The 57,430-nt window shown below is 68.5% G+C and carries 51 protein-coding genes (1 of these 51 only partly in view); 17 read left to right on the forward strand and 34 right to left on the reverse strand.

Translation table 11 applies throughout. The features are described from left to right. Positions 1-271: 271 nt before the first annotated feature. Entirely contained in the window at positions 272-826 is a 555-nt protein-coding gene (cobU, locus tag ACIHA7_RS16695) for a bifunctional adenosylcobinamide kinase/adenosylcobinamide-phosphate guanylyltransferase (RefSeq protein ID WP_397290186.1), read from the reverse strand. A gap of 440 nt (positions 827-1,266) precedes the next feature. After that, positions 1,267-2,244: a helix-turn-helix domain-containing protein gene (locus ACIHA7_RS16700; RefSeq protein WP_397290188.1), complete on the reverse strand. Its 978-nt coding sequence runs from the start codon at positions 2,242-2,244 to the stop codon at positions 1,267-1,269. Positions 2,245-2,329: 85 nt separating this feature from the next. Between ACIHA7_RS16700 and ACIHA7_RS16705 the strand changes: the two genes are divergently transcribed. Continuing rightward, positions 2,330-2,488, forward strand: a complete 159-nt coding sequence (locus tag ACIHA7_RS16705) for a hypothetical protein (RefSeq protein WP_397290190.1) — start codon at positions 2,330-2,332, stop codon at positions 2,486-2,488. Between the two features lie 253 nt (positions 2,489-2,741). On the opposite strand, the gene ACIHA7_RS16710 is transcribed toward ACIHA7_RS16705, so the two are convergent. Beyond that, positions 2,742-3,350, reverse strand: coding sequence for a DUF3043 domain-containing protein (locus ACIHA7_RS16710; RefSeq protein WP_397290801.1), 609 nt, complete (start codon positions 3,348-3,350; stop codon positions 2,742-2,744). Between the two features lie 258 nt (positions 3,351-3,608). On the opposite strand from ACIHA7_RS16710, the gene ACIHA7_RS16715 reads away from it, so the two are divergent. Continuing rightward, the gene (locus ACIHA7_RS16715) at positions 3,609-3,965 is read left to right on the forward strand and encodes an iron-sulfur cluster assembly accessory protein (protein WP_069165132.1); all 357 of its coding nucleotides are present in this window, start codon (positions 3,609-3,611) and stop codon (positions 3,963-3,965) included. A gap of 429 nt (positions 3,966-4,394) precedes the next feature. Further along, positions 4,395-5,363, forward strand: a complete 969-nt coding sequence (locus tag ACIHA7_RS16720) for a carbohydrate kinase family protein (protein ID WP_397290192.1) — start codon at positions 4,395-4,397, stop codon at positions 5,361-5,363. Positions 5,364-5,442: 79 nt separating this feature from the next. Here the strand turns inward: ACIHA7_RS16720 and asnB are convergent, their stop codons facing one another. Beyond that, positions 5,443-7,386 carry an asparagine synthase (glutamine-hydrolyzing) gene (gene asnB, locus ACIHA7_RS16725; protein ID WP_397290194.1) on the reverse strand — a complete coding sequence of 648 codons (1,944 nt, stop codon included), beginning with the start codon at positions 7,384-7,386 and terminating at the stop codon, positions 5,443-5,445. 481 nt (positions 7,387-7,867) lie between these two features. On the opposite strand from asnB, the gene ACIHA7_RS16730 reads away from it, so the two are divergent. After that, positions 7,868-8,953: a cytochrome c oxidase subunit II gene (locus tag ACIHA7_RS16730; RefSeq protein ID WP_397290196.1), complete on the forward strand. Its 1,086-nt coding sequence runs from the start codon at positions 7,868-7,870 to the stop codon at positions 8,951-8,953. A gap of 14 nt (positions 8,954-8,967) precedes the next feature. Then, positions 8,968-9,384, forward strand: a complete 417-nt coding sequence (locus tag ACIHA7_RS16735; RefSeq protein ID WP_107655104.1) for a cytochrome c oxidase subunit 4 — start codon at positions 8,968-8,970, stop codon at positions 9,382-9,384. A 166-nt stretch (positions 9,385-9,550) separates the two neighbouring features. Here the strand turns inward: ACIHA7_RS16735 and ACIHA7_RS16740 are convergent, their stop codons facing one another. From ACIHA7_RS16740 to ACIHA7_RS16755, 4 genes are all read right to left on the reverse strand, one after another. Next, complete coding sequence (locus ACIHA7_RS16740; RefSeq protein WP_397290198.1) at positions 9,551-10,360, reverse strand: SDR family NAD(P)-dependent oxidoreductase; 810 nt, start codon at positions 10,358-10,360, stop codon at positions 9,551-9,553. An 836-nt stretch (positions 10,361-11,196) separates the two neighbouring features. Further along, complete coding sequence (locus ACIHA7_RS16745) at positions 11,197-12,474, reverse strand: FAD-binding oxidoreductase (RefSeq protein ID WP_147134234.1); 1,278 nt, start codon at positions 12,472-12,474, stop codon at positions 11,197-11,199. Positions 12,475-12,525: 51 nt separating this feature from the next. Beyond that, positions 12,526-14,091, reverse strand: a complete 1,566-nt coding sequence (locus tag ACIHA7_RS16750; protein WP_397290201.1) for an alkaline phosphatase D family protein — start codon at positions 14,089-14,091, stop codon at positions 12,526-12,528. A 155-nt stretch (positions 14,092-14,246) separates the two neighbouring features. Continuing rightward, the gene (locus tag ACIHA7_RS16755; RefSeq protein ID WP_397290202.1) at positions 14,247-14,624 is read right to left on the reverse strand and encodes a VOC family protein; all 378 of its coding nucleotides are present in this window, start codon (positions 14,622-14,624) and stop codon (positions 14,247-14,249) included. Positions 14,625-15,368: 744 nt separating this feature from the next. Between ACIHA7_RS16755 and ACIHA7_RS16760 the strand changes: the two genes are divergently transcribed. The 3 genes from ACIHA7_RS16760 (at position 15,369) to ACIHA7_RS16770 (ending at position 18,630) form a co-directional block, all read left to right on the forward strand. Next, on the forward strand, positions 15,369-16,841 hold the full coding sequence (locus tag ACIHA7_RS16760) for a flavin-containing monooxygenase (protein WP_397290204.1): 1,473 nt from the start codon (positions 15,369-15,371) through the stop codon (positions 16,839-16,841). A gap of 37 nt (positions 16,842-16,878) precedes the next feature. Then, positions 16,879-17,757, forward strand: coding sequence for a short-chain dehydrogenase/reductase (locus ACIHA7_RS16765; RefSeq protein WP_397290803.1), 879 nt, complete (start codon positions 16,879-16,881; stop codon positions 17,755-17,757). Positions 17,758-18,015: 258 nt separating this feature from the next. Beyond that, on the forward strand, positions 18,016-18,630 hold the full coding sequence (locus ACIHA7_RS16770; protein ID WP_397290206.1) for a TetR/AcrR family transcriptional regulator: 615 nt from the start codon (positions 18,016-18,018) through the stop codon (positions 18,628-18,630). A 78-nt stretch (positions 18,631-18,708) separates the two neighbouring features. Here ACIHA7_RS16770 and ACIHA7_RS16775 read toward each other — a convergent pair whose 3' ends face one another. The 10 genes from ACIHA7_RS16775 to ACIHA7_RS16820 form a co-directional block, all read right to left on the reverse strand. Then, positions 18,709-19,437 (reverse strand): lysophospholipid acyltransferase family protein, encoded by a 729-nt coding sequence (locus ACIHA7_RS16775; protein WP_397290208.1) that lies wholly within the window; start codon positions 19,435-19,437, stop codon positions 18,709-18,711. 249 nt (positions 19,438-19,686) lie between these two features. Further along, positions 19,687-20,694: an ROK family glucokinase gene (locus ACIHA7_RS16780; RefSeq protein WP_397290210.1), complete on the reverse strand. Its 1,008-nt coding sequence runs from the start codon at positions 20,692-20,694 to the stop codon at positions 19,687-19,689. Next, a complete protein-coding gene (locus ACIHA7_RS16785) occupies positions 20,691-21,398 on the reverse strand; it encodes a hypothetical protein (RefSeq protein ID WP_397290212.1) in 708 nt (235 codons plus the stop codon). Before ACIHA7_RS16785 ends, ACIHA7_RS16780 begins: the two co-directional genes overlap by 4 nt. Then, positions 21,391-22,695, reverse strand: coding sequence for an ArsA family ATPase (locus ACIHA7_RS16790; protein WP_397290805.1), 1,305 nt, complete (start codon positions 22,693-22,695; stop codon positions 21,391-21,393). Before ACIHA7_RS16790 ends, ACIHA7_RS16785 begins: the two co-directional genes overlap by 8 nt. Then, a complete protein-coding gene (locus ACIHA7_RS16795) occupies positions 22,692-23,129 on the reverse strand; it encodes an SRPBCC family protein (RefSeq protein ID WP_147134260.1) in 438 nt (145 codons plus the stop codon). Before ACIHA7_RS16795 ends, ACIHA7_RS16790 begins: the two co-directional genes overlap by 4 nt. Before the next feature lie 47 nt (positions 23,130-23,176). Further along, positions 23,177-23,560, reverse strand: a complete 384-nt coding sequence (locus tag ACIHA7_RS16800; protein ID WP_397290214.1) for a polyketide cyclase / dehydrase and lipid transport — start codon at positions 23,558-23,560, stop codon at positions 23,177-23,179. Between the two features lie 207 nt (positions 23,561-23,767). Continuing rightward, positions 23,768-24,895: a glycosyltransferase family 4 protein gene (locus tag ACIHA7_RS16805; protein WP_397290216.1), complete on the reverse strand. Its 1,128-nt coding sequence runs from the start codon at positions 24,893-24,895 to the stop codon at positions 23,768-23,770. 75 nt (positions 24,896-24,970) lie between these two features. Beyond that, positions 24,971-25,966 (reverse strand): hypothetical protein, encoded by a 996-nt coding sequence (locus tag ACIHA7_RS16810; RefSeq protein WP_397290218.1) that lies wholly within the window; start codon positions 25,964-25,966, stop codon positions 24,971-24,973. An 83-nt stretch (positions 25,967-26,049) separates the two neighbouring features. Continuing rightward, on the reverse strand, positions 26,050-27,078 hold the full coding sequence (locus tag ACIHA7_RS16815) for an NlpC/P60 family protein (protein WP_397290220.1): 1,029 nt from the start codon (positions 27,076-27,078) through the stop codon (positions 26,050-26,052). A gap of 263 nt (positions 27,079-27,341) precedes the next feature. Then, positions 27,342-27,914 carry a C40 family peptidase gene (locus ACIHA7_RS16820; protein WP_397290222.1) on the reverse strand — a complete coding sequence of 191 codons (573 nt, stop codon included), beginning with the start codon at positions 27,912-27,914 and terminating at the stop codon, positions 27,342-27,344. A 619-nt stretch (positions 27,915-28,533) separates the two neighbouring features. Between ACIHA7_RS16820 and ACIHA7_RS16825 the strand changes: the two genes are divergently transcribed. Both ACIHA7_RS16825 and ACIHA7_RS16830 read left to right on the forward strand, forming a co-directional pair. Beyond that, the gene (locus ACIHA7_RS16825; protein WP_397290224.1) at positions 28,534-30,741 is read left to right on the forward strand and encodes a DEDD exonuclease domain-containing protein; all 2,208 of its coding nucleotides are present in this window, start codon (positions 28,534-28,536) and stop codon (positions 30,739-30,741) included. A 4-nt stretch (positions 30,742-30,745) separates the two neighbouring features. Continuing rightward, a complete protein-coding gene (locus tag ACIHA7_RS16830; RefSeq protein ID WP_107655123.1) occupies positions 30,746-31,021 on the forward strand; it encodes an Lrp/AsnC family transcriptional regulator in 276 nt (91 codons plus the stop codon). A 19-nt stretch (positions 31,022-31,040) separates the two neighbouring features. On the opposite strand, the gene ACIHA7_RS16835 is transcribed toward ACIHA7_RS16830, so the two are convergent. From ACIHA7_RS16835 to ACIHA7_RS16845, 3 genes are all read right to left on the reverse strand, one after another. Then, positions 31,041-31,325 carry a hypothetical protein gene (locus tag ACIHA7_RS16835; protein WP_397290227.1) on the reverse strand — a complete coding sequence of 95 codons (285 nt, stop codon included), beginning with the start codon at positions 31,323-31,325 and terminating at the stop codon, positions 31,041-31,043. Between the two features lie 179 nt (positions 31,326-31,504). Beyond that, a complete protein-coding gene (gene trpD / locus ACIHA7_RS16840; protein WP_135235845.1) occupies positions 31,505-32,566 on the reverse strand; it encodes an anthranilate phosphoribosyltransferase in 1,062 nt (353 codons plus the stop codon). 82 nt (positions 32,567-32,648) lie between these two features. Further along, positions 32,649-33,077, reverse strand: coding sequence for a hypothetical protein (locus ACIHA7_RS16845; protein ID WP_397290229.1), 429 nt, complete (start codon positions 33,075-33,077; stop codon positions 32,649-32,651). 240 nt (positions 33,078-33,317) lie between these two features. Here ACIHA7_RS16845 and ACIHA7_RS16850 point away from each other — a divergent pair, with 240 nt between their 5' ends. Genes ACIHA7_RS16850 through ACIHA7_RS16865 form a run of 4 tightly spaced genes read left to right on the forward strand, consistent with a single transcriptional unit; the run spans position 33,318 to position 37,755 of the window. After that, a complete protein-coding gene (locus ACIHA7_RS16850) occupies positions 33,318-33,929 on the forward strand; it encodes a heme-copper oxidase subunit III (RefSeq protein ID WP_397290231.1) in 612 nt (203 codons plus the stop codon). Positions 33,930-33,987: 58 nt separating this feature from the next. After that, positions 33,988-34,851 (forward strand): c-type cytochrome, encoded by an 864-nt coding sequence (locus ACIHA7_RS16855; RefSeq protein ID WP_397290232.1) that lies wholly within the window; start codon positions 33,988-33,990, stop codon positions 34,849-34,851. Positions 34,852-34,906: 55 nt separating this feature from the next. Continuing rightward, positions 34,907-36,145, forward strand: coding sequence for a ubiquinol-cytochrome c reductase iron-sulfur subunit (locus ACIHA7_RS16860; protein ID WP_397290807.1), 1,239 nt, complete (start codon positions 34,907-34,909; stop codon positions 36,143-36,145). Next, the gene (locus tag ACIHA7_RS16865) at positions 36,142-37,755 is read left to right on the forward strand and encodes a cytochrome bc complex cytochrome b subunit (RefSeq protein ID WP_397290234.1); all 1,614 of its coding nucleotides are present in this window, start codon (positions 36,142-36,144) and stop codon (positions 37,753-37,755) included. Before ACIHA7_RS16860 ends, ACIHA7_RS16865 begins: the two co-directional genes overlap by 4 nt. Positions 37,756-37,810: 55 nt before the next feature. On the opposite strand, the gene ACIHA7_RS16870 is transcribed toward ACIHA7_RS16865, so the two are convergent. Next, a complete protein-coding gene (locus ACIHA7_RS16870; RefSeq protein WP_397290809.1) occupies positions 37,811-38,332 on the reverse strand; it encodes a polyadenylate-specific 3'-exoribonuclease AS in 522 nt (173 codons plus the stop codon). Between the two features lie 174 nt (positions 38,333-38,506). On the opposite strand from ACIHA7_RS16870, the gene ACIHA7_RS16875 reads away from it, so the two are divergent. Beyond that, on the forward strand, positions 38,507-39,892 hold the full coding sequence (locus tag ACIHA7_RS16875) for a class II 3-deoxy-7-phosphoheptulonate synthase (RefSeq protein WP_397290236.1): 1,386 nt from the start codon (positions 38,507-38,509) through the stop codon (positions 39,890-39,892). Between the two features lie 77 nt (positions 39,893-39,969). Here ACIHA7_RS16875 and pknB read toward each other — a convergent pair whose 3' ends face one another. Then, positions 39,970-41,946: a Stk1 family PASTA domain-containing Ser/Thr kinase gene (gene pknB / locus ACIHA7_RS16880; protein ID WP_397290238.1), complete on the reverse strand. Its 1,977-nt coding sequence runs from the start codon at positions 41,944-41,946 to the stop codon at positions 39,970-39,972. 128 nt (positions 41,947-42,074) lie between these two features. Between pknB and ACIHA7_RS16885 the strand changes: the two genes are divergently transcribed. Then, positions 42,075-42,440, forward strand: a complete 366-nt coding sequence (locus tag ACIHA7_RS16885) for an Rv2175c family DNA-binding protein (protein WP_397290240.1) — start codon at positions 42,075-42,077, stop codon at positions 42,438-42,440. A 150-nt stretch (positions 42,441-42,590) separates the two neighbouring features. On the opposite strand, the gene ACIHA7_RS16890 is transcribed toward ACIHA7_RS16885, so the two are convergent. The 4 genes from ACIHA7_RS16890 to ACIHA7_RS16905 form a co-directional block, all read right to left on the reverse strand. After that, positions 42,591-43,700 (reverse strand): phytoene/squalene synthase family protein, encoded by a 1,110-nt coding sequence (locus tag ACIHA7_RS16890; protein WP_397290242.1) that lies wholly within the window; start codon positions 43,698-43,700, stop codon positions 42,591-42,593. Further along, entirely contained in the window at positions 43,697-45,280 is a 1,584-nt protein-coding gene (locus tag ACIHA7_RS16895) for an alpha-(1->6)-mannopyranosyltransferase A (protein ID WP_397290244.1), read from the reverse strand. Before ACIHA7_RS16895 ends, ACIHA7_RS16890 begins: the two co-directional genes overlap by 4 nt. A 183-nt stretch (positions 45,281-45,463) precedes the next feature. Then, complete coding sequence (gene crtI / locus ACIHA7_RS16900) at positions 45,464-47,089, reverse strand: phytoene desaturase family protein (RefSeq protein ID WP_397290811.1); 1,626 nt, start codon at positions 47,087-47,089, stop codon at positions 45,464-45,466. A gap of 193 nt (positions 47,090-47,282) precedes the next feature. After that, positions 47,283-48,434, reverse strand: a complete 1,152-nt coding sequence (locus ACIHA7_RS16905) for a polyprenyl synthetase family protein (protein ID WP_397290246.1) — start codon at positions 48,432-48,434, stop codon at positions 47,283-47,285. A 131-nt stretch (positions 48,435-48,565) separates the two neighbouring features. Between ACIHA7_RS16905 and ACIHA7_RS16910 the strand changes: the two genes are divergently transcribed. Continuing rightward, entirely contained in the window at positions 48,566-49,567 is a 1,002-nt protein-coding gene (locus tag ACIHA7_RS16910; protein ID WP_147134303.1) for a methylenetetrahydrofolate reductase, read from the forward strand. A gap of 64 nt (positions 49,568-49,631) precedes the next feature. Here ACIHA7_RS16910 and ACIHA7_RS16915 read toward each other — a convergent pair whose 3' ends face one another. The 7 genes from ACIHA7_RS16915 to ACIHA7_RS16945 form a co-directional block, all read right to left on the reverse strand. Continuing rightward, complete coding sequence (locus tag ACIHA7_RS16915) at positions 49,632-51,659, reverse strand: CocE/NonD family hydrolase (RefSeq protein ID WP_397290248.1); 2,028 nt, start codon at positions 51,657-51,659, stop codon at positions 49,632-49,634. Positions 51,660-52,019: 360 nt separating this feature from the next. Further along, on the reverse strand, positions 52,020-53,171 hold the full coding sequence (locus ACIHA7_RS16920; RefSeq protein WP_397290250.1) for an LLM class flavin-dependent oxidoreductase: 1,152 nt from the start codon (positions 53,169-53,171) through the stop codon (positions 52,020-52,022). Then, on the reverse strand, positions 53,168-53,974 hold the full coding sequence (locus ACIHA7_RS16925; protein WP_397290252.1) for a DUF1684 domain-containing protein: 807 nt from the start codon (positions 53,972-53,974) through the stop codon (positions 53,168-53,170). The genes ACIHA7_RS16920 and ACIHA7_RS16925 overlap by 4 nt, the downstream gene beginning before the upstream one ends. After that, positions 53,971-55,341 (reverse strand): NtaA/DmoA family FMN-dependent monooxygenase, encoded by a 1,371-nt coding sequence (locus tag ACIHA7_RS16930; protein WP_397290254.1) that lies wholly within the window; start codon positions 55,339-55,341, stop codon positions 53,971-53,973. Before ACIHA7_RS16930 ends, ACIHA7_RS16925 begins: the two co-directional genes overlap by 4 nt. Further along, positions 55,338-56,474 (reverse strand): LLM class flavin-dependent oxidoreductase, encoded by a 1,137-nt coding sequence (locus tag ACIHA7_RS16935; protein ID WP_397290256.1) that lies wholly within the window; start codon positions 56,472-56,474, stop codon positions 55,338-55,340. The genes ACIHA7_RS16930 and ACIHA7_RS16935 overlap by 4 nt, the downstream gene beginning before the upstream one ends. Then, positions 56,474-56,716, reverse strand: a complete 243-nt coding sequence (locus ACIHA7_RS16940; RefSeq protein WP_397290258.1) for a hypothetical protein — start codon at positions 56,714-56,716, stop codon at positions 56,474-56,476. Before ACIHA7_RS16940 ends, ACIHA7_RS16935 begins: the two co-directional genes overlap by 1 nt. Continuing rightward, positions 56,716-57,430, reverse strand: the end of a protein-coding gene (locus ACIHA7_RS16945; protein WP_397290260.1) for a dipeptide ABC transporter ATP-binding protein. It continues 971 nt past the right edge of the window; only the last 715 of its 1,686 coding nucleotides appear in the window; its start codon lies off the right edge, out of view; the stop codon is at positions 56,716-56,718. The genes ACIHA7_RS16940 and ACIHA7_RS16945 overlap by 1 nt, the downstream gene beginning before the upstream one ends.

A 57,430-nucleotide genomic window follows, 5' to 3' on the forward strand; every position in this document is an offset into this window, starting at 1 on the left:
ACGAGGTCAGACAACCCGCCCCAACCCATCGGTGCCAGCGCTCGCGACCGCGGGCCGTGCACCGCATGGCAACCGAGGTCTGGCAAGCCGCCCCAACTCATCGGTGCCAGGGCACTAGACCGCGGTCCGTGCATCGCGTTGCCGCCGAGGTCCGACAACCGGAGTGTCTCAGGGACATCGGTTCCGCAGGCTCGTGTCCGCGGAGCCGGGCGCGTTTCGAGTGGGCGGGATCGTGCCGACGTTGTACAGGGGCGGTGCTCAGGGGTCCGATTCACTTGAGGCGCACGGGGAGTCCGGCTACGACGAGGTAGGCCTCGTCACAGGCTTGGGCGAGCCGCTGGTTCAGTGTGCCGATCTCGTCGCGGAACAGGCGGCCGGAGCGGGTGGCGGGGACGATGCCCATGCCGACCTCGGGGCTCACGATGACCAGGCGATTCGAGTAGGCGGCTACCGCGGCGACCAGGGCGTCGGCGTCGGGGGCGACGGTGCCGCGCGGGGATTCCCACGCGTCGCGGGCGTCGATGCGGGCGGTGAGCCAGGTGCCGATGTCGTCGATCAGCGTGGTGCCGTCGGTCGCCGATGTGCGGAGAACCGTTGCCGGGTCGGCGCTTTCGAGTACGGTCCAGTCGGCGGGCCTGCGATCGCGGTGGGTGGCGATGCGTGCGGCGAAGTCGAGGTCGGCGGGGTCGGGGATGGCAGTCGCGAGGTAGCGGACCGGACCGGCTGTGTTGGCGGCCAGCTCCTCGGCGAACGTGGACTTACCCGATCGCGCGCCGCCCAGGACGAGGGTCCGGCGCGGCTCGGCGGACGAGAGACTGTGCGACACGTCAGCACGGTATCAATGACCGGTGTCGTGCCCGCGTCGGTGCGGCCCGCTGCCGGCCTGCCGAGTCCCAGTGACCTGTTCCCGGGGCGAACAGCGCTGACGGAGTGTTGCGCGCCCCCTTCTTCGCGTTGCACCGGCTGCGGGTGTCGAGGACCGGTGCGGGTCCGGGCGAGGCGTGGTTGCCGGAGTGGCACACCTTGGAGCCGCGGTCGACAGGGAAGGGTCCGTCCGGCTGGCCGACACCGTCGAACCGGCAGGCATCCGGCATCGGCGGTCCGGGTGCTGGATGGTGAGGTGTTGCACTGTCGCACACCGCCGAACGGCAGGGATCGGCGCCGGCCGACGGCCGGTCCGCCAGAGTCCGGCCGCGTCGCCGAGCGGTTGCCCGGTTGTGGGGTCCAGGAGCGGTGCGGATCCGCAGAAAGGTTGCGGCTGCTGGGTCAGGCGGGCGTGTCGACGACCTCTGGCATGGCACCGAAGCGACGTCGGTATTCGGTGGGGGCAATGCCGACCAGGCGTTGGAAGTGGTGGCGCAGGAGGGCGCCGGAGCCGAAACCGGCTCGGGCGGCGATTTGTTCGAGGCCGAGGTCGGTCTCCTCGAGCAGGTGTTTGGTCAGCAGGACGCGCTGGTTGGTGAGCCACTTCACTGGAGTGGTGCCGGTTTCGGCGGCGAAGCGGCGGGCGAAGGTGCGGGTGGACATGGTCGAGCGGGCGGCCAGGTCTTCGATGGTGTGGGGGAGGTCTAGGTTCTCGTTCATCCACTCCAGGGTGGGGATGAGGCTGTCGGAGGTGCAGGTGGCGACGGGGCGTTCGATGAACTGGCGTTGGCCGCCGTCGCGCTGCGGCGGCACGACCATCCGGCGTGCGATCGCATTGGCCACCGAGCTGCCGAGTTCGCGGCGTACCAGGTGCAGGCAGGCGTCGATGCCCGCGGCGGTGCCCGCGCTGGTGATCAGGCTGCCCGCGTCGACGTAGAGCACGTCGGGGTCGACGGTCGCCTCTGGGTACTGCTCGGCGAGTAGGTCGACGTAGCTCCAGTGGGTGGTGCATCTGCGCCCATCGAGCAAGCCGGCCGCGCCGGCGAGGAAGGCGCCGGAGCACACCGTCAACACGGTCGCGCCTGCCGCCGCGGCGTCCCGGACGGCGGCGACGACGCGCGGATCGAACCCGTCCTTGGTGGACGCGGCCGGGATGGCGACGAGGTCCGCTTTCGCGAGCTCCGCGAGGCCGTATTCGGGGGTCAGTGTGATGCCCGGAGTGGTGGAGTGCAGCGGTTTCCCTGCTTCGGCGCCGCAGACCTTGAAGTCGAAGGAGGGAAGGCCGTGCGCACTGCGATCCATTCCGAAAACTTCGCAGAGGACCCCGAATTCGAACATCGCCATGCGCTCGGACAGGACGACGGCAACCTTCGACAGCATGCCGCTAGTGTAATGGCTGAATCTTTACGAAGTGTGTCAGTTCAGCCACTTTCGGCGGTAACTAATCGGGCGCAAAATTACTGCCATGGTTACCTTCCTGATCACCCTCGCAGTCATCGTCGCTCTCGCCACCCTGCTGAGCCACTACACCGCTCCCGCGGGCTCGACCAACGTCACAGATCGGGACCGGCAGCGGATGCAGGCCGAGCTGTCGGCGATGCACGGCCGAACCAGCAACATCTGAACGCATGCCCTCGCCATCGACCGCGGCCCGGCTCGTATCCACGAGCCGGGCCGCAATCATGTGTGTGGTCGACCGCCCCGGGTCGAATCGGCAATAAGGGGAGGCGCTGCCCGGAAGGTGGCGCGATTGAGTCAGACCGTTCAGGTGTCGATCGCAGCGTTCACCAAGCGGCTGTCAAGCACCCTGGGCAGCGCGCATCACGAACACGAGCGAGCGGGGGGCGGAACCGCGCCCCCACTCCGCCACCGACGAGCTAAATCGCGTCTCCGGGACTGACCCGCGGCTTCGGTGCCCGCATCTTGCGGATCTGCGAGGCGCGCACGAACGCGTACCAGCCGAGCTTGTACCCGGTGTCGTCGCTGTCCGGGAAACGCTCCCTGACCCGCCCGTTCACGATCCGACCGAGCAGGAACCCCTCGGCGATCATGAAGACCATCATCACCAGCATGGCCAGCGTGACGATCGTTTGCAGCGCGGGCGCGACGAACATCGACAGGATCAGCACGAGCGCCATCGGCATGAACAGGCCGACCAGGTTGCGCCGACCGTCGACGATGTCGCGCACGAACGCCCGGACCGGCCCCTGATCGCGCGGCAACAGGTACTTGTCCTCGCCGGCGAGCATGCGGCTGCGCCGATCCTGGACGGCCGCCTTGCGCTCGGCCGCCGCCTGTTTGCGCTCCTCTTTGCTGCCACGAGTGGCCTTGCGCCGGGCGCGGGCCTCCTTCGCGGTGAGCGGTGCTGGAGCGACCGGGCCACGGCGCTTGCCCTGGGCGTCACGGCGTTTCGGAGTGGGACGGCCCTTGCCCGCGGTGGCGGTGACCGCCGTGCGAGTGGAGCCCGCGGCCGAGCCGCCGTCCACGACCGCCGTCTGATCGGCGGTCGCGTCGGTGGTGCTGGACTCGCCGCGACGGAACAATTTCACATCGACCAGGCTATTCGATGGAATACCCGGCGGGAAATGCGGTCCGATTCGCGCAGGTGTCGCGGGTCACGGAGGTGACGTGTTCCTCGGAGCGCGGTGGTGGCAAGATGGGGAATAGCAGCCCGCCGAGTGGTGTTGACCGACACGACCCGTGCGCTGTTCACGGGTCGACGACAGGTTCCTCGAGGAGAGTTCATGACTGTGCAGAACGAGACCGCCACCGAAACCCACGGTGCTGTGCTGACCGACGCTGCCGCCAGCAAGGCGAAGGCACTGCTGGACCAGGAGGGTCGCGACGATCTGGCGCTGCGCATCGCAGTGCAGCCGGGTGGTTGTGCCGGCCTGCGTTACCAGCTCTTCTTCGACGATCGCTCGCTCGACGGCGACATCGTTGTCGAGTTCAGCGGCGTCAAGCTGGCTGTCGACCGCATGAGCGCCCCGTACATCCAGGGTGCCTCCATCGACTTCGTCGACACCATCGAGAAGCAGGGCTTCACGATCGACAACCCGAACGCCACCGGCTCCTGCGCCTGCGGCGATTCCTTCAACTGACCGAACCCGTCCGCCTCGTCGCAAGCGGGTTCACCGCGTAAACAGCCCACCCCACGTGAGGATTGCTCACGTGGGGTTGCGTGTTTTTCCACTGCGGCCATGTCTGCTGTAGTGCCGTGGCCGTAGGACGACAGCGGGCGCGATCGGAGTCGGCGGCGTCGCGTCCCACGGAGCACGCCGCCGTAGTCCACCCAATTCTGTTCCAACGGCTGTACCAGCACCCGCAGCGATGGAATCCGTAAGGATTCGCGCGACTCGCCGAGCCGACGAGAACGCCGCTGCGCGCCAACGAGCCGGTGCCGCCGCCATTCTCAGCGCGCCTACCACCCGATCGAGGGGTCGGAGCCGCCGACCAACATTGGTACGGTAATGCTGGGACTTCGTTCCCGGTCTGCACCGCCTGCCGCCTACCGTTGAAGGGCCAGCCTCGTGTCCATCGCCGTTTCCGCGTCCATTGCCACCGACCACCTCATGCGTTTTTCCGGACGGTTCCGCGACGCACTGCTGGCCGATCAGCTCGACCACGTCTCGCTCAGCTTCCTCGTCGACGACCTGCAGATCCGCCGTGGCGGCGTGGCAGGCAACATCGCCTACGCCATGGGTCTTTTGAACCGCACACCCCTGCTCGTCGGCGCGGTCGGCGCCGACTTCGCCGAGTACCGCCAGTGGCTGGAGAAGCACGGCGTCGACTGCTCCGGGGTGCTGATCTCCGAGAAGGCGCACACCGCCCGTTTCGTCTGCACCACCGACGACGACATGGCGCAGATCGCGTCGTTCTACCCGGGCGCGATGAGCGAGGCCCGCGACATCTCCATCGGTGAACTGGCCAAGGCGCACACGCTGGACCTGGTGCTCGTCGGCGCCAACGATCCCGAGGCGATGCTGCTGCACACCGCCCAGTGCCGCGAGCTGGGCATCCCGTTCGCCGCCGACCCGTCCCAGCAGTTGGCCCGCCTCGACGGCGAGCAGGCCGTGCAGCTGATCGACGGCGCCGCATACCTTTTCACGAACAAGTACGAGTGGGCGCTGCTGCTGCAGAAGACCGGTCTGAGCGAGGAGGAGGTTGCGCAGCGCGTCGGCATCCGGGTGACCACGCTCAGCGAGAACGGCGTGCACATCGTCGACCGCGACGGCACCGAGCTCACCGTCGGCGTCGTCCCGGAGACCACGAAGGTCGAGCCCACCGGCGTCGGCGACGCGTTCCGGGCGGGCTTCCTCACCGGCCACACCGCGGGCCTCAGCCTGGAGCGCTCCGCCCAGCTGGGTTCGCTCATCGCGGTCCTGGTCCTGGAGACCATGGGCACCCAGGAGTGGACCCTCAACAAGGAGACGGCCCTGGAGCGCCTGGCCGACGCCTACGGTGCCGAGGCGGCCGCGGACATCAAGCCGCTGCTCTGAGTTCTGCTCGCCGGGATCATCGAACAGCACTGTGCCCCTCGACCTTTCGATCGGGGGGCACAGTTGCGTTCCGCGCCGGTTACAGCGATACCGGGTAGACCGGCTCCTGGATCTCCGGCTTGATGCGGTCCTCGACGAAGATCCCGTGCCACACCATGAACATCAGCAGCGTCCACAGACGGCGGCTGTGGTCGACGCCGCCCGCCCGGTGCGCGACGAGCATGTCGCTGATCGCGGCTTTGTTCAGCAGGTGGTCGGTCTGCGACTCGAGAATCTGCTGCTGGGCCCAGTCGTAGAGTTCGGTGCCGCGCAGCCAGTGTCGCAGCGGGACCGGGAAGCCGAGCTTGGCGCGGTGCAGCACGTGCGGCGGCACGATGCCCTCGAGCGCCTGGCGCAGTGCGTATTTCGTAGTTTCCTTGGTGATCTTCTGCTCGAACGGCAGCCCCTCGGCGACCTTCAGCACCTCGGAGTCCAGGAACGGCACCCGCAATTCGAGCGAGTTGGCCATGGTCATCTTGTCGGCCTTGACCAGGATGTCACCGCGCAACCAGGTGAACAGGTCCAGGTGCTGCATGCGGGCCACCGGATCCCAGCCGCGTGACTGCGCGTAGATCGGCGCCGTCACGTCCTGATGGGTCCATTCGGGCCGGAATTCGCGCAGTACCGAACGCAATTGGGCGTCGCTGAAGCTGCGGGCGTTGCCGTAGTAGCGCTCCTCGAGGCTGAGTGAGCCGCGGTGCAGCAGGCTCTTGCCGCGGGTGCCGTCCGGAATGCGCTCGGAGAGCTTGCCCGCCAGCTTGCGCAGCCCGCCGGGCAGGTACTCGAAGGGCTTGAGCGACAACGGCTCCCGGTAGATGGTGTACCCACCGAACAGCTCGTCGGCGCCCTCGCCGGAGAGTACAACCTTGACGTGCTTGCGCGCTTCCTTCGCCACGAAGTACAGCGGCACCAGCGCCGGGTCGGCCACGGGATCGTCGAGGTACCAGACGATTTCGGGAATCGCGGCGGCGAACTCGGCGGGGGAGACGGTCTTGATCACATGCTTGGCGCCGATCGCGGCGGCGGTCTCGGCGGCGACGTCGGCCTCCGAATAGCCTTCGCGCTCGAAGCAACTGGTGAAGGTGATCAGCTTCGGGTTGTGCCGCATGGCCAGCGCGGCGACCGCGGTGGAGTCGATACCGCCGGACAGGAACGAGCCGACGGTGACGTCCGCGCGCATGTGCTTGGCGACCGAATCCTCCATGGCCTCGGCGATTTCGCGGTAGCGCGCGGCCGCCGAGCCCGGCGCGAACGGGCGCACCGTGAACTGGGGATGGAAGTACCGGGTCGCCTTCGGCGCCGCACCAGGCCGCACCGTCGCGTAGCTGCCGGACTCCAGCCGCCGGATGTCCTTGTGCAGCGTCTCCGCCTCCGGCACGTACTGGAGCACGGTGTAGTGCTCGAGCGCGCGCGGGTCCAGCGCGTCGGTCAGTTCGAGCGCGGGCAGCAGTTCCAGCAGGCTCTTCTTCTCGCTGCCGAACGCCGTCCCGCCGGGGCCGGTGGCCAGGAACAGCGGCTTGATGCCGAACGGGTCCCGCGCCAGGAACAGTTCCTGGGTCTCGGTGTCCCAGATCGCGAACGCGAACATGCCGCGCAGCTTGCGCACCGCCTCGGGACCCCAGTAGTGGAACGCCGCGACCACGGCCTCGCCGTCACCCTCGGTCCGGAAGATGGCGTCGTCGCCGAACTCCGCACCGTGCGCGTCGGCCAATTCCTTGCGCAGCTCGATGTAGTTGTAGATCTCGCCGTTGAAGGTCAGCGCGTAGCGTTCCCGGTTCTCCGGCGGGCCCCAGCGCAGCGGCTGGTGCGAGTGCTCGATGTCGATGATCGACAGCCGGTTGAAGCCGAAGATCATGTGATCGTCGTGCCAGGTGCCGCGCTCGTCGGGGCCGCGGTGTCGCACGCAGTGCAGCGCGTCGTACACCTGCTCCACCACGCCAGGTGCTGCCTCGTCAGATGTCAGAAACCCGAGCAGTCCACACACGGCGTCGGCAACCTCGTTTCTCCGGTCGGGACGCCGCCGAAAGTGCGGCGTCCGAGTGTCTTGCGGGGGCGGTGCGCAGCGTCTGCCGCGAGCGGTTGTTCCGGTACGGGCCGGGGCCTGCTCTCGCGGTGAGCACAGCGGCCGAAATGTTGTGTCCGAGTATGCCGCACACGCCCACTCCGCGCGCATCGCGCACCCTGTCCAGGGCTTTTGCGCACCGATCCCGGGGTGCGCGCGATCGGCTGGCAGGCCCGCCCGCCGTGGGCTCGCGCGCCCGCACGCCATTGGCGGAGTGTCGAATGCGACCCGACGACAAAGAGGGCGCCCGTTTGGTCTACGCTGCGTAGTACTCAGGCCATTCTCAGGCGGCGCACGCGCTCGACCGGGGACCGGCCTGACATGTGCTTAGAACGTATCGCCGGGCGGTCGCAGCCCAGGCGGTGCAAATGTCGGAATGTGTGGCGACCAGGAAGGCGTGAGCGTGGCGCACAAGGCGAGCGAAGAGATCGGGGCACGACCCGCCAAGGGTCTGCAGAGCCGCATCCTTCGGCGGGCCGGGCTGGCGGTGTCCCTCGGGATCACCGCGGTGCTCGTCTCGGGCTGCTCCATCGACAATGTTTGGCTGCGGTTCGGCTGGCCCTCGGGTGTCACGCCGCAGGCCACCCGGATGCGGGAGCTGTGGACCTGGTCGATCGTCGCCGCACTGGCGATGGGCGTGCTGGTGTGGGGTCTGACCTTCTGGACCGTCGCCTTCCACCGCAAGAAGCCCGACTCCCCGGAGTTCCCGCGGCAGACCGGGTACAACGTGCCGCTGGAGCTGACCTACACGGCGGTGCCGTTCGTCATCATCGCGGTGCTGTTCTACTTCACCGTCGTCGTGCAGAACTACGTGCACGAGAAGGTGGCCGACCCCGACGTCACCGTCGACGTGACCGCCTTCCAGTGGAACTGGAAGTTCGGCTACCGCGACGTGAACTTCAAGGACGGTTACCGCTTCGAGGGCATCGACACCACGCGTGAGTCGTCGAACCAGGAGCAGCTCGAGGAGTACAAGGAACGGACCAAGGACGGTCACCCGCAGCCGGGCCCGGTGCACGGCAAGCCGGAGAACGACATCCTGTCCTACCTGCACTACGACAAGGTCGAGACCTACGGTTCCAGCACCGAGGTGCCGGTCCTGGTGCTGCCGACCAACAAGGTCATCGAGTTCCAGCTCGCCGCCGCCGACGTGGTGCACGCCTTCTGGGTGCCCGAGTTCCTGTTCAAGCGCGACGTGATGCCGAACCCGAAGGAAAACCACTCGGACAACGTCTTCCAGATCACCAAGATCGAGAAGGAAGGCGCGTTCGTCGGCCGCTGCGCCGAGATGTGCGGCACCTTCCACTCGATGATGAACTTCGAGGTCCGGGCGGTGTCGCCGGAGAAGTTCACCAGGTACCTGGACGCGCGCCAGGCGGGCAAGACCAACGCCGAAGCGCTCGACTCCATCGGTGAATCGCCGGTCGCCACCTCGACCAGGCCGTTCAACACCGAGCGCACGACCAAGACCGCGGCCGAGGCAAAGTAAGGGACTGATCTGATATGAAGATCGAAGCGCGGATATTCGAACTGCTGACGGTGTTCTTCATCATCGTCGCGATTGTCTACGGCTACTTCACCGGCGTCTCCCGCACCGGCGTGGAGTGGGCAGGCACCACCGCGACCGTGCTCACCGCCGGCCTGTCGCTGATCATCGGCACCTACTTCCGCTTCGTCGCACGCCGCCTCGACCTGCGCCCCGAAGACTACGAAGACGCCGAGATCGTCGACGGCGCAGGCGACCTGGGCTTCTTCTCGCCCGGCAGCTTCTGGCCCATCACCCTGGCCGCCGCGGGCTCCATCACCGCCCTCGGCCTGGCCTTCTTCCAGTTCTGGCTGATCGGCCTCGGCGTCATCTGCGTCCTCATCGCCGCCGCGGGACTCGTCTTCGAGTACTACCTCGGCCCCGAAAAGCACTGACCCACTTGCCGAAAGCCCCTTCCGCAGCCGCGGAGGGGGCTTTCGTCGTTCCGCCGTCGACTCGACGCAGGTTGTGGGTTCTTGACGTGTGTTGCAGCAGACGTCAGGAGGGTGCAGCGTGCGTCGAGTGGAGCTGACGCGTAGAGGGTCTTGGCAGGTTTGCGGGTTAGATGCCGAAGGCGTGCATGAGGCGGGCGGTGGAGCGGGGGGCTACGCCGGCCAGGGCGTAGAGGGTGCGGGTGAAGCGGGGTTCGGGGCGAGGGGTTCTGGTGTGGATGGCGGATTCGATGCGGTGGGCTGTTCGGTCGGCATCGTCGCGGTATTCGATGGGATCGAGGTCTGCGCTGAAGGCGGGGTAGTGGACGGCGGTGACCTGGATGCCGTGCGGGGATAGTTCGGCGTCGGCGCATTGGCCGAAGGTGGTCCAGGCGGCTTGGGCGCTGGCGTAGGAGGCGAAGTTCGGTGCGGCGCCGGTGTGTGCGTTCCAGGGGCCGACGTTGATCACGTGGCCGGAGCCGGAGCGGAGCATGGCGGGTAGCAGGCCGAGGGTGAGACGTAGGGGGCCGAAGTAGTTGGCGGCCATCATGCGCTGGTAGTCGCGGAACTTGTGCAGCGACTGGGTGACCGGTCTGCGCACCGGACGCCCGGCGGTGTTGATCAGCACATCGACGGCGCCGAACTCGCTGAGCACCCAGGTGACCAGCTCATCGACATCGCCGAGAGCCGAAATATCACAGCGATACCAGTGCGCGTCACCATTGTTCGCGCGGATCTGGTCGCAGGCCGCGATGAGCTGATCGCTGCCACGCGCCACCAACAACAGTTGCGCACCTCGGGCGGCAAGCGTTCGAGCGGTGGCGAGGCCGACATCCGAACAGGCGTCGGTGATCAGGACACGTCGGCCGGCGAGCGAGCGCTCCGGCGGACGGCGTTGACGCTCGGTGAATCCCACCGGGGCAGCACGAAATTCGGGCATCGGCACAGCAACCTTCACACGCGATCGGGCTGAACACACGCACGGCACCCCGCCGACAGTGCCGAACCGCCTGCGCCGCAACCTTCTGGCGACCACAAGCGGCCGGTCACAGTATAGGGTTTGCCACCTGATTGATGGAGCCGTTCGCCAAATGGCTGACCACCAGTACCCGTTCGTCAACCACAGGCGAACACCCGCTGTGCCCCGCAGAATTCGTCGCAGCTACCACCAGCCGAGCTCCGTCGCCGAATGGGAGGTCGTCATATCCAGCGGATTGCCGCCGCTACCTGCCGCTGAGTGCGCGGTGGTGCGCCGAGCGGGGCATGAGGGGCGCGTCTGCGGAGCGCCGCTGCCACGTGCCGTTCGCTGGCCGACTGAATGAGGCGTGGCAATCTCCCCTTCGCCCGCTGGTTGAATGAGGCGGTCACCGTGACCCGTGCGCCGGCTGGCTGCACGAGGCGGGTCGCTGAGTGGGACGGGAGGGCGTTGCGTTCGGTGGCTGGCGGCCCGCTGAGGTGCGGATCAGACGCACCTCGCCAGTCGGCTACCGGCCGGAGTTCGAGTCCGGTCGCCGAGTGTGGCGGGTGCGTGCTCCGACATGCGACGGCGGGAATCGCAGCCGTCTCGTCGTCGATGACACCGCTGACGAAGGTGCCGACGGGCGACGGCTGGGCACCTGTTCGACTCATAGCCGACGCTATGTCCCGTCTGGTGATCGCCGGTATCAGGCAATCACCAGACGGGACACAAGGACGTCGCGTACTGGGCGCAGCCGTGCCCCGCGGCGTGAGCCGGGGACTCGCGCCGGTTGCGCATGCGTCCTACTGCGTTGACCTCTACTCCTCCGACTCGTACCGCAGCGCGTTCTCCGACCGGCAGATCTCATCGATCCCGGACACGATGTCGCGCAATAGTTCTGAGGGGAGGGCGGCGGGGCGGAGGCGGCTGGTGAAGGTGATGAGGCCGTGGTCTTCGGGAGAGAGGCCGCGGGCGGCGGATTCGGAGCGCAGGTAGCGGGAGCGGACGCCGTAGGTCATGGCGGAGATGACGGTGAAGCAGCCGGTGCGTTCGCGGTGGCCGGCGAACAGGTCGTGCAGGCGGTAGAAGACCGACGTGTAGCTCGACAGCGGCGCGAAAATGCCGACGCGGTAGGCGGGGCCGCGTTCGGAGGAGCTGAGGGCGGTGTCGGCGAGGTATTCGGCGTCGCGCAGGGTTTGCACCTTCGGCGCGAACAGCACCGCGCCCGCGGCGGCGTTGCGCAGCGGCATGCCTGCGGGTCCGCTGGCGGCGGAGGCGATGACGCCCAACGACTTTCTCGCACGCGAGCCGACCTCACGACGCGCCCGCACCGAACGGGTGGGTGCGGTGGGGTGCAGGGTCGACCACTGGCCGAACCGCACGGTGCCGAGCTGCACGTGCCCGACACCGCCGGGCCGCGCGACCTTCAACGGCGCGGTGTCGACCCACCGGCCTACTTGCAGCGCCGCATTGCCCGGCCGCATGATCTCGGCGTAGGCGTGTTCGACGAAGGAGTCGAAGTCGAGGAAGCGGTCCGCGTTGGTGGTGAGCCAGGTGCGGTCCTTGTCGATGTCGATGACGTCCAGGGTGAGCGCGGTGATGATGCCCGCGCGGCCGCCCGCGCCGAGAATGCGGTGGAAACGCTCGGCGTGGTGGGTACGCCCGCAGGTGCCGATGCGTCCGTCGTTGTCGACGTACTCCAGATCGACGACCTGATCGATGAACATGCCGTACTTGTGCGAGGCCGCGCTCACCCCGCCAACGGACGCGAATCCGCCCGCGGTGATGTCGCGATGGTCGCCGACGATCGGCAGGCCGAGGCCGTGCGCGCCGAGCCGCCGGTCGATGTCGGACAGCTTGGCGCCCGCCTGCACGCGCACCGTCCGCCGCCCCAGGTTGATGTCGAGCACCTGATTCATCCGGCGCAGCGACACCACGGTGGGCTGGGCGGGCAGCGTCAGGCCGTCGTCGAGCTGCTCGCCGCCGCGCACGGTCAGCCGTTGCGCGCGTCCGCGTGAATCCCGAACCGTGCGAACGACATCCGCCGTATCGCGGGGTAGGTATTCCTCGGCGGAGACAAACTGCGGCGTGCTCATGGCACGAAAGCTACTACAGCGCGGCCCGCGCCGCTCGCCCGATCTCCGGTGCTACCGGGCGGTCGGTTCCAGCCGCTGGCTGAACAGCACGGATCCGCTCGCGTCGCACAGATCGACCGTCAGTTCCCTTGACTTGCCGTCGATCCGCACCTCGCCGAAATGCTGGAAGGCGTCCAGCGGAGAACTGTTCTGTACGGGCGGGGCGTGCACGAACACCGCTTCCGGGCCGAAGGTCGCATCCAGCGGATTCGGGCCGAACGCGCCTGCGTTGAGCGGTCCGGAGACGAACTCCCAGAACTCGTCGAAGTCGGTGAACGCCGCCCGCTCGGGGGAGTAGTGGTGCGCCGCGGTGTAGTGCACGTCGGCGGTCAACCAGACCACGTCGGTCACCTTGTTCGCCTTGATCGCCGAGAGCACCTGGGCGATCTCGGTTTCCCGACCCGACGGCGCGCCGGGATCGCCGTTGGCCGGGCCCTCGAACGCCACCGTGTCCTTCTGTTCACCGTCCTTGACGACCACGCCGAGTGGTAGATCGTTGGCGACGATCTTCCAGGTCGCCTGCGAATCGCGCAGACCCTCGATCAGCCACTTCGTTTGCTCCGGACCGAAGATGCGGCCCTCGGCACCGTTGTTCGCGTCGTTGGTGTCCTTGTAGGTGCGCATGTCCAGCACGAAGACGTCCAACAGCGGGCCGTAGGAGATCTTGCGATAGAGGCGACCGTCCACGGCTTCCCTGGGCTCCACCGGCATCCACTCGTGGAACGCCTGCCAGGCGCGGGTGGCCAGGGTGTCCATGCTGCGCTCGGTGTAGTCCTTGGCGGCGGGGACGAGGCCGCCCGGGTACCAATTGTTGACCGTCTCGTGGTCGTCCCACTGCACCACCTGAGCGACCGCGGAATTGAAACGCAGGTAGTTCTGGTCGGTGAGGTTGTAGGCGTAGTTGCCGCGGAACTGCTGAAGGGTTTGCGCGGGAGCGCTTTTCGCCTCGGTGACGATGTTGCGCCAGATTCGCCCGTCGGGGAGCGTCACGGACTCCTTGATGGGATTGTCCGCGTAGATGCAATCGCCCGAATGGATGAACAAATGTGGGTCGCGGGCGGCCATGGTGGCGAAGATCTTCATGCCGCCGAGGTCGGGGTTGATACCGAAACCCTGGCCGACGACGTCGCCGGACCACTGCAGCTTGATGTCGGACGCGCCGGTGGGAACGGTGCGGAACACGCCGGTGATCGGTTCGGAGGTGCCGCCGTCGTCGCCTTCCAAGGTGACCCGGTAGTGCACCTGCTGGCCGGCGGGCAGGCCGTTGACGCGCACCCGGCCGGTGCCGTCGGAGTCCGGGGTGAGCAACGGTCCAGTGAATCGCTTGGCGTTGGTGAACGATTCGGACGAGGCGGTCTCCACGATCAGCGTCGCCGGACGGTCGGAGCGCGCCCAGATCAGCGCGCCGTCGCTGCGCGGATCACCCACCGCGACACCGTGGGTCAGCACCGGCCGATGCCGGACCAGGCCGGGTCCGTCGTTCGACGAGCACGCGGCCAGCGCGGGGGCGGCCACGAGGCCGAGCGCGGAGGTGCGCAGCAGGGTGCGGCGGGAGAAGCCGGGGGTCGAACCAGTCATGGGGATCACCCTGGACCAGCTACCCCAACGCAATGTGAACGGGTCCGGTCCGGTGGGGTAACTGGGCGGTCTGCGCGGACAGTTTCGGGCCGGTCAGCCGGAATTTCCGCAGTTGGGAGGGGAAAGTGTCCGGGCAGGCCGGGTGTCCCGCAGACCTAGCCGGTGGGTATGGCTGGGACGGTCAGACAGAACGGGTGGCCGGACGGGTCCAGCAGCACGCGCCAGCGATCGGGTTCGGGTTGCGGGACCGGTTTCGATGCGCCGAGGGCGATCGCGGCCTGCTCGGCGCTGTCGAGCGCGGTGACGAACAGGTCGAGGTGCATCTGTTTGGGTACTCGATTGCCGGGCCAGTCCGGCGGGATGTGGTCGTCTACCCGCTCGATTGTCAGGGTGACGCCATCGCCCTGGAGCACGACCAGTTCGTCGGATTCGTATTTGAGCTCGAGACCGAGCAGCTGCCGGTAGAACAGCCCCAGTCCGCGCGGATCCTTACTGTCGAGCGAGATGGCACCGAACTTGGCTGTCGCGGTCACAGCTTCCCCCTGAAAGTTCGTCGGCCTCGGTGCGTGGCGAGGTCGTTGATCGGTTGGCGGTTCCGATCGCGAGTTTAATGGGTTGGCCGGGTTGGTTTTAGTTGGCGCAGAAGACCATTCGTGTTTTCTTTGCGCTTACCCCTACTCGTGCGCCCGGATATGCCGAGTAGATGCGGTCGGGGAGCGGTGCGCCGGTGGCGGATCGGCAATGCTCCCCACATGATGGTCGGACCGTGCGGTGACTGCCGGGGAGCGTTGTCGTGCATGCGTATTGGCGAGGAAGTGGGTGTTGCGAACTGCGCGCCAGCCGCGCACATCTATTGCTGCACCCGAGAAAACCGCGCCGCCAAGAGGTCTGGGCCGCCGCGAGGCACGGTTGCTGTGCGTCCTCGTTGAATTCTGAACCAACGGGCCGAACGGCATTCTCGCAGCATTCATTGTCGTGACATCGCCAACTCGGGCTGGTTCCCGACCCCGAATGAATCGCCCGCTACGCATGCTCCGCTCGGCCGAACCCGCCCCCTATCGGGACTGTCAAGCGGGCCGGAGCGTTGCTGGTCCGGTCCGGTTCTTGACTTATCGAGCCTTGAAGGGAATCATCTGATTCTAATGGAATCAGGTGATTCCTGTGTGACGACCGTGCCTGTCCAGCTGCTGATGAAACAGCTCGATCGCCCCTGGTAGGAGGTGCAAGGCCGCCCTACGTCGTCGACACCTACCGCGTAGCGAAACAGGAAGTAGCCCATGCCCAACAGTGAAGAGCACGTGTCTGTCGCCGTCGTCGGTGCCGGATTCGCGGGGATCGGACTCGGCGTTCGATTGCGGGAGGCCGGATTCGAGGATTTCGTGATTCTCGAGCGGGCCGGCGAGCTCGGCGGCACGTGGCAAGCGAATACCTACCCCGGCTGTGCCTGTGACGTACCGTCGGCGTTGTATTCGTACTCGTTCGCGCCGAATCCGGAGTGGACGCGCCGGTACGGCACGCAACCGGAGATTCTCGACTATCTGCGCACGGTGGCGCTGAAATTCGGTGTGCTGCGCCATATTCGCTATGACACGGAGTTGCACGAGGCCGGGTGGGACGACGCTCGCGGGCATTGGCGGATCAACACATCGCGGGGGTCGATGACGGCGGATGTGCTCGTTTCGGCGATCGGCCCGTTCAGCGAGGCAAAGATTCCCGAACTGCCGGGAATCGAGAACTTCACCGGTACCCAATTCCATTCGCTGCATTGGGATCACGAACACGACCTGGCCGGGGAGCGGGTGGCCGTCATCGGCACCGGCGCGTCGGCGGTGCAGTTCATTCCCGAGATTCAGCCCGAGGTGGGGCAGCTGACGGTGTTCCAGCGTTCCGCGCCGTGGATCGTGCCGCGACTGGACTGGGCCACCTCCGCACTGGAACGATCCGTGCTGCGGCGGATGCCGTTGCTTGGCAAAGCGGTTCGCGGCGCCTACTTCGCCGGTATCGAGGGCTTCGGTTTGGTCGGCTTCGTGGACAAGCGATTCCGGCACCCGTACGAGGCGTTAGGTCGCCTCCAGTTGCGTCGGCAGGTGCCCGATCGGCGGCTGCGCGAGCGATTGACCCCCGACTACATGATCGGCTGCAAGCGGGCGATCTTCTCCGACGCCTACTACCCGGCGCTCACGCAGCCGAACGTCGAGGTGGTCATCGCACGCATCACCGCCGTGGGGCCGCGGTCCCTCCGCACCGACGACGGTGTTGAGCACGAGGTGGACACCATCATCTGGGGCACCGGCTTCGGTGTGCCGCCGCAGGTGTTCGACCGGGTCCGCGGCAGCGACGGCCGCAGCATGGGCGAGCTGTACCGCGACCGCCCGCAAAGTTACCTCGGCACCACGGTGACCGGGTTTCCGAACTTCTTCACCACCCTCGGCCCGTTCGGCGCGGCAGGCAACCAGTCCGCGATCTACATGATCGAAGCGCAGATCCGCTACATCGTCGACGCGCTGAGGACCATGCGCGACAAGGGACTCCAGCGGATCGAGGTCCGCCAGGAAGCGCAACAGGCGTTCCTGCGGGAGATGGATGACCGCAGCCGCGACACCGTCTGGGTGACCGGTAATTGCCGCAGTTACTACCAAACCGCCGACGGCAGCGCGAATGCCGGGCTGTACCCGAACTGGAGCTTCGAATACGCCCGCCGCACAAGCCGGTTCGATGCGGACGCCTATCTGACGAGTGGGGTGCGGTGATGATGTCGGATCTCGAGCGAACGGTGCGGATCGCATGATGCTGGGGTTGCGTTGGCCGACAGCCGGTTTCGAGGTGCGTGACCGGGTGGCGGTGATCACCGGCGCGGGACAGGGGATCGGGCTCGAATTGGCTCGGACGCTGCACCGGCGGGGTGCTTCGGTGGCGCTGATCGATCTCGACGAGGCGAGGACGCGCAGCGCCGCAGCCGAAATGGGAGAGCGTGCGCTGGCGGTTCGCGCCGACGTCGCCGACCGGGACGGGATGGTCGCGGCTTTGGCGACGGTCCGGCAGCGGTTCGGCCGGATCGACGTCGTGGTCGCGAATGCCGGGGTGACGCCGAGCCCGGCGACGATCCGCACCATGGACCCCACCGATTTCGACCGCGTCCTGGCGATCAATCTGACCGGGGTGTTCAATACCGTGCGCCCGGCCCTCGACGACATCGTCGCTGCCCGTGGGCATGTCGTGGTGGTGTCGTCCTGCGCCGCGTTCGCACCGGGCATGGGCGGGTCGCCCTACATGATCAGCAAGGCGGGCGTCGAGCAATTCGGACGCGCGCTGCGCGTCGAGCTCGCGGCGGCGGGGGCCAGCGCGGGCGTCGCCTACTTCGGCATCGTGGAGACCGCGATGACCAAGCACACCCTCGACGAGGACGAACTCGGCCGCGCCGTCGGGCAGTTGCTGCCCTGGCCGTTGAGCCGGCGCATCACCGCGGCCGAGGCCGCCGCGAGCATCGCCGACGGCATCACCCAGCGAGCGGCGCGCACGATCGCGCCGAGTGTCTGGGAGCCGTACGCCCTGCTGCGCGGTGCGGTCAACGTGGCGCTCGACCGATACCTCAGCCTGGACCCGCGCACGCGTGAGCTGATCCGCCGACTGGAACAACGCGTGTCGCGAGCACAGCCAAATCCCTGACTGCGCCATGACACCAGCATTCGCGACACCCGAACCGTGGTCAGCGCTGCGTCACCGGCATCGCCAGGCCCTTGGGCGGGGTCGTGTCGTTGGCGTGGCTGAGTCCTTGGGCGGGGTCGTGTCGCTGGCATGGCCGGACCTTGGGTCGGGGTCGTGTGTCAGCGGCAACGCCGAACCTGGGTCGGCGCGGTGGCATCGGCATCACCGAACCCACGACCACGCCCGTGAACTCAGCAGGGCCGTGACATCATCAGCACCGTGAGTTCGTCAGCCGACAACACCTGGCGCGGCAGCACGATGGCCGACCGTTCCGCCGAGCGGCGCGACCAATTGGCGCGCGCGGGGTTCGAATTGCTCGGCGCGGACGGTGCGGCGGCCACCACCATGCGGGCCGTCTGCCGCACGGCGGGGCTGAGTCTGCGCTACTTCTACGAGAGTTTCCCCGACCGTGAAGCGCTGCTCGTGGAGGTCTACGACCAGGTCGCGCACGGTCTGCTGGACGCGGTCACGACTCGGTTGGCTACCGCGCCCGGCGAGGAGACCGCCCGTCTCCGCGTGGCTTTCGACGCGGCCGCTCAGTACTTCGAGGAAGACCCGCGCCGCGGCCGAATCATGTTCCGCGAAACGCTCGCCGACGACACCCTGCGCACGCACGGTTCGGCCGTTCTTCCCAATTTCGTGCTCCTCGTCGCCGCCCAGTTCGCCCCCGGTCGGTCGCTGGACGCGGATCGTCTCACCATGCCGATCAGTGCGCTGTCCGGCGCCCTCGTCTCCCTTTTCCTCGACTGGCTCACCGGTCGAATCCCCGCCACTCGCGCCGAAATAGTCGACTACGCCACCCATCTCACGACAGCCATCCTCGCCGAGCCGTAGGTCCGGACGCGACTGTGCCCACACGCAGCTCCGCCGACCAGAGATTCTGGTCGGCGGGCTACGGCTGGGTGCGAAAGCTCAGCTGGCGGCGGTGTGCGGGATGCGCGTCGCTTCCTCGCGGGGCGGGCCGCTGGGCACGTTCTTCTTGAGGCTGGCGGCGTAGACGTCCACGTATTCCTGGCCGCCGAGTCGCATGAGCTCGTACATGACCTCGTCGGTGACGGCGCGCTCGACGAAGCGGTTGCCGCCCATCCCCTCGTACCGGGAGAAGTCGATGGGGGTGCCGAACTTGACGGTGACCTTGCGGCGACGCCAGCGGAAGGGTCCGGGCGGGCTCACCTGGTCGGTGCCGATGACGGCGACCGGGATGACCGGGACGCCGGTCTCCAGCGCGAGCCGGGCCAGGCCGGTCTTGCCCTTGTACAGGCGGCCGTCGGGGGAGCGGGTGCCCTCGGGGTACAGGCCGACGAGGCGGCCCTGATCGAGCAGCTTGCGCGCGGCGTTCAGCGCGTCCTCGGCCGCGTCGGCGCCGGTGCGGTCGATCGGGAACTGTCCGGTGGTGGTGAAGAACCACTTCTGGAAGGCGCCCTTGATGCCCGGGGTGTTGAAGTACTCGGCCTTGGCCAGATAGTTGATGCGGCGGGGGCTCATCAGCGGGGCGAACAGCCAGTCCGCGAAGGAGAGATGGTTACCCGCCATGATCGCCGGTCCGTCCGCCGGAATGTTCTCTACGCCCTCGACCGTCGGCCTGTTGTAGAGATGCATGAACGGCCCCAGCAGCGCGTACTTCAGCAGCCAGTAGAACATGACGTCCTTCCCCCGGACCGGGATAGAGGCGGGCACCTGCGTCGGTTGCCGACTTTACCGCTGGTGCCAGATCACATCCAACCGCAGCGGCGAATCTCACCACACTCTGCCATGAGCAAGCGGATGCGCCGTAATCGGTGACCGGCTGCTGATTCCTCGGCGGCCGGAACTGGAGGTCATCGGCGACCGAAGCAAAGTCTTCGACCACCGAATACCACTGTCGCGGGCGATGAAACGTCCGGGGACAGTTCAGTGGCTGCGGGCTACTCGGGAGGACTTGCGTTCGCTCTCGATGAGTGCGGCGCGGGCCAGGTCGGCGGCGCCGATCATGCCCGCGGCTTCGCCCAGCTGGGTGGTGCGGATGCGCGCGAGCGGGCGGTGACCCGCGCCGGTGACCGAGCGGGCGTACTCCTCGCGCGCTTCGTCCAGGAACAGCGGGGCAGAGCTGCTGACGCCGCCTGCGATGACGACCAGGTCGGGGTCGAAGATGTCGCTGACGAAGGCCAGGCCGAGCCCGAGCCAGCGGGCGAAATCCGCCATGACGCGGACGGCGAGCGGGTCGCCGTCCTGCGCGGCGTTGGCGACGCGACGGCCGGTGAGTGAACCGGGGTCGCGGAAGACGTCCCTGGCCAGGACCGAGCGGACCGGGTCGGTCGCCAGCATTTCGATCGCGGTGTCGGCGAGTGCTGTTCCGCTGCAATACCTTTCCCAGCAGCCGCGTTTGCCGCACGGGCAGGCGCGGCCCTGCGGCACGACTTGCAGGTGCCCGAGTTCCGGTGCGACGCCGTGGGTTCCGCGGTAGAGCTGGCCGTCGATGAGCAGCGCGGCGCCGATGCCGGTGCCGATCGCGACGAGCACCACGTTGTGACCGCCCGCCGCCGCGCCGAATCGATACTCGGCCCACATGGCGGCGTTGGCGTCGTGCTCGAGGATGACGGGAAGTTCGAGCCGCTCGGTGAGCCGCTGCGCGACGGGCGTGTCCTGCCAGGGCAGGTGCGGCGCGAAACGGACGGTGGAGCGGTCGCCGTTGATGAACCCGGCGACGGCGAGTCCCACCGCGCCGATCGGGTGCCGTTCGCACAGCTCGCGGACGGAGCGGGCGAGCGCGTCCTCGAGCGCCTTGGCGGAGTGCGGGGTCGGCGCTTGGACGGTGTCGAGTACCTCGCCGCTGGTGTCGATCACGGAGGCGCGAATGTTGGTGCCGCCGACGTCGATTCCGACGGTCAGCGGTCGCGCACCTGCTATGCGGTGCGTCATGCCTTGATCGTCACGGGAATGCTGACATAGCGGGAGCGGTTGCCCGCCCGCGATGTGTGGTGTCCGGCAGCGGGTTCCGTGTCGGTCGCATCCGCCGGCCCGCCATGGTTGTGCTGGTGGCGGGTGGGGTCGGACTCGGGCATGACCGGCTCGACCGGCACCCCGGCCAACGCCTCACGCAGCACCGTCACGATCGCGGTGCCGTGGTCGGCCACGGCCTGGAGCACCTCATGGTGTTGACCGCGCATCAACGCGGCCGCCGCGCAGACGGGACACCAGTTGCAGCTCGACCACTCGACCTGCCCGTCGGCCGCTTGGCGCAACACCGGTTCCACCCGCTCGAGCACGGATTCGGCGAGCAGCTTCAGCTCTGCGGCGAACTCGGCGAGGCCGTCTATCGGATCGTCTTCCGCGGCAGCGCCTTTCGACCGGCCACCGGACTTCGCCTCGGCATGGGCGGTGTCTTCGGCGGCCCGAGCGGAACCAGCGGCGGTCCGATCCTCGCGCGAATCGGAGGCTGTGCCCCGGCCCGCAGTCTGATCACCGGGCGCAGCAGCTTCTTCGGCGCTCCGGCCGGAACTGTCGGCAGCCCTATCGCCGCTGCCATCCCAGTCGGCGGCCTCGGCACCACGCCGCGTGCCCGCGCCCTCGCCACTCCCGCCCCGTCCACCACGCCGGAAGAACCCGCCGCTCCGGTCACTCATCGCCGCTACCTTCCGGCCATAAGTCCGGATCGGGCCGGAATCGGACCACGAGTTGACCACCGTCGAGTTCGGCGCCGTCGACCGTGCACCGCCGCAATACCGGCGCAAGACGAACTCGCCGCCGGACACCGTCCGCTCCCACGATCAAATCGTCCTCCACTCGGCCAAGTCGCAGTGTCGCCGCATCGACAACGGGCAGGGGCATCCGCAGTGTGTATATCGCGTGCAGACCGCTGCCTGATTCCCATCGAACCATCGGTTCGCCGGAACTCGCGTCAACCTCCGTCGGACTGTCGCTCAGCATAAAGGCTGGGTCGCCGGTGTTCGTGTCCGCGTCCACCGCGTACGACAGGGCCGCGAGCGAGGTCAGTCCGATCGGTTCCGGTCCGGTGTGCTGTGCGATCACAACGGGGATACCCGGCATCGCGCGTTCCAATTCGGCGATCGCGGCCAGCTGTTCGCCGCGCCGGTTCAGATACCAGTGCACCGCAGGGTGCGCGCTGTCGAGCGGGGCGGCGGGGTCCAGCGGTGTGGTCGGCGGCAGCACCTTGTTGACCACCACCGCGTCCAATCGCACTCCGAGCAGCGTCGCGGCGGAGCGGACCCGCTCGGATTCGGCGAGCGTCACCCGCTCGGCGACGGTGATCAGCCGTGCGCCGGTGCGCCGGTGGTCGGCGAGGAGATCGCGGACCTCGGTGACCGCCTCGACGATCCGTTCGACGGTCGCGGCGAGCACGGCGCGGCGCAGGTCGGTGCCGACCGTGCTCATCGCCCTTGCGTGTGGCGGCCAGATCCGTTCGAGATAGCCGAGCAGGGTGTCCGGTGCGGTGATGATGCGCAGCATGTCGGCCGAGGGCGGGCAATCGATGACGATCACGTCCCAGTCGTCCTCGTTCGCGAACTGGGTGATCTCGACGAGCATCAGCAGTTCCTGCACGCCGGGCAGGCCGGTCAGCTCGGCCGGGTCCAGCGCGGCGAGGTCGATGCCGTGGTCGTGACCGGTGCCCGGCGACAGCACGCGGACCACGTCGCGGAACCGATCCTCCAGCAGCGCAAGCGAATCCACCTCGATCACGTCGAGACCGGGCAGCACGGTGGCGATCCCGGTGACCGTGCCCGGATCGTGCGGGAAACGGAAGCCGAGCGCGTCGCCGAGCGAATGCGCCTGGTCCAGCGAGGCGACCAGCACGCGGCGGCCCGCTCTGGCATAGGACATGGCGGTGGCACACGCCAGCGTCGTCTTGCCTACCCCGCCTTTGCCGATGAACAGTTCGACACGGGTCGTGTGCGTCGTCAGCCTTCGACCCGTTTCTTCAGTTCTTTCAGCGCGGTATCGGTGATCACCTTCTCGGCTTTGCGTTTGAACATGCCGATCATCGGGATGTTCAAGTCGACGGTGAGCGTGTAGACGACCTCGGTGTGACCGTTGGGCTGGTCGATGAGTTCGTAGGTGCCGTTCTGCGCTTTCTGCAGCTCACCGCTGACCAGCGTCCAGCTGACCGCCTTGTTGTCCGGGCGCCAGGTATAGGAGAGGACGTAACTGTCCTTCACCACGCCCGCGTCCAGCACGAATCGCGCGGTGCGCGCCCGGCCGTCGGGGTCTTTTTCCTGTACTTCTACCGATTTCGCCGCCGCGACCCACTCCGGGTAGGACTCCAGGTCGGCGATGACGGACATCACCTGCTGCGACGGGGCCTCGATGATGATCGACCTCTGGGTCCTGTCGGCCATAGCGGACAGCTGTTCCTTTCAGCGTGGGGTGCTGTGCTGGGTGGGCGTCAGGAGGCGTGGGCCGGTGCGACACCGGCCGGGCGACCTGCCTCCAGCCGGGATTTCAACTCGAACGACATGTTGCGTCCTGCCACCCGCCGCGCGCGGTTGGCGGCGGCCGCGCGGCTCGCCGGTAAAGCGGACTGCGGCTCGGCGTGCAGGAAGTAGTGCACGATGACGCCGTCCAGCGCGGGCTGCAACCAGACCTCCATGGTTCCGTCCAGCGCGCCCGACACGGTCCAGCGGATTCCCTTGTCGCCACGGTCTTCCCGGACCACCAAGGTCAGATCCGGCCACCAGCGGCGCCAATTGTTCGGGGCCGCGAGAATATCGGCGACGGCTGTGCCCGGCGCGGCGACGAATGTCTGGTCGGCGACCTGAATAGTACTCACGACTGCACCTCATTAGCGCTCGACGCAACCACGTCCAACGGCGCTGCGTCCATGCTCGGCTGCCTCACAGCGGTGAGCCTAATGGATGACCTGTCCCGACGACGCCCGCGCTCCACCCGCCTTGCGGCGCGCGGCGTGATCCGCTCGCTTCGTTCGGCCTGTCGTGGTCCGTGCGTGCGGGCAGACACCGGTGGAGCGGGCGTCGGCTCACCGCAGCAGGTGGCGCAGCCGGGCACCGAGGGAATCCCAGCGCCACTGTTCCTCCACGAAGGCCCGCCCCGCGGCACCCATTCGGGCGGCCGCGTCGCGATCGGAGAGGATATCGACCAGCGCGTCGGTGATCTGCTGTGCGGAGCGCCCGTCGACGACGCGTCCGGTTTCGCCTTCGATGACGGTTTCCGGTGCGCCACCGGAACGACCCGCTACCACCGGCACGCCGGATGCGGACGCTTCGAGATAGACGATGCCGAGCCCTTCGACGTCCAGACCCGCGCCACGGGTGCGGCACGGCATGGCGAACACATCGGCCAGCGTGTGATGGGCGGCCAGCTCACCGGAGGGCACGCGCCCGGTGAAGATGACGTCGTCGTCGACGCCGAGCGCGACGGCGAGTTGGCGCAGCTTCTCCTCGTAGGGCCCGCCGCCCGCGATCACCAGTACGGCGCCGGGGATGCGCTTGCGGATCTCGAGCATGGCGACGATCAACGCGTCCTGGCCTTTGCGGGGGACCAGGCGGGACAGGCACAGGATGGTCGGCCGGTCGTCGAGTCCGTAGCGGTCGCGCAGTTCCGCGCGCGCGGCCGGGTCGGGCCGGAACTGGTCGGTGTCCACACCGGGCGGCAGATACTCCAGCGCGGCATTGCGCCCGAATGCCGACGCGAACCGGCCCCGGGTGTACTTGCTGACATAGGTGACCACGTCGGTGTGCTCACCGATCTGCCGCAGCGCCTGCCTGCCGCCGGGCAGCATGGACCAGCCGACCTCGTGCCCGTGCGTGCTGGCCAGGATGCGTTCGGCGCCCGCGCGCCGCAGGACCGGCGACATCAGGGCGAGCGGCGCGGCGGCGCCGAACCACGCCGTGTCGCAGTTCTCGCTGCGCAGCAATCGCGCGGCGCGGCGCATCACCAGCGGGGTCGGCAGCATCAGCGTGGTGGGGTGGCGGACCACCTGGAATTTCTGCTTGGCGTCGAACTTCAGATGGCTGTCGCCGCGCCAGCGGGGGGCGTAGACAACGAGATCATCCGGCGGCAGCTGCCCGGCCAAGGCCTGCAGATAGGACTGAATACCACCCGGCCGCGGCGGGAAATCGTTGGTCACCAGCAGAGTTCGGGCCATGGTGACAACCTACTGTGTGCGATTTGCCGCGCCGCCGCGGCGTGTTCGTCGGCCCCGGGCGGCGCGCGGTGCGGCTCAGATCGCTTGCGCGGACAGCCAATCACGCCAGTCGGCGACGAATTCGGTGCGGCTGCGGCCGAGCACGGACTGCAGGATCTGATCTTCGGTGGCCGGGGTCTGGCGGGCCGCGGCGATCCGTCGGTAGAGCTCGACCAAGCGAGGTTCGTCGTATTTGTCCGCGACGTAGGCGCAGACGGACCAGGCTTGCTCATAGGTGGCGGCGGCGTCGGCGCCGGTGAAGTCGGCGTCGGCGGGGAGGTCGCGGGGCATGGCGTGCAGCCGGGCCCGCGCGGTGAGGCTCGGGGCGATGTCGGCGAAGGAGCGGCCCTGGTCGCGGTGGGCGGTGTAGTCGGCGAAACCCTCGAGCATCCACAGGGGCGCACCGTCGCGGGTGTCGGCACGGGTGGCGATGTGGGTGAGTTCGTGGCGGAGCAGGGTGCGCAGACCGTCGGGGTCCAGGCGGCGGCCCGCGTCGGGGCTGAACACGATGCGCTGGCCGGTCGGGCGGGTGCCCGGCGCGAAGGGGTCGGCGACGGACGCGGCGGCGACCTCGGTGGACATGGTGGCACCCGCGTGCACCAGGCCGGCGAACTCCGACGGGGAGGAGGCGACGACGACCGTGCTGGCCTGCGCCCAGTCCGGGCCCCACACCTCGGTGACCGCGGCGGTGGCGGCCGCGAGTTCCCGCTCCAGCACGTCGATCTCGATGCGCTGTGCGGGGTGGCCGACGACCAGCGATTGTTGTCCGTCACCGGTGCTCACCTGGCGGGCGACGATCGGGCCGAACGGTTCGATGCTGCGACGCACCTCGGCCAGCCGCGGGTCGGTGGCCGGAGCTTGGCCGACCGCGTCGGTCGTCTCCGCCGCGTGCGGCTTCGGTAGTGCGGAGTTCGGCAGCATCACCAGGGCGCCACACAGACCGGTGAGCGTGACCACCATCGCGACGGTGAGGCAGAACTCGAATCGCCGCCGCGCCGACCACCACCCGCGTAGGCGCCGCACCCCACTCATGACTCCACCTCGTGACGTGAGCCCGCGGCCGAGATCACCCCGGCGGGGACAGGGTTGGACAGGTCATGTCCATGCATAGGTGTTCAGTATCGCCGAGCGGAGTTGTACGGCGTGGTGTTGATGGGCGCGACGGCGACCGGGACACCGAAGGTGGAGGCGTGCAACATGAGCCCGTTGCCCGCGTAGATACCGACGTGGGAGATGTCGGGGTAGAAGAACACGACATCGCCGGGCTGCAGATCGTCCTTGGCGACGGGCGTGCCGTAGGACGCCTGCGCCGAACTGGTCCGCGGCACGTTCTTGCCGACCTGCTTGAACGCCCACTGCACGAGCCCGGAGCAGTCGAACTGGTTCGGGCCGGTGGCGCCCCAGACGTACGGGTCGCCCACTCGGGTGAGGCCCGCGGCCAGGGCACTGGTGCCGCTGCCGGGGACCAGACCTTGCAGCAGGGTGTCGCGGTCGAAGCCGGGCGGGAAGGGCGAACCGGCCAGCGCGGACTTGTCCCTGGTGGACAGCGAGCCCCACGCCTGCACCACCTGCGCGATGGCACCGCCGAGGTCGCTGCGTTTGCGTTCCAGGTCGGCGCGCACCGAATCGGCCTTCTGGGCGGCCGCGTGGGCTTCGTCGGCGGCGCGGCGCGCGACGGTCTCGGCCGCGTCGGCGGCGTCGGTGGCGACCTTGTACTGGTCCAGCTGTGCGGAGGTCTGCGCGGCGAGCACGTCCAGGGTGGACATCTGGTCGAGCAGTTGCTGCGGGGAATCGCTGACCAGCACGGCGAACAGCCGGTTGGTGCGGGCGCCCTGGTAGGCGGCGATCGCGGTCCGGTCGATGATCGGCTGGTACTTGCGCACCTCGTCGCGGGCCCGGTTCACCAGCTCGGTGCTGGCGGCCAGCTTGGTGTCGGCGTCCTGCTGGATCGCGAGCTTGGCGTCGAGATCGGTCTGCGCGACGAGGGCCTGCTCGTTGAGCTGCTCGGACTGGCGCGAGAGGTCGATCATCCGCTGCACGGCCTCGCTGGCTGTGCTCGGCAGCGCGACCGGATCGGCGCCGGCCGGACCGCCACCGTAGAGGGCGGTGGTGGCCAACACTCCGGCCGCGAGGACGCCGCCCACCAGACGTCGTGTGCCATGTCTCCGGTGTGCTGCCACAGCCTGCCGTGCCCCGCTCTCTGGTGAAACGATCTCTCTGGAACCGACGATCCGACCGACGAGCGCATTCCTCGCGAAACGAGGTTTGCGAACTGCGTGCCTCGGGTAATTCGAGAAGGTCTCGATTAGGTTACGGAACGGCCTGCGTCTGTGTCCAGTAGAGAACGAAATGATCACAGCGGCCGTCCGGTGGTCGGGCCGCGACGTACGGCCCGACCAGCGGTTCGTCAGAAGCGACGGGCTCCGGTGACCGGCATCGAGGAGATGGGTGCCACCTGCACGGGCGTGCCGGAGGTGGCCGCGTGCACCACGTTGCCGTCGCCGGCGTACAGGCCGGAGTGGCCGCCGCCGTAGAACGACACCAGGTCGCCCGGCTGCAGGTCGTCGATCGACACGGGGCTACCGGCGGACAGCTGGGCGCCGCTGGTGCGCGGCAGCTCGACGCCTGCCTGCTCGTAGGACCACTTCACCAGGCCGGAGCAGTCGAAGGCGTTCGGGCCCGCGGCGCCGTACACGTACGGGGCGCCGAGCTTGCTCATGGCGGCGTCGAGGGCTTCCTCGCCGACCGTGCGCTTCGGGGCGACGAACGGCAGCGGCGCCTGGCCGGGCAGCTCGACGCCGGGGATGCCCTGCGGGATCTGGATCTCGTTCGGCACCTCGAAGGTGCCGATGCCGGGGATGGTCACCGGCTGCGCCGATGCGGGGGCGGCCGGAAGCAGGAACGCGCCGATGGTGGCAGCGCCGACGGCCCCGGCGGCGACGGCACGCTGCGCCGAACGCTTGACGGATTTGGTCGTCATGATGCGGTACTCCCAATCTGCCCCACGACGCCGCACCCTGACTGGTGCCGCGGACTTCGTGTCGTTCGCACCGTGTTGGTGCGTCGGACTCCGTGAGGTCTCGAAAAGGTTACGAACACATCACGGGGGTTTGTAAAGCCCGGCTCCGGCGAAATGCGTGGGCGCGTGTGAATTCACGCTTAATCGGTGTGAGATATGTCCCAGCAATCACGAAAAGATAACGAAGCGCTTTTATGGACGAGCGTCTCGGTCGCAATCTCGGTCAGCGATGCCATGGCCGATCGGTGGTCCGGCGGGAACCGATTGGACATTTTCCCAGGTCGCTCCGTTCATCTCGGCGACACGTGCGGGTCGAAGACTGTCCGGTCGGCCAACCCGCTGTGATCGGTCACAGCGAGCGGGAAGCGCCCCGCCCGAGGCGTCCGACACGCCGGAGCGATTGATACGATTTATACAACAATGTGAGCTGCGTCACTTTTCGGCGTTCTAGATCATTTCCTGGGTATCTCACCGTAAATACGCACGGTGTGATTCGGACATTTCCTGCGGTTTCCGGATGCGCCGGAGCTTCCCCGCGCGAGCCGCGTCCTTGTCGGACCCTCCGCCTACGCTCCAGCCCGTGTCCGACCCCGCGCCACGCAAAGCCGCCGCTCAGCAGTTGGTCTTCGACGACCTCGACACGCCACTGTTCGACACCACCTTCGTCGTCGTCGACCTGGAGACCACGGGGACCAGTCCTGGCGCCGACGCGATCACCGAGATCGGCGCGGTCAAGGTGCGCGGCGGCGAGGTGCTCGGCGAGTTCGCCACCCTGGTCAACCCGGGACGGGCGGTGCCGCCGGCGATCGTGCAGGTCACCGGGATCACCACCGCCATGGTGTACGCGGCGCCCACCATCGCATCGGTGCTGCCCGGCTTCCTCGAATTCGCCTCCGGCGCGGTGCTCGTCGCGCACAACGCGCGGTTCGACATGGCGTTCCTGCGCGCCGCCGCGGCCGCCTGCGACACCTCCTGGCCCACCGCGACGGTGTTGTGCACCGTGAAGCTGGCCCGGCGGGTGCTCGGCCGGGACGAGGCGCCGTCGGTCCGGTTGAGCGCGCTGGCACGGCTGCTCGGCGCGAGCACCCAGCCGACGCACCGGGCGCTGGACGACGCGCGAGCGACCGTCGACGTGCTGCACGCGCTGATCGCCCGGGTCGGCAACCAAGGCGTGCACAGTCTCACCGAGTTGGTCGACTACCTGCCCGACGTCACCCCGCGACAGCGCGCGAAACGCTTCCTCGCCGCCGACCTGCCCGCGAGTCCCGGCGTGTACCTGTTCCGCGGCCCGACCGACGAAGTCCTCTATATCGGTACCGCGGTGAATCTGCGCCGCCGCGTGCGCAACTACTTCACCGGTTCGGAGACGCGCGGCCGGATGAAAGAGATGGTCGCCCTGGCCACCAGGGTCGACCACGTGGTGTGCGCGCATGCGCTGGAAGCCGGTGTGCGCGAGCTGCGACTGCTCGTCGCGCACACGCCGCCCTACAACCGCCGCTCCAAGTTTCCCAAGCGAGCCTGGTGGATCACGCTCACCGACGAGCCGTTCCCGCGATTCTCGGTAGTGCGCACGCCGAACCGGGATGCGCTGGGGCCGTTCAACTCTCGTGCCGACGCGGCCGAACTGGCGCTGATCATCGCCGAGTACACCGGCCTGCGCACCTGCGCCACCCGCCTGCCCAGAAGTGGCGTGCACGCCTGCCCGCCCGCGGTCGTCGGCGGCTGTCCGGCGGCCGTCGCTGGGACTCCTATTAATACAGCGGAATACGCACCTACCCCCGCCCTCGTTCGCGCGCTGTTCGCGGGCTACTCCGACGCCCCGCTCCAATCGATGCTCGATCGCATCGAAACCTATTCCCGCGCCGAGCATTTCGAGGCCGCCGCTCGCCTGCGTGACCGCGTCGTCGCCGTTATCCGCGCCCTGCACCGCACCCAGCGCCTCGCCGCCGTCGCCCGCATCGCGGAACTGATCGCCGCCCACCCGGACGGCGCGGGCGGATGGGAGTTCGCGGTCATCCGCTACGGCCGTTTGGCGGGGGCGGGGACCGCGCCACGGGGCGTGCCGCCGATGGTCGTCGTGGAGCAGATCGTCGCCGCAGCCGAAACCGTGATCCCGGAAGGAGGGGTTCAGCAGCAGATCGCCGCCGACCTCCCGGCCGAGGTTGGTTCCTTGTCCAGCGATCGTGCGGTGGACGGGAAGGCGGTCGGCTCCGGAGGTGGCGGCGCGGTGGGCGGCACTGCCGCAGGCGCTGGACTGGGGGCGGTCGGTGTGGCGGACGGGAATGCGGCCGGCTGCGGAGGTGGCGGCGCGGTGGGCGGCACTGCCGCAGGTGCTGGACCGGGGGTCGTCGGTGCGGCGGACAAGGATGCGGCAGATTCCGATCCTGGCGGTGGCAGCGTAGTGGTCTGCGATTCTGCGGGCACCGGTTCGCGGGGGAGTCGGACGGCGGGCGTCGGCGCGGTGGATGGCGGCACCGCGGGTGCTGTTTCGCAGGGCGGTAGTGCGGCAGGCTCCGATCTCGGGGGCGATGGCGCGGCGGTGGGGGTCGAAGAGCCGGTAGGGGATTGGGTGCCGGTGAATGTGCCGCCGTTGCGGGGTGCCTCGCCGGAGGAGGCGGCGCTTGTTGCGCGGTGGCTGTCGCGGGCGGGGGTGCGGATCGTGCGCACGACTGAGGGCTATCGGGAGCCCAGGTTCGGCGCGGGACGGTGGCTGGGGTGGGCGGAGGTGGCGGATGCGGCGGCGCGGACCCAACCCGCTGAGCAGGAGTACGCGGACCGCTTAGGCTGAGCGCATGATTACCGCGATCGTGCTCATTGACGCCGACAACGGCCGCATTCCCGAGACCGCGCAGGCCGTGGCGGACACCGAAGGTGTCGCCGAGGTGTACTCCTGCGCAGGCGATGTGGATCTGATCGCGATCGTGCGGGTGCGCGACCACGAACAGATCGCCGACGTGGTGACGGGCCGGATCGACAAGGTCGACGGTGTCGCCAGGACCATCACTCACATCGCGTTCAAGTCCTACTCCAGCGCCGACGTGGAAGCCGGCTTCTCGCTGGGGGAGTGAACCGACGCCGCCGCCGGGATCAGCGGATCATCGACTTACCGGTGTAGGTGCCGCTTTGGCGGGCGCCGAGGATCCCGGAGGCGGCGCCCATGCATTGGGCGTTCATATATATGGTCACCACGCGGTCGCTGTTGTTGACGAATTTTCGTGACGCGTTGGGGCCGAGATCGATGCAGCCGGACTGCCCGCCGTAGTCGGTGCCGTCGACGAGCAACTCACCCTCCACCGCACCTGCGGTCGGTGCGGCGACACACACGGCCACCACCGAAAGCACCCCGAGTGCGACACGCACGCTGTGTTTCATGCTGCGCTCCTCGTCAGTCGAGGCCGGTCGGCGCGGGCTCGCGTCGAGTCGGCCTTGGGGCATGCTGCTCCAGCTAACGCCCCAACCAGATCTTATGCCTTGTGGCTATCAGTTGGTAGGCGTGCCGGCGACCGGTCCGAAAGGTGGTGGACCAGGAAGCGACCGCAGTCGACGCGCGGTCAGCGATTGCCGAGCGTGACGGTCAACTTCGCCCAATTGTCGAGCAGCGCAGCCGCCTTACCGGAGTCGATGGCCTCGGCCGCCCGCTCGATACCCCCCGCCAGTGCGTCGTGCACGTCGGCCGTGTAATCGACGGTCCCCTGGGACAGGTCGTAGGCCACGATGGCCGCCGCCGAGTTCACCAGCACCGCGTCCCGCACCGCACCGGCGGTTCCGGCGAACACACTGCGCGCAACACCGGCGTTGACCGCGGAGTCGCCGCCGCGCAACGCCTCGAGCCCGACGCGGGCGATGCCGAGGCGCGTCGGATCGATGGTGGCTTCCCGCATCTGCCCGCCGGACACCACCCACACCGCGGTGGTGTCGGAGGTGGTGATCTCGTCGAGCCCGTCGTTGCCCCGCACCACCAGCGCACTCGCGCCGCGTCCGGCGAAAACCCCCGCGATCACCGGAAGCAGATCGGCGAACGCGCACCCGACCAGCCCAGCCCGCGGCTGCGCCGGATTCGTCAGCGGCCCGAGCACATTGAAGACGGTGGGAATCCCGATCTCCTTGCGCGCCGCACCCGCGAAACGCAGCGCGGGATGGAACACCGGTGCGAAACAGAAGCCGATGCCGACCTCGCGCACACAGCGCGCCACCGCCTCCGGCCCCAGCGCCAGTCGCACGCCGAGCGCCTCCAGCACGTCGGCGCCGCCGCTCTTGGACGAGGCGGCCCGGTTGCCGTGCTTGACCACCGGCACCCCGGCCGCGGCCACCACGATCGAGGACATGGTGGAGATGTTCACCGAACCGGATCGGTCACCGCCGGTGCCGACGATGTCCACCGCGTCGCCGTCGATCCGCACCAGCCTGGCGTGGTCGAGCATGCCGGTGGCCAGGCCGGTCAGTTCGGCCGGTGTCGGGCCCTTGATCTTCATCGCGACCCCGAACGCCGCGATCTGGGCGGAGGTGGCGTTGTCCGACATGATCTCGTCCATCGCCCAAGCCGTGTCGTCCGCGGCCAGGTCGCCACCGTCGGCGAGGGTTCCGAGCACCTGGGCCCAGCTGCGCACGTTCATGTCTTGCTTCTCCCGTCACACTGGTTTCACACCAGTTTGTCGCGAAGCAGCTTACTGTGCGCTGTCGGGGCGAAGCCTGTCCTTAAAGTTGTTCGCTCGCAGCCCGCGGTTGCAGCGCGTCCCACCCGTCGGCGGTCCCGTCGTGCCGCTGCGCCAGCCCCGCCATCCGCGACCGCTCCTGCGAACAGTGCAACGCGTCGAGCACCTGCACCCGCTGCAGAATCACCGTCTCCAGCGCATCGGTCCCCGGCCCGCCGACCCGCGGCGCCGGTGCGTACCCGTCTTGCGCCGCGATCGCGCACACCGCGTCGACCTGCGCGGGCGGTATCCGCAGATGGTGGCGCAGCACCGCTTCCGCATCCGGTATCAGCGCACTCGCCCGCGCCAAGGCCGCCGAACAGGCCTCGGCGTCATCGAAACTCGCCGCGACCACCACCAGATCCGCCCGGCTCGGATCCAGCGGGGCCGGACCGCCGCGCCCGAACCATCGACGCCATCCACGCGCTGCCATACCGCCTCCATCTCAGCTTTTACTTACCCACACCTGTCATGCTGTGCTCCGGCTACCGGCCGGCACGCGGACCCCGACCGGTAAACGCGTCCCGACCGCCGCCGCCGCACCGCGAGCGGGCCTGCCTCAACACGCCGAGCCCTGGTCGAGAGGCTGTCTGTCCGTGGGTTTTCCGACACGGGGGCACAAGTTTCGCACCCGGGTACTTGTGTCGTACTACGACGAGTCATACTTACCCCCGTGACGACCGCAGTAGGGACCCCCGGATCGGCCATTACCCAGCGTGTGCACTCGCTGAATCGGCCCAACATGGTCAGCGTCGGTACCATCATCTGGCTGTCCAGCGAGTTGATGTTCTTCGCCGGCCTCTTCGCGATGTATTTCGTCGCGCGCGCCCAGGCGCATGGTGTCTGGCCGCCGGAACCGACCGAGTTGAATCTCAAGCTCGCCGTGCCGGTCACTACCGTGCTGGTCGCGTCGTCGTTCACCTGCCAGATGGGCGTGTTCGCCGCGGAGCGGGGTGACGTGTTCGGCCTGCGCCGCTGGTACGTGGTCACCCTGATCATGGGCACCTTCTTCGTCCTCGGTCAGGGCTACGAGTACATGAACCTGGTTCACGAGGGCACCTCGGTCTCGAGCAGCGCCTACGGCTCGGTGTTCTACATCACCACCGGTTTCCACGGTTTGCACGTCATCGGCGGTCTGATCGCGTTCGTGTTCCTGCTGATCCGCACCAAGGTCAGTAAGTTCACCCCCGCGCAGGCGACCGCCGCGATCGTCGTCTCGTACTACTGGCACTTCGTCGACATCGTCTGGATCGGGTTGTTCGCCACGATCTACTTCGTCCGCTGAGTCGGGCGTACCTCAGTCTTTTGCACACGTCGGTTCCGTCTACTCCAAAGGGACACAGATGAGTTCATCTCCCCCGTCAGCGCCAGAGCCCGCAAGCAACGGGAACGGCGAGGCCAGCAAGACACGCAGGCAGCGCCGCGTTCGCCGTCGCATCGCGGGCGGGCTCGCGCTGTTGGTGGGCCTCGTCGGAGCAGGCTTCCTGGCAGCGGCTCTGACGCCGGACCCGCAGCGCGCGACCGCGAACCAGGACTCCTCGGCGCTGATCCGCGAGGGCCAGCAGCTCTACGACACCTCCTGCATCACCTGCCACGGCGCGAACCTGCAGGGTGTTCAGGACCGCGGCCCCAGCCTCATCGGTGTCGGTGAGGCCGCCGTCTACTTCCAGGTGTCCTCCGGCCGCATGCCGATGGCCCGCAACGAGGCCCAGGCGATGCGCAAGCCGCCGAAGTTCGACGAGCACCAGACCGACGCGCTGATGGCGTACGTGGCGGCCAACGGTGGCGGCCCGAGCGTGGTGCGCGACGCGAACGGCGAGATCGCCCAGGAGTCGCTGCGCGGCCCCGACATCGCCCGCGGTTCGGAGCTGTTCCGGATGAACTGCGCCTCCTGCCACAACTTCACCGGTCGCGGCGGCGCGCTGTCCTCCGGTAAGTTCGCGCCTCCGCTGGAGCCCGCGAACGAGCAGCAGGTCTACGACGCCATGCTCACCGGCCCGCAGAACATGCCGAAGTTCTCCGACCGGCAGCTGTCGCCGGAGGAGAAGCGCGACATCATCGCCTACGTCATGAACGCCAAAGAGGAGAACGCCCCCGGCGGCTGGGACCTCGGCGGCTTCGGACCCGCGACCGAAGGTCTGGTCATGTGGGTGATCGGTATCACGACGGTCGTCGGTGCCGCGATTTGGATCGGTTCGCGGTCGTGAGCACGTCGAGCCCGCAAAGGACGCAGTCATGACGGATAAGAAGGAGCCAAACGACATGGGTCGGCCGGATGAGGGCCACGACGGCGGCGAGCCGTCGAACGTATCCACGGGCCACGGTTCCCACGAGGTGGTCGCCGGCTCCGACGGCCACGCCGTGGCGGAGTCCGACAGCCACGCGCTGAAGAAGGACTACACCGAGGCCGAGCTCGACGCGATGACGCGCGACGAGCTGGTCAAGCTCGGCACCGAGCGCGACGGCGTCGACGTCGCCTACCGGCGCGAGCGGTTCCCGGTTCCGGGCACCCGCGCCGAGAAGCGCGCCGAGCGCGCGGTCGCGTTCTGGTTCGCCGTCTCCGGTATCGCCGCGGCGGCGCTGGTGGGCGTGTACCTGTTCTGGCCCTGGCAGTTCAAGCCCTCCGACGACGAGGGGCACACGGCCTACTCGCTGTTCACCCCGCTGGTCGGCGTCACCTTCGGTGTCTCGGTGCTGGTCATCGGTGTCGCGGTCGTGCTGATCCGCAAGCTGTTCATCCCGGCCGAGCTGTCCATCCAGGATCGTCACGACGGTCCGTCGCCCGAGGTCGAGCGCCGCACGCTGGTCGCCGAGCTGCAGGACGCGCTGGAGACCTCCACGCTGGCCCGCCGCAAGATGATCACCCGCACCGCGGGTGCCGGTGTCGGTGTGCTCGGCATCGGCGCGCTGCTGGTGTTCGTCGGCGGCATGGTGAAGAACCCGTGGGCCAAGGGCGACAAGTCGCCGCTGTGGGTCTCGGGTTGGACGCCGGACTTCCCGGGCGAGACCATCTACATCCGCCGCGACACCGGTCGCCCGGAGGACATCGTGCTGGTCCGTCCCGAGGACATGGACGCGGGCGGCATGGAGACGGTGTTCCCGTGGAAGGAGAAGTGGCGCGGCGACGAGCACGCCACGCTGCAGTCCCTGCGCGGTATCCGCAACTCGGTCATGCTGATCCGCCTGCGCACCGAAGACGCGCAGAAGGCGATCAAGCGTAAGGGCCAGGAGAGCTTCAACTACGGCGACTACTTCGCCTACTCGAAGATCTGCACCCACCTCGGTTGCCCCACGTCGCTGTTCGAGTCGCAGACCAACAAGATCCTCTGCCCCTGCCATCAGTCGCAGTTCCTGGCGACCGAATGGGGTAAGCCGGTCTTCGGTCCCGCCGCTCGCGCACTGCCGCAGCTGCCGATCACCGTCAACTCCGAGGGCTACCTGGTCGCCAACGGCGACTTCATCGAGCCGCTCGGCCCGGCCTACTGGGAGCGTCGTTCATGAGTATCGCAACCCAAGCCAACGAGATGGACGAGCGGTATCAAGCCGCCGCGTTCGTGAAGCGGTCGATCAACAAGGTCTTTCCGACCCACTGGTCGTTCCTGCTCGGTGAGATCGCGCTGTACGCGTTCATCATCCTGCTGCTGTCGGGTGTCTACCTGACGCTGTTCTTCGATCCGTCGATGAGCGAGGTCGTCTACAACGGCGCCTACCAGCCGTTGCGCGGTGTCACCATGTCGCGGGCCTACGCGACCTCGCTCGACATCACCTTCGAGGTGCGTGGTGGTCTGTTCGTCCGCCAGGTGCACCACTGGGCGGCGCTGCTGTTCGCGGCGTCGATCATCGTGCACCTGTTCCGCATCTTCTTCACCGGCGCGTTCCGCAAGCCGCGTGAGGCGAACTGGGTGATCGGCTCGCTGCTGCTGATCCTGGCCATGTTCGAGGGCTTCTTCGGTTACTCGCTGCCGGACGACCTGCTGTCCGGCACCGGCCTGCGGGCCGCGTTCGGCGGTATCACGATGAGTATCCCGATCGCGGGCACCTGGATGCACTGGCTGATCTTCGGCGGTGACTTCCCCGGCACGATCATCATCCCGCGCCTCTACATCGCGCACGTGCTGCTGCTGCCCGGCATCATCCTCGCGTTGATCGCCGCGCACGTGGCGCTGGTCTGGTACCAGAAGCACACCCAGTTCCCCGGACCCGGCCGCACCGAGAACAACGTGGTCGGCGCCCGCATCATCCCGGTGTTCGCCGCCGACCAGGGCGCGTTCTTCGCGTTCACCCTCGGCATCGTCGGCATCATGGGCGGTCTGTTCCAGATCAACCCGATCTGGAACCTGGGCCCGTACAACCCGTCTCAGGTCTCGGCGGGTTCGCAGCCGGACTTCTACATGATGTGGACCGACGGCCTGGCCCGGCTCATGCCGCCGTGGGAGCTGTACCTGGGTCGCTACACGGTGCCCGCGGTGTTCTGGGTCGCGCTGATCATGGGCCTGGTGTTCACGGTGCTGATCATGTACCCGTGGATCGAGAAGCGGCTGACCGGCGACACCGCCGGGCACAACCTGCTGCAGCGTCCGCGCGACGTGCCGGTGCGCACCGCGATCGGCGCCATGTCGATCGGCTTCTACGTCGTGCTCACCCTGTCGTGCGTCAACGACATCGTGGCGCTGAAGTTCGACATCTCGCTGAACGCGACCACCTGGATGGGCCGTATCGGCATCCTGGTCGTGCCGCCGGTGGCCTACTTCGTGGCGTACCGGTTCTGCATCGGCCTGCAGCGCGCCGATCGCCAGGTGCTCGAACACGGCATCGAGACCGGTGTGGTCAAGCGACTGCCGCACGGTGAGTACATCGAGGTGCACCAGCCGCTCGGCCCGGTCGACGACCACGGCCACCCGATCCCGCTGGAGTACCAGGGCGCGACGGTCCCGAAGAAGATGAACAAGCTCGGCTCCGCGGGCAAGCCCGGCACCGGCAGCTTCCTGCGGCCGGACCCGTGGCAGGAAAGCGAGCAGCACTTCGAGACCGAGCACGCCGAAGAGCACAAGCAGCTCAAGGTGCTGCAGGCGCGTCAGGAGAAGGAACTCGGTGGCAAGCACAGCCACTGACCGCTGAACAACAAAGGCCCCGAGTCGCTGTCGACTCGGGGCCTTTGCTTTGGGTCTACAACCGGGGTGTGCTGCGGCGGGACGCTTCGATGGCCTCGAACTTGGCCAGGTTGTGGCGGGCGTCGGCGAGCGCGTCGTGGGCGTCCGGTGGCACGGGGGGTAGTTCGGGGCGGCCGTGTGCCTCCCAGTGCTGGCGCAGTTCGTTGGTGTAGCGGGGGAAAACGGTGGGGAGGTCGACCATGGAACCCCAGAGTTGGCACAGCGCCACGTGGTCGTACGCGCCGACCCAGGCCCACAGCTCGGGCACCACCGAGGACCGTGGCACCAGGAACTTGTACAGGTCGTCGCGGATCTGCTTCCTGCTGCGCCACAGCGGCGAGGACGGCGAAGGCAGCTGCGGCAGCACGTGCCTGCGCACCCACGGCCCGGCCCGTTCGGGGTCGAATTCGGTGGACACCGCGTAGTATTCGCGCCCGTCCTCGCACACCACACCGATGGAGACCAGGTCGATGACGACCCCGTCCTCGATGAATTCGCAGTCGTAAAAATATCGAAGCGAGATCGGTCTACTCCTCAGCAATTCGGTCCGGGCGCCGGATCGGTCGGGCGTACTTCCGAACAATCACCCTATGTGGAATAGGGGCCGGATCGGCAGCCGGGCTCGGATCCGCGGCTCGATCGCCGGGGTGGTGGGCGCAACCACCCCTATGGTGGGTACCGGCGGCGTCCGAGTGGTCCGTATTCTGAACGGGTGAACTGGACCGTCGACGTACCGATCGATCGCCTGCCGGAACTGCCGCCGCTGCCCACCGAGTTACGTAGGCGGCTGGACGAGGCGCTCGGCCGCCCCGCGCTGCAGCAGCCGTCGTGGGATCCGGGGCAGGCGGCGCAGATGCGCACCGTGCTGGAGAGCGTGCCGCCGATCTGCGTGCCCGCCGAGGTCGAGGAGCTGCGCGAGCAGCTGGCCGAGGTGGCCCGCGGCGAGGCGTTCCTGATGCAAGGCGGCGACTGCGCCGAGACGTTCGCCGACAACACCGAGCCGCACATCCGCGGCAACATCCGCACCCTGCTGCAGATGGCGGTGGTGCTCACCTACGGCGCCAGCCTGCCGGTGGTGAAGGTGGCCCGCATCGCCGGCCAATACGCGAAACCGCGTTCCTCCGACACCGATTCGCTCGGCCTCAAGTCCTACCGCGGTGACATGGTCAATGCGCTGGTCGCCGATGCCGCGCTGCGCGAGCACGACCCGTCCCGGCTGGTGCGCGCCTACGCCAACGCCAGCGCCGCGATGAACCTGGTGCGCGCGCTGACCGGCGCGGGCATGGCCGACCTGCACAAGGTGCACGACTGGAACCGTGACTTCGTCGCCAAGTCGCCCGCCGGGGCCAGGTACGAGGCGCTGGCCGAGGAGATCGATCGCGGTCTCGCGTTCATGACCGCCTGCCGGGTGAACGACCCGAGCCTGAAGCAGGCCCGCATCTACGCCAGCCACGAGGCGCTGGTCCTCGACTACGAGCGCGCCATGCTGCGGCTGAGCGAGAACGCCGCGGGCGAACCGGTGCTCTACGACCTGTCCGCACACTTCCTGTGGATCGGCGAGCGGACCAGGCAGCTCGACGGCGCGCACATCGCGCTCGCCGAACTGATCGCCAACCCGATCGGCCTGAAGATCGGCCCGTCGACCACCCCCGAGATGGCGGTGGAGTACGTCGAGCGGCTGGACCCGAACAACGAGCCAGGCCGGCTCACCATCGTCTCGCGCATGGGCAACGGCAAGGTCCGCGACGTGCTGCCGCCCATCATCGAGAAGGTGCAGGCCACCGGCCACCAGGTGATCTGGCAGTGCGACCCCATGCACGGCAACACCCACGAGGCGTCCACCGGCTTCAAGACCCGCCACTTCGACCGCATCGTCGACGAGGTGCAGGGCTTCTTCGAGGTGCACCACGCGCTCGGCACCCACCCCGGTGGGCTGCACATCGAGCTCACCGGTGAGGACGTCACCGAGTGCCTCGGCGGCGCGCAGGACATCTCCGACCTGGACCTGTCCGGCCGCTACGAAACCGCCTGCGACCCCCGCCTGAACACCCAGCAGTCCCTGGAACTGGCCTTCCTCGTCGCCGAAATGCTGCGCTGAGCAAGGAGTTTTGACTCGCGGTTGTCCCGGAAGTGATTCCGGGACCCCATCGCGACAGTCAGCGTGCCCTAGGGGGCCTACGGCAGGGCGACCAATGAGACGGTGTTGCCCGACTCGATATTGGCGCCCACGCCAGGGGTCTGCGAGACGATGAGTGAACTGTCGCTCGCCACAAGCTGTTTCACCTCTACCTGGACACCGAGGGATTGCAGCTTGGCGCGGGCGTTGGCGACGGTCCAGCCGCGCACGTCGGGCATCTTCAGCGCGTTCGACACGAGCAGTGCGACGCCGTCACCGGATTGGATGGTCGTGCCCGCGGCCGGGTCGGTGCCGATCGCCTTGTCCGCTTCGATGCTGCGATCGAACTGAGACCTGGTCTCGCGCACCGCGATACCGGCGGCGGTGAGGATCTTGGTGGCCTCGTCGGCCGACTTGCCGCGCACGTCGGGCACCTTCACCGGCTGGGAGCCCTTGCTGCGGTACACCTTTACCTGCGCGCCCATCGGAAGGACAACGCCGGGACCGGGATCGGTCTTGGCGAGCGTCCCCTTGGGTGCGGTATTGCCGACCTCACCGGAGTCGACCGGCTGCAAGCCCGCATCGCGAATCAGCTGATTGACTTTGCTGATCGGGTCACCCGGCTGTACGTCGGGCACTTTCGGCTTGCCGCTGGAGATCAGCACCGCGACCGTCGAACCCTTGGTGACCCGCGACCCCGCCGACGGGTCGCTGCCGACCACGCCGCCGACCGGCACTACATCCGAGGCCTTCTGCCGAAGCTCGGTCTCGAACCCGGCATCGCGCAGCGCCGCGATCGCGCGGTCGGAATCCATCCCGGCGATCGCCGGAACGGGGGAGTATCGGCCGACGCCGAGCCACCAGCCACCGACCCCGACGACCAGCGTGAGAATCGCCACAATGGCCACCCACGCCCACGTCGTGCGGCGCGACCTGCTGCGGTCGGGCGCGTAGGCCTGATACGGCGACGCCGCGTGCTGCTGACGCACCGGCTGCTCGTCGTAGCCGTCCGGCGGACCGTAGTCGACTCGCGGCCGCGGCGCGGTGACCACCTTCGTGTGTTGCACCGTCGGCGGCGTGTACGGCTCGGCGGGCATCGCCGCGTGCTGCTGCGGGGGCGGCGTGGCCACCTTGTAGCTCGCGCTCAGATGCTCGGCCGACTCCTGCGGCGCGGGCACCCGATACGGCGGCAGGTTCAGCTTCGCGCCGATGTGCCGCAGCGCGGCCGCCATCTCGTTCGCGTCGGCGAACCGGTGCGCGGGCTCGCGCGCGGTAGCTTTCGCGACCAACTCGTCGAACTCCGGCGGCACACCCGAGATGAACCGGCTCGGGCTCGGCACGTCGTTCTCGATCCGCTGGTACGCCACCGACAGCGAGGTGTCGCCGGTGAACGGCACCTTCCCGGTGAGCAGCTCGAAGATCAGCACGCCGAACGAGTACACGTCACTGCGCGCGTCGGCCGTGCCGGTGGTCACCTGTTCGGGGGACAGGTACGCGGCAGTGCCGAGAATCACGCTGGCCGAGGTCGTATTTGCCGCCGCGACCGCGCGAACCAGGCCGAAATCGGCGATCTTCACCTCGCCGCCATCGGAGATCAGCACGTTCTCCGGCTTCACGTCCCGATGCACCAGGCCCGCCGAATGCGCGACACCGATCGCGGCGAGCACCGGCTCCGCCACCGCGCGCACCGCGTGCGGCGGCATCGGGCCGCGCTCGCGCAGCAACTCGCGCAGCGTGCCGCCCTCGACCAACTCCATGATCAAGAAGGGATATTCGCCGTCGACACCCTGGTCGTACACCGCGACCAGCGAGGAATGCTTCAACTTGGCGACCGCGCGGGCCTCGAACTCGAAACGCGACAGGAACTGCGGATCACCGGCGAACTTGGGGTCCATCACTTTGATGGCCACCGGCCGGTCCAGGCGGGTGTCGACGCCCCGGAAGACCATCGACATGCCGCCGCGGGCGATCGGCGCATCGATCCGATAGCGCCCTTCCAGCATCTGGCCGATCAATTGATGTCCTCCGGCTTTCACAAAGTTCTCACCCCTCGCGGTTCGTCCCACAAGCGATCGACCGCCCCGTGCGGCCCTCACGATGGTATCGACCAAACGCACCCGGGTGTCTCACGACTTGCTGCGAGCGACCGTCTACCGTTATCCGCGTGAGTGCATTTCCCTGCAGTGATGATGTCCTTCCGGAGTCCGTGGCACTGCTGCCGCTGCCCGAGGTGGCCGACCGACTCGGGCTCGTGGTGACCCGCGTCCATCAGATGCTGCGCGACCACCAACTACTGGCCGTCCGCCGCGACGGCGTCGTGAGCGTGCCCGAACGGTTCTTCGACGACGAAGGCGTGGTCCGGTTCCTGCCCGGGCTGATCACCGTGATGAAGGACGCCAAGTACACCGACGAGGAGATTCTGGAATGGATCTTCACCGACGATGACAGTCTTCCCGGCAAGCCGGTGGACGCGTTGCACGGGCCGCTGGCGCGTGAAGTGATTCGCCGGGCTGCTGCTGATCCGTTCTGAGTTGCCGGCCGTGTCGGCGCGGACGTAGATGGTTCGCGTCTGAGCCGTTGAGCACCTGCTGTGTTGTCGGCCGCGTGGCCGCGCTCGCAAAACTCGCGCTGTGGTGGTTGGGAGAGTGGGTCAGCTTGCTTTCAGTCCACGCGGCTCTCGTCAGCGGCGAACTGCGGCGGTGGTGAATTCAGTCGCGGCCACTCGGAGGCGGTGGTGGCGGGGGACTACGGCGCGGTGGCTGAAGATGGCGTAGTCGGCGGCCTCGATGCGGTCAAGGATGGTTGCGTAGAGGACGGCGGCGGTGCGGATGGCCGGGCGGACTCGCGGTTCGAGCAGGTCGATGCCGGGGTCGGCGTTGCGGTAGATGTCGCGGTTGATCGCGATGAGGTGGGCCAGGGCTCGGCGGACGCGGGGGTCGGTGCGTCGGGTGTGCTGGCAGTGCACGAGTAGGTCGTGGTCGACGCCGAATGCGGCGAGTTCGTCGGCGGGAAGGTAGATCCGGCCGCGGTCGAGGTCTTCGGCTACGTCGCGCAGGAAGTTGGTGAGCTGGAACGCCTCGCCGAGGGCGGCGGCGGCTGGTTCGGCTTCGGCGATCGGGCATACGGTGCCGAGAACGGGGAGCACCTGGAGGCCGATGGCGGCGGCCGATCCGGTCATGTACTCGTGCAGGTCGGTCATGGTGGCGTAGCGGTCGCGGAAGTGCGCGGTGCCGGGGACGTCCATGCGCATGGAGTCCAGGAACGTCCAGAAGTGCTGCGCGCCTATGTCGTAGCGGTGGATGGTGTCGGCTACGGCGAGCAGGATCAGTGCGCGCGGGTGTCGATCCTGAGTGGTCGGTGCCGAACGCTGCCAAACTTCTTGCGGTCCAGCGGTACTGGTCTGTGCCGGCCTTCGTGAGCTCGCCGGCGGCCCTGCAGCTTCCTGATCGGGCGCATCGAGTTCCAACGCGATCCGCAGCTGCTTCTCGATCAGATCGAGCTCACCGGCCGGACCGTGCTCGGGTAGCTCGTGCTCCCGGGCAACCCCTGGATAACGCTGTGCGACATCGGTTTCCGCGTGGTCGACGATGTCGTCCACCATCCTGGCGAACGCGTACAGCGCATGCACCGCGGGCCGACGCTCAGCCGTCAGCAACCGCGTCGCCAGGAAGTAGGTCCGCCCGTGCGCAGCCGCGATCCGTTTGCATTCGCGATACGCGTGCGCGAGCTCGGTGTTGTGCAAGCTTGCGGCGTGCGACCGGCCCGCGGCGTGCGGCCCGCCGCGGGTCATGACCGTGCGTGCGTGGCCGGATCGATGCTCGGCGGTGTGGCCCGCAACCGCAGCGGGTCGACCTTGCGCAGCGACATCGCGGCCACCACGGCGGCGAAGGTCGCCAGGGCGACGTGCCCGAAGCTGTACAACCCGATCGAGCCGTCCGGTTGGAACACCAGCATCAGCCAGGTACACAAGCCGACCAGCACCATCAATGTCGTGGTGGAGAGCGCGAAGCCTGCGGCGAGCGCCAGCGGCCACGAGTAGTACCAGGGCAGCGCGGCGGGGGAGAGGATGACGATCCCGACGAACGCGATCAGGATGCCGAATACGGCCTCGCGCTCGCTGTGCCGGAACCGCCACCAGGCCCACACGAGCACGGCCACCAGGGCGATCGCGCAGATCCCCCTGGTCACCGCGAGGACCTTCCCGGAGTCGAACGAGGTGACCCAGCCGACCGCGTGCATCATGATGGTCGGCAGCGACAGCCAGTTGATGATCTTCTTCGACCCGGACAGCGCGGTGAGCCAGCCGATGCCGACGCCGGCGATGGCCGAGGCGGCCGCGAAGACCAGGGCGAACACGGTCAGCCCGAGCCCGGCGATCTTGGCGAACATCAGCGCGGGATGGGGCATGTCCTCGGTGGGCTTCGCCGCGTCGTGCGGTTTCTCGCTCTCCGGCAGATTCTCCGGGTCGCGCCCGGCCCGCTGTGCGGCCCGCTTCTCGCGTTCGTGCAGCATCCAGATCCACACCAGGAACGGCAGTGCGATGCCTGCCGTCGCCTTGATCGCCACGCCGATCGCGACCACCACGATGCCCGCCACATGGTGGCGTTCCAGCACCAGCGCGATGCCCGCGCACATCAGCCCGACCATCAGCATCTCGTTGTGCACGCCGCCGAACAGGTGGATCAGCACCAGCGGGTTGAGCACGGCGAGCCACAGTGCGACGGTGGGCTTGCCGCCGAGGTGCTTGGTCAGATAGGGCACCGCCCACATCATCAGCGCGAGGCCGGGCAGCATCACCAGTCGCATCGCGATGGTGCCCGCAACCACGTTGTCACCGGTGATCGTGGTGATGCCGCGGCCGAGGAGCAGGAAGATCGGGCCGTAGGGCGCGGTGGTGAGTTTCCACACCGGGCTGACATTGTCGAGCAGCACACCGGGGTTCTTCACCGGTGCGTCGACGTAGGGGTCGTAGCCGTCGCGCAGCAGCGCGCCCTGTGCCAGATACGAGTAGACGTCCTGGCTGAACATGGGCACCGCGAACAGCAGCGGGGTGATCCAGATACCGACGATCGCGCGTAACTCGTTGAGCGTCACGCCCGCATCGAGCCGATCGCCCTTGCCGATCGTGGTGCGCCCGAGGCGAACCCACGCGGTGATCATCAGCAGCACGCCGATCCAGATCACGATCGTCGAGAGTGCGTACCCGTGGCCGAACCGTAGCCAGGACAGGTGCAGCGCCTCGAGAATCGGGTCGCGCTTGCGGGTGCTGCCCGCGCCGAAGCCACCGAAGGTGATCATGATCGCGCCGTAGCAGCCGAGCATCGCGGCGTGCCCCTCGGGGCTGCGCAGGAAGAGGGCGACCGTGCGCATCCACGACCGCACACCTGGTGGCTCGGCAGGGGCCGATTCGCGCTTCGCCGCGGTGGGGGTTGCTCGGCCGGTGATGTGTGTCAATGTGGCCTCTGCGGCGCGCGTTTCGGGGGATGCCATCTGGTGTCGGTCCCCCCGAATGGTCAGCGGTCGCAACCGCGAGTGAATAGGTCGGCGCCTAGTTTACGGCGTCGCCGGGAACACTATCTCGCTGGTACGCGCGGTTTCATCTCGAGCAGCGCGCGTATCGCCGGTAATACGGGTTGCCGCCAGTTTTCCGGACAGCACCGCGGTCGGTACTCCGACACCCGGCGTGGTGCCGCAACCAGCGATAACTACGTTGTCGCTGGTGCGCGGAAAATTGCGCGAGCGAAATGGCCCGGTCTGCCGGAACAGGTGTGCCGCGGAGAACGGCGTACCGGCCAGCATGCCCTGGTCACGCCAGGTCTGTGGGGTGTCGAGATGGTCGACGGTGAATTGTGTGGCAATACCGTCGTAACCCCGCCTTTCCAGTTCGTCGAGCAGCTCGCGCAGGTAGGCCGGGCCGATTCGGGGCCAGTCCAAGGGCGCGGCGTCCAGGTTCGGGCAGGGCGCCAGCAACGAGAACGGCTCGTGTTGCCCATCGGCCCTGGTGATGTAGAGACCGGGGTCGGTGAGCGCCGGGCGGGTCAGCAGCAACGACGGGTCGCTCATCAACCGGCCCCGCCGCCCCGCGATCTCGGCGAACGTCTCGTCCCACGCCGCCCCGAACTCGATGGTGTGGTGGGCCTGGATCGGCCAGGTGCGCGCGATCTCGGCGGGTACCGTGCCGTGCGCGACGACCGCGGAGGGTGCGGCGCGCAACCCGCGACGGCGGCGCACGCCGTAGCGGTCGATGGAGCCGAGGTCGACGGTGAGCACCAAGGCATCGCAGTCGAAGGTGCGCCCGTCCGCGGTGCGCACCCGCTCGGCCCGCCGACCGGCGTAGTCCACCCCGGTCACCTCGGTGCCCAGTTCGAGCGTGCCGCCCGCCGCGGTGAACGCCTCGGCCATCGCCGCCGCGATGGCCCGCATCCCGCCCTCGGGGTAGTAGACGCCGAGTGAGGTGTCCATGTGCGGGATGGCGCCGTACACCGCGAGCGCTTCGGCGGGCGGCAGCCCCGCGTAGAGCGCCTGGAAGGTGAACAGTCGCGCCAACCGCGGGTCGTTCAGGAACCGGTCGACCTTGCGTCCGAGCCTGCCGAACCCGCCGAGGCGCACCAGAGCCGCCAGCGCGCTGCGCTTTTCGGGCGCGCGCACCATGTCCAGCGGTGAATCGAAGTTGGTGTCCATGAAATCGGCGAACGCCGCCGCGTAGATCCGCGCCAGCCAGTCGCGTAGTCGCCGGTAGCGCCGAGCCTCCGCAGGGCCGCACACCAGGGCGATTTCTTCGGCCATGGCGTCGGGGTCGGCGAACACCCGCAGCGTCGCGCCGTCGGCGAACTTGGCGTGGTAACTCGGCGCCAGCTGATGGATGCGCAGCGCGGGCTTGCAGTCCTGCGGCGTCCGCCCGACCGCGGCCAGCGCGTCGGTGATCAGCTCGGGCAGCGTCAACACGGTTGCGCCGGAATCGATCTCGTAGTCCGGGCCCTGGTAGCGCCCGACCCGTCCGCCCGGGTGGTCGGCTCGCTCCAGCAGCGTGACCTTGCGCCCCGCGCCGGTGAGATACAGCGCGGCGGAGAGCCCGGCCAGCCCGGCGCCGACCACGACAACCCGATCCGTGGGCCCGGCAACGGTTTTCACCGCGTGGGCGGTGCGCCGCCGATCGCAATCCGGGGTGACGATCGGCATGCCCCGCACGAGCAGCAGCCGATCGGCCGCCGTGGTCGCGCGCCTGCGAGCACGCGGTGCGTTCTCCGGCCTTCCCGTCTCGCGAGAACCCGCAGCGCCAACGTCTTTCATCAAGTTCTCCTCTTCACGGCACGCATCGGGTCGACGCCGGCACCGAGCCGGGTTACCCAGCCTGCCGGTCGCGCAACCACTTTCAGGCTGTGCGTTTGGTCGCCGCCAACGCCATGGCGCGCAACCGCTCCTTCGCGGCAGGTGTCGCCGTGCTGGTCTCGATGGCGGCGAGTCCGGCCTCGGTGAGCTCGCTGATCCGGCGCTCGACCTCGTCCACCGCACCGAGGTCGGTGATGACGGCGCGCAGCCGCGCCACCTCCTCGGGCGCCAGATCGGTGCCGATGCTGGTGCGCAGCAGCTTCGCCGCGGCCGGGTCGGCCTCGTCGGCCCTGGTCAGCGCCTCGGCGAGCAGCACGGTGCGCTTGCCCTCGCGCAGATCGTCGCCGGACGGTTTGCCGGTGACGGCGGGGTCGCCGAACACCCCGAGCAGGTCGTCGCGCAGCTGGAAGGCGATGCCGATGTCGGTGCCGAAGGTGCGGTAGGCCTCGACCAGCTCCTGGTCCGCGTCGGCGATGGCCGCGCCGAGGTGCAGCGGGCGTTCGACGGTGTAGGCGGCGGTCTTGTACCGGTTGATCCGCAGCGCGGCCTCGACCGATTCATCGGCGCCCGCCTCGCCGTGGATATCGAGGAGCTGGCCGCCGAGCACCTCGGTGCGCATGCCCGCCCACACCGGCGCGAACCGGGCGATCGCCGCCGGGTCGAGCCCGGAGGCGTGCACCATGTCGTCGGCCCAGGCCAGCGCCAGGTCGCCGACCAGGATCGCGACGCTGGCGCCGAAGTGCGCGGAGTCGCCCGCCCAGGCACGGTCGCGGTGGCGCTGCTCGAAGTCGACGTGCACCGTCGGGAAGCGGCGGCGGGTCCGCGAGGAGTCGATGATGTCGTCGTGGATCAGCGCGCACGCCTGCACGAGTTCCAGCGCCGAGCACGCGGTGAGCACCGCGGCCGCGTCCGGTCCGTCGGCGTCGCCGCCCGCGCCGAGCCAGCCGGTCCAGGCGAACGCGGGCCTGGTGCGCTTGCCGCCGCGCAGCACGAACAGCTCCAGCGCGTCCGCGGCCTCGACGAAGACCGGGCCGAGCTGCTCGACCAGCTCGCGCCGGGTGGCGAAGAACCTGGTCAGCGCGTCTTCCACGGCGGCGACGAAGGCCGGCGTACCCGGCTTGGGTGCGACGAGCTCCGCCGCGGCGGTGCGGTGAGGCGTCTGGGTACCGGATCCGGCGGACAGGGGAGCCTCCAAGGTCGTGCGGTCGTGGACGCGTGGTGCCCGGGCACTGCCTGTCGCGTCCCGGTGCGGTCTGGTCCGAAGAATACGCGTACTCGTCGGTACGACCCGTGAGGGCCACCGGCGGTCACCACTACACTGAATCAGTGACTTTCGACAATGCGCGGGGACGCTCGACCCCAGGCCGTCCGCCCCGGACGCACCCGAACGTCTCTGGAACACCGTCGGTTGTACAGAGTCTGCGGGCCCACTCCGGTGCGGCGGTGCCGTTCTCGGTCGAGTTCAATCCGCCCAGGGACGCCGCCGCGGAGGCTCGGCTGTGGCGTGCGGTACGCCAGTTCGAGCGGATGCACCCCGCGTTCGTCTCGATGACCTACGGCGCGGGCGGGTCGACCCGCGACCGCACCGTGCGGGTCACCGGCGAGCTGGCCCAGGAGACCACGCTGCTGCCGGTGGCGCACCTGACCGCCGTCGAACACAGCCTCGGCGAGCTGCGCTCGCTGGTCGGCTCCTACGCCGATTCGGGCATCCGCAACATCCTGGTGCTGCGCGGCGACCCGCCGGGCGACCCGCTCGGTGAGTGGCAGCAGCATCCCGAGGGCGTCGCCTACGCCGAGGAACTGGTGCGCATCGTGCGTGATCTCGGCGACTTCCATGTCGGCGTCGCCTCGTTCCCGCAGGGTCATCACCGCTCGCCGGACCTGGACTCCGACACCGCCTTCCTGGCTGCGAAACTGCGTGCGGGCGCGGAGTATTCGATCACCCAGATGTTCTTCGACGTCGAGCACTACCTGCGATTGCGCGATCGGATCGCGAAGTTCGATCCGATCGAGGGCGCCAAGCCGATCATCCCCGAGCTGATGCCGATCACCTCGCTGCGCACGGTGGCGCGGGCCGAGGAACTCTGCGGTCGCGCACTGCCCGCCGCGGTCCTGGACCGGCTGAACAAGGCCGCGGGCGACGCACCCGACGACAATCAGGCCGCGGTGCGCGAGGTCGGCATCGAGATCGCCACCGAGATGGCGCAGCGGCTCATCGATGAGGGCGCGCCCTGCCTGCACTTCATCACGCTGAACTTCGCCAAGGCGACCACCGAGGTGCTCACCAACCTCGGCTACGGCGTCACCGCCGCCCCTATCAGCGCCTGACGCTTGCTGATTTCCCGCACCGCAATCGCGGGCGACTCCGGTGCGGGAATGGACAGCGTGCGGGTTACCAGCCGGGGTTGCCCGCGAGTGGCACGTTGACGTAGCTCGGCGCCGATGGATCCAGTTGCAGGTGTTGGGGTTTGAGTTCGGTCGCGTCCAGCATGGGACGGACGGGCAGCCCCTTCGGGTAGTTGCCCGCGAAGATGTCGATCCGCAGCCGGTGTCCCGGTTGCAGGATCGCGTCGGTGGGGGCGAGGCCGAGGTCGAGCTGGGTGGGCAGGCCGGGGACCATGGGCTGCCTGGCGGCCAGTGACATCACCGGGAACGGGTCGGTGTAGGCACCGTCCGGTGACCGGCGGCTCTTGCCGTCGTCGATGGCGCGCATCGAGGACACCAGCTGGCCGGTCGTCAGCGTGACCGAACGGCCGTCGGGGGCAACATCGTTCAACGTCGCGGTCCAGTAGCCGTCGGTGGCGTCGTGCACCGTGTTGAGGTGTACCGCGATCGGTCCGGAGATCGTGGTCGGCTCGGTCACCGGTGGGCTGGTGAAGGTGAGCCCGCTGATCTCCTGCACCCTGGCGTCTTTGCCGCACCCGGAGAACACGAGGATGCCCGCGGTGCCCTGCACTGCGTCGGCCGAGCACAGGCTGGCCAGGCCGGGCGCGACGGTGAGCCGGGTCGTCTCGGAAGTCGGTGCGGCCGCGAGAGTTCCGTCGTGCGCGCTGATGGCCGAGGTGCCACTCGGCGCCGCGGACAGGTACAACCGCCGGTGCTCGGCCCCGGCGCGCGGGAACTGTTCGGTGCTGGTCCAGCCCGCGCCCTGCTGCCACAGCGTCACCGGTCCGTACCCCTCGATGCCGTTGTCGATCCCCTTGAGCCACTTGTCGAACCAGGCGCGCTGCAACACATCGATCCGCGGTGGTTCGCCGTTGCGGCCGCGCATATCGAAGCCGGTGTTCACGTGGTATCCGTTACCCATGATCAGCTGTTTGTGCCCGGGCGGTAGCGGAATCTCCTGGTAGATACGGGGTTCCCCGTTGGCGAAGTTGTCGTGCCAGCCGCCGATCACCATCGTCGGCACGGTGATGCGTTCGGGATGTCCGAGCCACGCCTGCCGGATCGGGCTGTCCGGGTCGAGGACGCGCTGTAGCTGTGGTTGGACCGCGTCGAACGAATCGGTGCTCATCGTTTGGATTGCTACGTCCAGGAACGACATCGGGCTGGCCAGCCGGTCGGTCAGCCATTGCATGTCGAACCTGCCCTGCACCAGCGACATCAGGTCGGGCACGAACTTGGCCACGTTCACCGCGAGCAGGTAGGGCAGCAGGATGCCGATGGCCGCGCCGCCCGGGGCGATCATGTCGCGCACCAGGTCGTTGCCCGGTACCACCGGGACGATGGCTTTCAGCGCGGGCGGCTGCTTTTCGGCGGCCTGCACCTGGTTGATCCCGGAGTAGGAGGCGCCGGTCATCCCGATTTTGCCGTCCGACCACGGCTGCGCCGCGGCCCACGCGATCACCTCGGGGGTGTCCTGCTGGTCCTTCGGCCCCCACGGCTCCCAGATGCCCTGGGAGAAGCCGGTTCCGCGCACATCGACGACGACCTGGGTGTAGCCGCTGCGAATCAGGTTGGGGTCCACCGCGAACGCCCGCCCGAACCCGCCACCGGCCACCCGGGTCGCGTCCGTCAGCCCCTCCAGCGGCGTCCCGGGCAGCTCGAAGTCCCGCAGGAACCCGACCACCGCATCGGACAGCATCGGCACGGACAGCGCCGTCTGCGCGATCATCGACAACAACTTGGTGTAGGGCGTCAGATTGACGATCGTCGGCAGCGGCGTCGCGATCGGACCGTTCGCATCCGCCGGTCGATACACATTCGCCTCGAGCACCGTGCCGTCGCTCATGGTGATCGGCACATCCCAGTCGATATGCATCCCTGGATACCGCTGCGGACCGTCGTGCACCGCCGTCCACGCCGCCGCCCCCTCGGGCGCGGCCGGAGTACCGGGCGCCACCAGCACTTGGGAAACCGCAAGCAGCGCAAGCAGGCCGACGAGAACCCGGGTCCACCGGCGCGCTGGAGCAATCCTCATTGATATCTCCCTCTCCTGATCGGCGAGAAATATACATGCACGCCTGTATGTTTTCGATAGATCGGGAGAAGTATGTCGAAATGACGAGGAATACCGCGCCGACCTTGGCAATCCGCCGAAGCGTCTGCAGCGGAGGTCGAACGCCTCGTTCGTCGGCGGGACATGAGGGCGCCCCACCGCGAGTCCGCACGCCACCATGTCCCGGCCGGTGCAACCGCCGCTGTCGGCGGTGGGTGGGGACATGGCGGCCGCAAGCGTCGGGTTTCGCGCAACCATCCCGCCGATCATGATGTCAGCCGGTAGCCGCCACCCCCTGCCAGCCGCGATCTGTGCGCACCAGGCGTTCAGTGCGTGGCAGGGTCAGGCCGCGCGGGCTGCTCGTAACCCCCAAGCGTCGGCGAGTAGGCGGTGTGATTCGAGGCGGTCGGCGTGCCGGTGGGTGATGCTGGTGACGAGGAGTTCGTCGGCGCCGGTGGCGCGCTGGAGTGCGTCGAGCCGTTCCACGACCGTGCCGGACGCACCGACGAATTGGGTGGCGAGGCGGTCGGCGACCAAGCGGTGCTGCTCGGGGGTCAGCGGGGTGGCGGTGGCGGGGTCGAGGTAGTCGGCCGCGCCAGCGCCGCTGCGGATGCTGTGCACCCAGTGGCCGTAGGTGGCGGCGTGGCGGCGCGCGGTGGCGTCGTCCTCGGCGACGACGACGTCCGCGGAGACCACCACGTACGGTTCGGCAAGCAGTGCGGACGGCCGGAAGGCCGCGCGGTAGGCGTCGACCCCGTCCAGGGCGGTGCCCGGTGACACGTGATACGCCGCCGCGAACGGCAATCCGAGCTGGCCGGCGAGCTCGGCGCTTTCCCCGCCCGAGCTGCCGAACAACCACAGCTCGACCTGCGCGCCCTCACCTGGAACCGCGTGCAGCGCAACACCGTTCTTGCTCACGAAGTGGCCGCCGAGCAGTGCCCGCACCTCGGCGACCTGCTCGGCGAAGTCCATCGCCTGCGCACCCTCCTGCTGCAGCGCGGCGGCCGAGGCGAGGAACTTCGTCCGGTCGGCGACCCGGCCGGGGTCGAACGGCGGCGGAACCACCACGCCGTCCCGGATCTGGGTCCGCCCGGTCGCGGTGTCCACCTTGGGATGTCCGCCCTTGGGGTGCGCCGGTTCCGCGCCGTACTGGCTGCGCCGGTGCCCGGACCGCCCGAGACCCAAGTCGAGACGGCCTGGGTACAGCGCGTCGATGGTGCCGAACGCTTCCACGATCGATGCCGAGGTGTGGTGGCCGACCTGAACGGCCGCCGACCCCACTCGAATCCGCGAGGTGGCCGCGGCGACCAGACCGATCAGGGTGATCGAGGCGGAGCTGGCCACCGACACGAAGTGGTGCTCGGCCAGCCAATATCGGTGGTAGCCCCACTGTTCCGCGCGCTGCGCGAGATCGATGGTGTTGCGCAGCGCCTGCTGCGCGGTCGACCCGGCGCTGATCGGGGACAGGTCGAGGATGGACAGCGGGACACTCATGAATTCCTCCCCAGCCGTGGATCCTGCTCGCCCGCTTCGATCGCGACGCGCAACCGGTTCTCGGCGGGCGCGACCGGGCAGGTCGCGAAATCGGTGAAGGCGCACGGCAAATTGGCCGCGCGGTTGAAGTCGAGCCGCACCGTGCTGTCCGCGTCCGGTGCGCCGATCGCGAGCGAGCGGGCCGCGGGGTAGGTGGTGATGCCGCTGGTCGCGTCGGTGAACAGCAGCCGGAGATCGGTGGGCTCGCCGAACGCGACGACCTGCTCGGTGGCCTCGCCGATGGTGAACTCGATGGTGCCCACGGCGGCGTGGTGATGTTCCAGGCCTTCGACCACGGCACCGGTGGTCACCGTGCGCTGCGCGTCGAACGGCGTGAACCGGCCGGTCACCACCCACCGGGGATCCGGTGTGTAGCTGGGGATTCCGGTGAAGCTCGACAAGGTCGGGGCCGCCGGGTCGTGCACCCGGACGGCGTACCGCCCGCTTCGGCGGATCACCTCGAGCACCCGGCGCTCGTGTAGCACAGTGAGACCCGGCGCGCCCTCTTCGGGCTTGATGATCCGCACGCCCGCGACGCCGACACCGTCGACCTCGAGGCGGTCGGCGGGCTGCGCGGTGATGAACACCTTGTCGTCGGTGACCCACCAGGTGCCCGGCACGTCCGGCAGCCGCTCGGGTTGGTCGGTGAGCCAATGCAATGCGGTCAGGCTGAGGAAGCCGAGCGGGTCGCGCAGCTGCGCCACCCTGGTGTGCTGCCAGTGCGCCCACTCGGTGGCGAAATCGGTGCTGATGCTGGTCGTCATGACGCTCGTGCTCCTTCGTGGACGGTGCGGTGGCGGTGCGGATGGCGCAGGCCGAGATGCTCGCGCAGGGTGGTGCCGGTGTACTCGGTGCGGAAACTGCCGCGCTCCTGCAGTTCCGGGACGACGCGATCGACGAACTCGTCCAGCCCACCCGGCGTGAGGTGCGGGACGAGGATGAATCCATCGCTGGCGTCGGCCTGGACGTAGGTGTCGATCTGCTCGGCGACCGCGGCGGGCGTGCCGACGAACTGCTGGCGCGCGGTGACCTCGATGATCAGCTCACGGATGCTGAGGTTTTCGGCCTCGGCTTTGGCTCGCCAGGCCTCGGCGACCGCGCGCGGGTCCTTGGCGTGGCGCACCCGGCCGCGGGTGATATCGACGTTGTCGGTGGGCGCCACGTCGGGCAGTGGTCCATCCGGGTCGTATTCGGAAAGCTCACGGCCCCAGACCTGTTCGAGGAAGGCGATGGCGGTCTGCGGGCCGACCTGCTGGTAGCGGATGTGGCGGGCCTTGTCCTCGGCTTCCCGCGCGCTGTCGCCGAGCACGAAGGTGGCCGCGGGCAGGATCTTCAGCTCGTCCGGTGTCCGGCCGTACTTCGCCAGCCGGCCCTTGACATCGGCGTAGAAACGTTGCCCGGCTTCGAGCGTGCCATGCCCGGTGAAGATCGCATCGGCGGCGGACGCGCCGAACTCCCGGCCGTCGTCGGAGTCGCCCGCCTGCAACAACACCGGGTGCCCCTGCGGGCTCGGCGGCAGCACGAACCGTCCGGCGATGTCGAATTGCGCACCGCGGTGCCGGGTTTCGGGCACCTCGCGGGCGAACACCCCCGCGGCCCGATCGATCACCAGCGTGTCGGCGGCCCAGCTGTCCCACAGCTTGCGGGTCACCTCGACCACCTCGGCGGCGCGCTGATAACGCCGGCTGTGTTCGAGATAGCCGCCGCGGCGGAAGTTTTCGCCGGTGAACGCGTCGGAGGAGGTGACGACGTTCCAGGCGGCGCGGCCGCCGGACAGATGGTCCAGCGAGGCGAACTGTTTGGCCAGCTCGAACGGTTCGTTGTAGGTGCTGTTGATGGTGCCCGCCAGGCCGAGCTTCTCGGTCACCCTGGCCAGCGCGTTGAGCACCGTGAAGGTGTCCGGCCTGCCCACCACGTCGAGATCGTGGATGCGCCCGAGGTGCTCGCGCAGCCGGAGTCCCTCGGCCAGGAAGAAGAAGTCGAACAGGCCGCGTTCGGCGGTCTCGGCCAGGTGCACGAACGAGTCGAACTCCACCTGACTCGCCGAGGCCGGGTCCGCCCAGACGGTGGTGTTGTTGACGCCGGGGAAATGGGCGGCGAGGTGGATCTGCTTGCGTGGTTTGCCGGTCACGACGGCGTGCCCTCCTGGATCGTGGTGCTGCTGTCGGCGTACCGGCTGACTGGCCGGGGGAGCCCGAGTCGTTCGCGTAATGTGCTGGCGGACGCGGGTTTCCGGGCCAGCGGGGCGAGCCGGTCGACTGTCGCAGGGACGGCGAGCGGGCGGAGTACGACACCGTCGGCGGCACCGGAAGCGTCGACGGTGCCGAGCAATTCGCGCAGCGTCGCCGGCGTGCCGATGTGGCGCAGGCCGGTCGGGATACCGGGGTCGGTCCACCGATCCAACTGGGCCACCTCCCGGTGCGCGGAATCCGACGAATCAGCAAGGTGGAGTTCGACATCCAGCAGCACGCGCACGACATCGGGGTCACGGTCGGCGGCGCGCACCGCCGTTCGCAGCGCGGTCCGCACGGCCCGCGCGGTGTCGAGATCGGCTGCGGCGACGCGAATCAGGTCGGCCCGCTGTACCGCGACGCCCGTGCTCGCGTCGTCGTGCGCGCGTACCGCCACGATCGACTGTCCCTGCGGCGAGCGCGGGGTGATGGACGGCCCCTTCACCGAGAAGTTGTCCCCGGTGAAGTCGATGTAGTGCAGCTTGTCCCGGTCGATGAAGCGCCCGGTGGGTACATCGCGGATCTCCGCGTCGTCCTCCCAGCTGTCCCACAGCCGAGTCACCACCTCGATCGCCTCGTCGGCCTCGTGCCACAGCGACGCCGCGTCCTGCGCGTCCTTACGGCCGAATGCCCGTGCCTGCTCCACTCCTTCGGATACGGTCACCTCCCACCCGGCGCGCCCGAGCGAGGCGAAATCGAGACTCTGGACGGCCTTGGCCAGATGGAACGGCTCGGTATGCGTCACGGCGCCCTGCGGAATCAGCCCGATGCGCCGAGTGGCCGCCGCGACCCGGGCGGCGATCGCCACCGCGTCGAGCCTGCCCCGTGTCGCGCCTGGCCCACCCGGCTGCAAGCCGAACGAGTCCGGCACGAATACCGCGTCCACTCCGGCCTTTTCGGCCGCCGTGACGGCGTCGACCCAGTACGCGCCGGTGAACAAGTCCTCGGCACGCGAGTCGTCGCGCCGCCACGACGCCGGGTGAATCCCCGTCCCCGCCAGCTCGACCGCGAGGAAGAAGTCGGTGTCGGCCATCAGTTGGTTCCCTTCCAGTCCAAGCACTGCCGCGCCGCGGGATGCACACCCGCCGCGTCGGGAGCGAAGAAGAACGCGTGCTGCCACAGGTCGGTGGCCGCGGTGCGCTCCGGTACGTGCGTGCGCCACCAGCGCTTCGCCCGCGCTGGCAGCGACCCCGGGCGGTCCGGCCTGCTCCGGCAGCATGCGGGCCGGTCGGTGCGCACGAGTATCCGGCTGTGGCGGTAGGTCGATTCCGGCATCAGGATGGTCCTTTCGCGGCGGCGGGCGTGGGGATGGCGGACAACAGCTCACGGGTGTACTCGTGCTGCGGGTTGTCGAAAATCGCTGCGGTGGGCCCGGATTCGACGATGCGGCCGTGCCGCATGACCGCGACGTGGTCGCTGATCCGGCGGACCACCGCCAGATCGTGCGAGATGAACAGATAGCTCAGCGCCAGCTCGGTCTGTAGCCGGTCGAGCAGCTCGAGGATCTGCGCTTGGACGGAGGCGTCGAGCGCGGAGACCGGTTCGTCCAGCACCAGCAGGTCCGGGTGCAGGGCGAGCGCGCGGGCGATGGCGACGCGCTGACGCTGTCCACCGGACAGTTCCGCGGGGCGGCGCTGCGCGAAGTGTTGCGGCAGTGCCACCTGCCCGAGCAGTTCGGCGACCCGGGCCTGCCTGGCCGCGCGGTCGCCGACGCCGTACGCGCGCAACGGTTCCTCGATGATCGTGCCCACCCGCCAGCGCGGATCCAGCGAGGAGTACGGATTCTGGTACACCACCTGGAACCGCCGGCGCAGCGCCCGCAACCGGGTGCCGCGGACGCGGGTCAACTCGTGCCCGTCGAAGGTGATCCGGCCGCTGTCGGGCTCGGTGAGCCGCAACGCGATGCGGGCGGTGGTCGACTTGCCGGAACCGGACTCGCCTACCAGCGAGAGGGTTTCGCCACGGCCGAGTTCGAACCCGACCCCGGCG

The organism is Nocardia sp. NPDC052316 (assembly GCF_044547795.1).
Classification (GTDB): Bacteria; Actinomycetota; Actinomycetes; order Mycobacteriales; family Mycobacteriaceae; genus Nocardia.

Coding starts and splice junctions, on each gene's coding strand:
- ACIHA7_RS16915 (WP_397290248.1), bottom strand. CDS start 51,659: ATGAGGATTGCTCCAGCGCGCCGGTGGACCCGGGTTCTCGTCGGCCTG.
- ACIHA7_RS16920 (WP_397290250.1), bottom strand. CDS start 53,171: ATGAGTGTCCCGCTGTCCATCCTCGACCTGTCCCCGATCAGCGCCGGG.
- ACIHA7_RS16820 (WP_397290222.1), bottom strand. CDS start 27,914: ATGACGACCAAATCCGTCAAGCGTTCGGCGCAGCGTGCCGTCGCCGCC.
- ACIHA7_RS16890 (WP_397290242.1), bottom strand. CDS start 43,700: ATGACCCGCGGCGGGCCGCACGCCGCGGGCCGGTCGCACGCCGCAAGC.
- ACIHA7_RS16830 (WP_107655123.1), top strand. CDS start 30,746: ATGATTACCGCGATCGTGCTCATTGACGCCGACAACGGCCGCATTCCC.
- ACIHA7_RS16860 (WP_397290807.1), top strand. CDS start 34,907: ATGGGTCGGCCGGATGAGGGCCACGACGGCGGCGAGCCGTCGAACGTA.
- ACIHA7_RS16895 (WP_397290244.1), bottom strand. CDS start 45,280: ATGCGCACGGTCGCCCTCTTCCTGCGCAGCCCCGAGGGGCACGCCGCG.
- crtI (WP_397290811.1), bottom strand. CDS start 47,089: ATGCCGATCGTCACCCCGGATTGCGATCGGCGGCGCACCGCCCACGCG.
- ACIHA7_RS16845 (WP_397290229.1), bottom strand. CDS start 33,077: ATGGCAGCGCGTGGATGGCGTCGATGGTTCGGGCGCGGCGGTCCGGCC.
- ACIHA7_RS16805 (WP_397290216.1), bottom strand. CDS start 24,895: ATGGCCCGAACTCTGCTGGTGACCAACGATTTCCCGCCGCGGCCGGGT.
- ACIHA7_RS16775 (WP_397290208.1), bottom strand. CDS start 19,437: ATGTTCTACTGGCTGCTGAAGTACGCGCTGCTGGGGCCGTTCATGCAT.
- trpD (WP_135235845.1), bottom strand. CDS start 32,566: ATGAACGTGCGCAGCTGGGCCCAGGTGCTCGGAACCCTCGCCGACGGT.
- ACIHA7_RS16835 (WP_397290227.1), bottom strand. CDS start 31,325: ATGAAACACAGCGTGCGTGTCGCACTCGGGGTGCTTTCGGTGGTGGCC.
- ACIHA7_RS16765 (WP_397290803.1), top strand. CDS start 16,879: ATGCTGGGGTTGCGTTGGCCGACAGCCGGTTTCGAGGTGCGTGACCGG.
- ACIHA7_RS16760 (WP_397290204.1), top strand. CDS start 15,369: ATGCCCAACAGTGAAGAGCACGTGTCTGTCGCCGTCGTCGGTGCCGGA.
- ACIHA7_RS16750 (WP_397290201.1), bottom strand. CDS start 14,091: ATGACTGGTTCGACCCCCGGCTTCTCCCGCCGCACCCTGCTGCGCACC.
- ACIHA7_RS16940 (WP_397290258.1), bottom strand. CDS start 56,716: ATGCCGGAATCGACCTACCGCCACAGCCGGATACTCGTGCGCACCGAC.
- ACIHA7_RS16705 (WP_397290190.1), top strand. CDS start 2,330: ATGGTTACCTTCCTGATCACCCTCGCAGTCATCGTCGCTCTCGCCACC.
- ACIHA7_RS16795 (WP_147134260.1), bottom strand. CDS start 23,129: ATGGCCGACAGGACCCAGAGGTCGATCATCATCGAGGCCCCGTCGCAG.
- ACIHA7_RS16785 (WP_397290212.1), bottom strand. CDS start 21,398: ATGAGTGACCGGAGCGGCGGGTTCTTCCGGCGTGGTGGACGGGGCGGG.
- ACIHA7_RS16925 (WP_397290252.1), bottom strand. CDS start 53,974: ATGACGACCAGCATCAGCACCGATTTCGCCACCGAGTGGGCGCACTGG.
- ACIHA7_RS16745 (WP_147134234.1), bottom strand. CDS start 12,474: ATGAGCACGCCGCAGTTTGTCTCCGCCGAGGAATACCTACCCCGCGAT.
- ACIHA7_RS16700 (WP_397290188.1), bottom strand. CDS start 2,244: ATGCTGTCGAAGGTTGCCGTCGTCCTGTCCGAGCGCATGGCGATGTTC.
- ACIHA7_RS16935 (WP_397290256.1), bottom strand. CDS start 56,474: ATGGCCGACACCGACTTCTTCCTCGCGGTCGAGCTGGCGGGGACGGGG.
- ACIHA7_RS16740 (WP_397290198.1), bottom strand. CDS start 10,360: ATGCCCGAATTTCGTGCTGCCCCGGTGGGATTCACCGAGCGTCAACGC.
- ACIHA7_RS16715 (WP_069165132.1), top strand. CDS start 3,609: ATGACTGTGCAGAACGAGACCGCCACCGAAACCCACGGTGCTGTGCTG.
- ACIHA7_RS16865 (WP_397290234.1), top strand. CDS start 36,142: ATGAGTATCGCAACCCAAGCCAACGAGATGGACGAGCGGTATCAAGCC.
- ACIHA7_RS16855 (WP_397290232.1), top strand. CDS start 33,988: ATGAGTTCATCTCCCCCGTCAGCGCCAGAGCCCGCAAGCAACGGGAAC.
- ACIHA7_RS16780 (WP_397290210.1), bottom strand. CDS start 20,694: ATGACGCACCGCATAGCAGGTGCGCGACCGCTGACCGTCGGAATCGAC.
- ACIHA7_RS16810 (WP_397290218.1), bottom strand. CDS start 25,966: ATGAGTGGGGTGCGGCGCCTACGCGGGTGGTGGTCGGCGCGGCGGCGA.
- ACIHA7_RS16735 (WP_107655104.1), top strand. CDS start 8,968: ATGAAGATCGAAGCGCGGATATTCGAACTGCTGACGGTGTTCTTCATC.